This window comes from Selenomonas sp. oral taxon 149 str. 67H29BP (assembly GCF_000146365.1).
Taxonomy (GTDB): domain Bacteria; phylum Bacillota; class Negativicutes; order Selenomonadales; family Selenomonadaceae; genus Centipeda; species Centipeda felix.
Map to the genome: position 1 here is coordinate 2264758 of NZ_GL397087.1, position 57671 is coordinate 2322428.

A 57671-nucleotide genomic window follows, 5' to 3' on the forward strand; every position below is an offset into this window, starting at 1 on the left:
ATTTTATCAGTGATTCCCTAGGCGTATTGCAGGGATCGTTTAGAACCACAATATTCCGACAGGAACAGTATAGCACAAAATATTGTGATTGAGAATATTTATCTAGCATTTAATTTTTTTCATAGTAGATTGCGCGAGGATGCCGATGCCCGTGCCGGTCAGGATGCCGACAACGCCGAGGAGCGGAGCGTAGAGGAGGAGTGCGCTGCTCTCCATGACAGCGGCGGCGACGAGCAGCTGCGCCATGTTGTGGAGGAGTCCGCCGACGGCGCTGATGCCGACGAGGGAGAGCTGCGAGTGCCGCAGGAGGAGGGCCATCGCAGCAAAACTCGCCAGTCCGCCCGCCATGCTGTAGAGGAGTGGGGCGAATCCGCCGCCAAGGAAGGCGGATAGGAAGATGCGCAGGAGCAGGACGGCGGCAGCGTCGCGCGTACGCGGCAGGATGCGGAGCGCGATGAGGGTGACGATGGCGGCCAGCCCAAGTTTCGCGCCCGGTACAGGAAACGGCAGGGGAAGAAATCCCTCAAGGAGGAAGAGGATGAGGGAGAGCGCAGTGAGGAGGGCGATGCGCGCCGTAAGACGAAGTGGTCTCATATCATTTCACTTCGATCAGGAGTTTGTGCGGGAGGCAGGCGATCACGTCGCCCTTTTTCTCCGCGCGTCCCGTCCGCACGCAGACCTGATCGGGGCAGTCCGCATGGACGACGGCAATACTCTCCCCCTCAATGCGGATCGTGTTCTCGCCGTGTGCGTCCGCAATCGGTATGTCCTCCGTCCCCGTGTGTCCCGTGAGCGGGATGTCATAGAGCTGTGTGCCGTCCTGCGTGATGACCGCGTGACGTACTGCACCGTCCGTGCGCAGCGCAAAAAATATTGCGCCGATCCCGCAGAGGAGGAGCAGCGTAGCGATCAGTATGAGGTCATTTTTCTTCATGGTCAGTCCTGCCTTGACGAATGTTTTTTATCACAGTACAATAAATAAGGAATTACTGCATGTATCAGTGCTTCCATAAACAGCAATTTTCTCAAATCCCCTGACTGAGCTCGCGCTGCCAATAGGCGAGGTCGGACTCGTTCAGCGGGAGGTCGACGGTCTGCCCGTTGTCGTAATAGAAGCGCAGTCGAACGCTCACTGCCTTGCGGATGGCGGGTAGGCCGGCGCGCGGGAACACGAGGAACATCTTGTTCTCGTTCTTGTAGGGGCTGTCCGCACCCTCCACGGGATGCGGTGTATACTTTGTCGCCGCCTTCATCTCCCACGCCGCTCCGTCGGTGTAGAGGATGACGTCGGGCAGAAACTTCGCACTGTCGTAGCGATAGTCGAGCAGGGACAGCGTCGCGCCCTCAAGCCGGCCCTCTCCGGTATAGGATGCGCGAAAATCAATGGTCGCGTACGCAGAGAGACTGCGCGCACTGCGATGATCGATACGGTACGTGTACGAGAGCCCGAAGATGCCGACGAGGATGAGGAGCAGGGCGACGACGACGATCAGTTGGCGAAAGATGCTGAGCACAGGAACGCTCCTTTCTTGATTGAGATGATTATAGCATAGGGGAAATGATTTTGTCAGCAGTTTCCCGTGGGATGTGCAGGGGGGATGCTTGGGAAATGGATACGGAGGGGAAGCCATCATGGCGGTAAAGTTATTTGTGTCGGATCTGGATGGTACGATGCTGCCAAACGGCAATGTCGTTTCAGCAGAGAATATCGCGGCTGTGCAGTGTGCCGTGCGCGCGGGGATCACCGTGACGATTGCGACGGGGCGCATGTTCGAGGCGGCACTGCCCGTCGCTGAGGCGCTCGGCATCGATGTGCCGATCATCGCCTACAACGGGGCGCTCATCAAGAGCCCGAGCGGACACATCTATGAGGAGTATGCTCTCGACCCGATGCTTGCACGGGACATTATCACCTTTGCACAGGCACGGGGCTGGTACATTCAAAGCTACAGCGGTGGTGTGCTGCGCTATGCCGTCACCTGTGAGGAGTCGCGTTTTTACGAGGATTCACAGAAGATCACCGGCAAGGCTGTTGGGAGAGATGGAATGCTTGCGTACGTGACAGGAAACTGCAAGCTGCTCCTCGTGACGGAGGGGCGCGCCGTGAGTGAGGCGCGTGCACAGATGCTCCTGGATGCGTTCGGCGCACACATCGGCGTGACGCGTTCGGCAGATCGGCTGGTCGAGATCGTTGTGAAGGGCGTCTCGAAGGCATCGGCACTCACGGCACTCGCGGCAAAGCTGGATATCCCCATTGCGGAGACAATGGCGATCGGCGATGCGTGCAACGACCTGCCCATGCTGAAGGCAGCAGGCACGAGTGTTGCAATGGGGAACGCCTTCCCCGAGGTCAAGGCGGAGGCAGACTGCGAGACGCTGTCCTGCACGGAGAATGGCCTTGCGGCGGCAATCTATACGTATGTGCTCGGCATGGGTGCGGATGCACCTGTACCAATGCGGAGAGGATAAAGGCATGGCGATCAAACTCATCGCACTCGATCTCGACGGCACGCTCCTGACCTCGGACAAGACGATTACGGTGCGGACGAAGGACATCCTTGCACGCGCCATGGCACGCGGCGTCACCGTCACCATTGCGACGGGGCGGATGCTGTGCTCCGCGCTCCACTTCGCGCGGCTGCTCGGCTCGCGTGCGCCCGTCGTCTGCTGCAACGGGGCATACGTCGGCACGGGGGCGGATGCGCCGCTCTTTGCCCGCTATTTTGACCCCGCATTTGTCGGGGAGTTCCTGACGTTCTGCTACGCGCGGGACTGGTATGTGAACTGGTACAGCGGGGCGGAGATCTATGCGCCCACGTACCGGGAGGACTATTTCACCGCCTATCGGACGACGGCGAATTTCGTGGTGACGGAGGTGGGAAGCGACTATCTCGGCTGCACGGAGAACGTACCGCAGTTCGTCCTGCGCGAGATGAAAAGCGGGGTTGACTCCTACGTCAGCGAGGTGCGGGCGCACTTCGGCGGACGCCTTGTGCCGCAGCAGAATACGGGCACGAGCGTTGACATCAACCCGCCCGGCATCAACAAGGCGGTCGGCGTGCAGGCGCTTGCGGACGCGATGGGGCTGACACTCGATGAGGTCATGGTTGCAGGCGATGCGGACAACGATGTGGAGATGCTCTCGATAGGCGCATTTTCTGTCGTCCCGGCGAATGGACTCCCCGTGGCGAAGGAGCACGCATCCTATGTCACGGCATCCAACGATGAAAACGGAATTGCCGCCGCTGTGGAAAAATTTGTACTGTAGGAGGTGACGATGATGGATATAAAACATCCCGCAGAGAAATTCCGTCCCGTGATCGTGACGGGACTGTCGGGGGGCGGAAAGTCGCTCGCCGCGCGCTATATGGAGGATCTCGGCTACTTTTGCGTGGACAACCTCCCGCCGGTATTCATTCCAAAGTTCATTAATCTCTGTCGTGAGACGCACGGGCAGATCAGCCGTGCCGCCATCGTGGTGGACACGCGCAGCCGCGAGTTCTTCGACGACTTCGTGCGCGTGCTCGGTGAGCTGGATGCGGGCGGCGTGCCCTACGAGCTGCTCTTTATCGAGGCCTCGGACGATGTGATCATCCGTCGCTACAAGGAGACGCGGCGGCCACATCCGCTCGCCCCGGATGCGCGCATCTCCGAGGGCGTGACGCGCGAGCGGAACCGTCTCGCGCCCATACGGGAACGTGCGACGCAGATCGTCGACACATCGAAGCTGCGCAAGGCGGAGCTGCGCGACATCATCCGCCGCCACTACGATGCGCCGGGCGCGGATGCGCAGATGAGCGTGAACATCCTGTCGTTTGGCTTTAAGTACGGCATCCCGCTCGATGCCGATCTCGTCTTTGACGTGCGCTTTTTGCCGAACCCGTTCTACATCGACTCCCTCCGCAGCAAGAGCGGCACTGTTCCGCAGGTCGCGTCCTACATCGAGTCATGGGATGTGACGCAGAAGTTCGAGGAACATCTCGACAACTTCGTCGATTTTCTCCTGCCGCAGTATGTGAAGGAGGGGAAGAGCCAGCTCGTGATCGCCGTCGGCTGTACGGGCGGGATGCACCGCAGTGTCTTTATCGCAAAGCATCTCTATGACCGCATCAAGAAACACTATGCGGCGCATCTGGAACATCGCGACCTCATGAAGAATGAGGTGCGGGAACACGTGAGCGAGGGATGACGAATCCATGCATTTGATGAAATGGCTTTATCCTGGCATGGGGTTCAAGCGCTGGCTCTTTGTCTTTGCGCTCGGAACGCTCCTTGTCGGACTCGGGGCTGCACTGATCTTTAACTACAAGTACATTGACTCCATCGAGGAGGCAATCTTCCGCTTTGTCTATACGTGGCAGGGCAGCTATGACTACGGTTTCACAGTTGTGGCAGGCGTGCTTGCGTCTCTTGTCGGCAGTGTACTCATGCTCGTGGCGACGCGCCACGTTATCCGCTCCGTCATCACGGCTCTGATGCCCGAGGGAACGTCGGCGCGCCTCGTTGATCTGGTCTATGAAAAAACGCGGCTCAGCCGCGGCCCGACCGTCACGGTGATCGGCGGCGGACATGGGCTCTCGGTGCTCCTGCGCGGTATCAAGGAACTGACGAGCAACGTGACCGCTGTCGTGACGGTGGCGGACGATGGCGGCTCCTCAGGGCGCCTGCGCGAGGAGCTTGGCATCATCCCGCCGGGTGATCTGCGCAACTGTCTCGTCGCGCTTGCCGATACCGAGCCACTGATGGAAAAACTCTTTCAGCACCGCTTTGAGGGCTCAAGCGACCTCGCGGGACACAGCTTCGGCAATCTCTTCCTCGCGGCGATGGCGGAGGTCACGGGTGACATGGAGACGGCGCTGCGCGAGTCCTCGAAGGTTCTCGCGGTCAAGGGACGTGTCCTGCCCGCATCGAAGGAGTCCGTGCGGCTCGACGCGATCCTCGAGGACGGAACGGTCGTCGAAGGCGAGTCACGCATCCCCGAGGCGCCGGGACGCATCCGCCGTGTGCGCCTGTTCCCACAGAATGTTGCGCCCGTACCCTCCGCCCTCGAGGCGATCCGCACGGCGGATGCGATCATCCTCGGCCCCGGCAGTCTCTATACGAGCATCATGCCGAACCTCCTCGTCAGCGGTGTCGCCGAGGAACTGCGCAAAAGCAATGCCCTCAAGATCTACATCTGCAACGTGATGACCCAGCCCGGTGAGACTGACGGCTATACAGCGTCCATGCACGCAGAGGCGATCCTCAAGCACGCAGGGCGCGGGACGATCGACTTCATGCTCGTCAACAACGCGCCGATCTCTGCCGAGCTGCGTAAACAGTACGCCGCACAGGACATCTACCCCGTTGCCGTGGACGAGGAGGCGATCAACGCCCTCGGCATCGGATTCGTCGCGGCGGACATCATCAGTCAGACGGATGCCGTGCGCCACGATCCCGACAAGCTCAGCCGCAACGTCATGCGCATGGTCTACGACTTTCGGGTGAACTGAGATGCCGTCCTTTGCTGCGGATGTGAAAAATGCGCTCTCGCGCACGGATGTCGACCGTGCCTGCTGCCAGACGGCAGAGCTCGCGGCACTCCTGCGCATGGGCGCCTCTGTGCAGACGGACGGTGCGCGTGGGGCGGGGCTGCGCTTTACGGCGGCGAGTGCCGCTGTGGCGCGCCGCGTCATCCGTCTGCTGCGCGCGATGGACGGCGCGATTGAGACCTCTGTTGCGATGGAGCGCATGCCGCAGCTGCGGCGGCGCACCTACATCGTCAATATTGCCGCCGGCGCAGCGGTGACGCCGCTGCTCGCGCAGCTCGGCTTTGCCGGAGGGAGTCTGCGCAGCACGAGCGATCTCGCCCTGCTTCGTAAAAAATGCTGTCGTGCCGCCTATCTGCGCGGCGCATTTCTCGGCGGCGGCAGCGTCAACCGCCCCGAGGCAGCGTGCCACCTCGAGATCACGGCGCGGAGCGAGGAGATGGCGCGCGCACTCCATACGCTCCTGCGCCGCCTGCACTTCCCTGTCGGGCTGACCGACCGCCACGAGATGTACGTCGTCTATCTCAAGGAGGGCGACGCCGTCATGGATTTCCTCTCGCTCATCGGCGCGGAGGAGGCGGCAGAGGAGATCGAGGTCGCGCGCAACCTCAAGGAGGTGCGTGCGCAGGTCAACCGTATCGTCAACGTTGAGACCGCAAACCTCCAGCGTGCTGTGGATGCTGCCGCGGATCAGACGGCGGCGATTGTGCGGCTGGAGGAGACGGGGCGGCTTGCTGCCCTGCCGGAGGAGCTGCGCGAAACAGCAGAGATGCGGCGTGCCCATCCGGAGATCAGCATGGCGGAGCTGGCGGAGCTTTGCCACATCAGCAAATCAGGAATGAGCCATCGTCTGCGGAAACTCCGCATGATGGCAGAGGAGGAAACAGATTGATTCGAGGTATTGCACAGCGGCTCACGCATGGACTGCCGCTGCCGCTGCTCATTGTTTTGGCAGCCTTTGCATGGGTACTGACAGCACAGCCGTCGGGCTTTCCCATACTGGAATATCACATGGTGAAGGATGACGCGAAACCGGATGAGGTGCGCTACGCCGTTCCGCCCGAGGAGTTCGCCGCACAGCTGGACTATCTCACGCAGGAAGGATATACGACCATCACGCCGCAGGATTATGCGCGTGCACGCAAGGGAAAGCAGGAGCTGCCTGAAAAGCCTGTCATCCTCTCCTTTGACGACGGCTATGAAGACAACTGGCGTGTTGTCCTGCCGATGCTTGAGGAGCGCGGAATGAAGGCCGTGTTCTACGTTGTGACGAATGACATCGGTCAGCCCGGCTACATGACGTGGGACAACCTCTTTGATCTGGAGCGGAGCGGTATGGAGATCGGCAGTCACACGGCGAACCACATCCCACTCACAACGCTCACGCCGACAGAGCAGCGCGACGAGCTGCGGCTCTCCAAGCTGCTCCTCGAGTGGCGCGGAATGAAGACGATCTACAGCTTTTCCTATCCGAACGGAGCGTATGACGATACCATCGTGGCCATGCTCGCGGAGGAGAACTATCTGACGGCGGTGACGGGCGAGGCGGGGCTAAATACATTCGAAACGAATCCGTATCGCCTGCATCGCGTCAACATCCCCGCGCCGCATCTCGGGCTGACAGAGTTCCGCCTGCGGCTGCTGAAGGCGGATCTCGCGGCGCGTGCCGCCGTGCGGGTGGCAGAGCTGCCTGAGGGGCTTCGTGCACCGATCGAGAAGCTGTGCAGCGCGGTGCGCGGACATTGATAAGGAAAGGGACGATAGGGGAATGAACAAGGGAATCAAGGGGCTGCGGGCGGCAGCAATGGCTGCTGTCCTTCTTTGCGCGGGGCATGCGGGAGCTGACCCGCAGCACAGCGAGGGGACCACTGTGGTACGTGAGCGCGGTGCGGCGGAACAAAATATCCATGAGCGCACCACAGGCAAGACGAACATCCGCGAACGCGTCGCGGGCATCATCGGGGAAACGACGCCGCCGCAAAACCGTGTATTTGCCCCCGGCAGCTCGCGCATGATGCGCCGCTGGGACGTGATGACGGAGGATACGGGCGGGACGCTGCTCTTTTCGGACAGTCCGGAGTATGTCAAGGAGAGCGGCATCCTCTATCGCGACACGGTGGAGGGCGATGCACGCGTTCTCTACTATCATCTGAACGACACGGCACAGCCGAAGAAGGTCGCTGTCATTCTCGAGACGGATGCTGACCTCGCCATCGTCTCCGTTACGCGCGGCGGCACGAGCACGCCGAGCACAGACTACCTGCGCGTCGGCAAGGCAACACAGATCGCCTACTTTGATCCCGTGCAGTACGAGGAGCGCATCTACGTGGCAAAGGAGCGGCCGCGCCTTCTCTCCCCTGTGATGAATACGACCGTGCTTGCGCCCGGCGAGCTGGTCTACGGTGTCTACGACTTTCACGCCAATGCCCCCGTGCGCGTCTCCGTTGTCATGTACGGGGCGGATGTCGATCCGTTTTCCTTCCTGCGCACGGCGCGTGTCCTGCCGCGCGATGAGGTCGCTCTGCGCGGCACGTTTCAGAGTATGGACCGCATCGTCACACTGCCGCGCGCCTACGCTCCTATGCGGGACGGCGCGGCGTATTTCCCCATCGGCGACAACGTTCACGATCTCTATCGCAGCGGCGTGGATGCAACGGATGGAACGCCCGTTGTCAACTACGGCAACTACGGCATCCTCTACCACATTGCACTGCCCATTATGGGGCGCGGGCAGGTGCGCTGCTTCCTCAGCCCGCTCGGAGGCGTCTATGCAGGCGCGGTGACGGCTGTCAGCGACGGACAAAGCCGCCTCATCGAGACGCCTGCGTCACGGGCGTACTTCGGCGACCAGACGCTGCCCGAACCGCCGCAGATCGCTAAGGCACGCACGGAAGGACTGCTCGTCCTCACGCAGTATACGGAGCTGGCCGATCTTGGGACGTACAGCGCCGTTCATCCCGTCACCTTTGCCTACTCGCCGCCGGGGGCATCGAATCTGCCCGTGAATATCATTCTCCTGCCCGAATAACGGAAAAAAATCTTTATCATGAGAAGGTATTTTTTTATCTCTGTGGAATAAATAAGTGACAATGAAAGAGAGCATGATCCTCGGGGTGGATCAGGGAGGAAGAGATATGGCAGAAGCAGTGAAAGAGACCAAGGGTGCAGCGGAGACGGTAGGCGCGAAGATCGATCACGAGCGCTTGATGACGTCGATCGAGCAGATCGCGACGTCGACACAGACCGTCTTTCAGGCGATCGAGCAGGTCGCCAAGAGCGCGACGGAGCTCGCAAAGGCAGGGCAGGAGTCCGTCCAGCAGGCGAAATTCCTCCAGGAGCGCAACGCCGACACGATCAAGGTCATCGACTTCATCACGAACATCGCGGGACAGACGAATCTGCTCGGTCTGAACGCAGCCATCGAGGCGGCGCGTGCGGGTGAGCAGGGGCGCGGCTTTGCCGTCGTTGCCGAGGAGGTGCGCAAGCTCGCCGAGCAGTCGCGTGAGGCGACGGAGCGCATCCAGGTGACGCTGACGGAGATGAACCGTGCGGTCGAGGACATCTCGCATTCCATCGAGACGACGGGCTCCATCAGTGAGCAGCAGGCAGCCTCCACGCAGGAGATTACGGCAAACCTCTCGCAGGTGACGCGTGCCACCGAGCAGCTCAGGGACTACGTCAAGAGCCTCGCATAAGCAGTGCATACAAAAGGACGGCAGACGAAGCGGTGACTTCATCTGCCGTCCTTTTTGCGTATCGCTTTACTTCTTCTTTTCCTTGTCCTTGGCGCGCGCCTTTGCCGCCTTCTCCTTCGCCTTTGCCTTATCCGTCGTCTTCTTCTCCTGCTGATACTTTGCGTAGTCCACGCCCATGCTCGCGAGCTTGTGCTTGATCGCCATGACGGGGTGGCGCAGGAACATCCCGCGCTGTGCGGACTTCATGATCGTGAGGAAATCCTGCGTCGCCTTCGCACCGAAACACGGACGGTCGCAGCGGTCGCAGATCGGCTTTGTGATGCCGTAGGGGCAGCGATCCATTTTCGTAAACACCGTCGCGAGCAGCGCCGTGCAGGCGGGGCAGAGCTTGCCGTTCTTCGGCTTGTGATGCTTCGCACAGTAGACGGCGAAGGTCTTGCGGATGTTCTCCTTCTCCTTCGGGATGTTATTCTTCAGCTCGGGCGGCTTGCGCTTCGGCAGGAAACGTGAAAAAATACTCATCGGGTTCACCTATGCTTTCGTTTCGTGTTCTTGTATTTTTCTCTCCGTTTTGACATTTTACCGATTTTTAGAAGAAAATGCAAGGAGTAAGGGAACGTGACTTTTCATGATAAATGGGGTACAATAAAGCGCAAAGAGATAGGAGGATATGATGCGCACAACAGACAGACGGCGGATGAGCAGTGCACCCGCAGACGATCAGCCCGTGGAGGGGGTTGAAGAGGGACAGCTGCGCAAACTGCTGACCAATACGATCAACACGATCGAGGACAACAAGACCCAGATCTTTGACATCTATGAAAATACGCGCAGGGAAGTGGAGGGAGCACGGCGCCGTCTCCTAGAGCTGAAAGAACACGTCGCTGCGACCATTGAACGTGTAGATGCACTTACCGCAGAGGAGCAGCAGGCCAAGCGTCGTCTCGCCGAGGTGAGCGAGAAGTTCACGGAATATACGGAGGATGAGATCCGCAAGACGTACGAGGCGGTTTCCATCATCCAGATCAACCTTGCGATTGAGCGCGAGAAAGAGCAGTCCATGCGTGTGGAACGTGACAAGCTTGAGATACGTTTGCGCTATCTTGGCAATGTGGTCGCCCGTGCGGAGCAGATGGCGCTCTCTATCGGCTCGGTACTCAGCTATCTCAGCACACAGGTGAGCGGGGTGATCTGGCAGATCGAGGCGGTACAAAAGGATAAGTTTGTCGGTGCGCGCATCATCAAGGCGACCGAGGAGGAGCGTTACCGCATCTCGCGCGAGATCCACGACGGCCCCGCGCAGGATCTCGCGAACAGCCTGTTCACGACGACCATTGTCGAGCGGTTGATGGATCAGGACATGGCGGAGGCGAAGAAAACGCTCGAAGAGCTGCGCGGCGAGATTCGCAAATGCCTGACGAGCGTCCGCCAGATCATCTTCGATATGCGGCCGATGGCACTCGACGATCTCGGCCTCCCGCAGGCGGTGGAGCAGCTCATCGCCCTCTTTGGCGAGCGCGGAAAACTGCACGGGACATTCAGCATGGAGGGCGACTACTATGCCCTGCCGAAACACGTGGAGATCGCCGTGTTCCGCATCGTACAGGAGGCACTCAACAACGTCGTTCAGCATGCGCGGACGGATAAGGTGCGCGTGCGCATGCACTACACGCCGCAGGCGCTCACACTCCTAATCGCGGATGAGGGCGTCGGGTTTGCTCCCGATCAGATCGACGAGCCCGAGGATGAGGCGGAGAGCGATTCGCTCGACATGGAGGCGCAGCGCAGGCGGCGCGGGCGGCACTTCGGCATGATCGGCATGGAGGAGAGAGCAAAGCTCATCGGCGCCGAGATCCAGATCCTCTCCGAGCCGGGCAAGGGGACGAAGGTGCATCTGCGCGTGCGCAACCGCATGGTGGAGGACGCGTGAGCGCACCGATTGCCGAGTCTTTGCTCCGCTATGCGGGGCTGGGCGTTGCCCCCTATCACACCCCGGGGCATAAGGGTGGACGCGGGGCGCATCCGCTGCTGCGTCGGCTGCTGACGGACGAGGGGCTGCGCGCGGATGTCTCGCTCTCGGCAGAGCTCGATGACTTCCATGCGCCGACGGGCTGCATCCGTGCGGCGGAGGAGCTGGCGGCGCGCGCATACGGTGCGGACGAGGCATACTTTATGGTGAACGGGACGACGGGCGCTGTCCACACGATGCTGATGGCGGCGGCCGCGCCCGGCGATACCATCCTCGTACCGCGCAACGCACATCGCTCCATCGTCGGCGCGATGATCCTCACGGGCGTGCGCCCCGTCTGGCTTGCCCCCGAGATTGACACACGGCTCGGGATCGCGATGGGCGTATCGTATACGACGGTGGAACGCGCGGTGCGGGAGCATCCCGAGGCGCGTGCCGCGCTCCTCATCCATCCGACCTACTACGGAGTGACCTCGGAGCTGTCGGCGATTGCCGCGCACCTTCACGCGCACGGGATGCTCCTCCTCACAGACAGTGCGCACGGGGCGCATTTTGCCTTTGCGGAGGAGCTGCCGCCGTCTGCCATGGCGGCGGGCGCAGATCTCTCGGCGGAGAGCACGCACAAGATGCTCGGCTCGCTGACGCAGACCTCGATGCTCCTCGCACGCGGCGGACGCGTGCCGCCCGCGCGGATTCGCGCAGCATCGGGCGTACTCCAGACGACCAGTCCAAATGAAATCTTTCTCGCGGCCCTCGATCTGGCGCGGGAGCAGATGGAGCAGGAGGGAGCAGAAGAGCACCTCGGGGCACTCATTCGCCGTGCCGATGATCTGCGGCAGCGCATCAATGACATTCCGGGACTGTGGGCCTTCGGTGCAGAGCACATGGGGGCGCCCGGGATGGAGGCGCTCGATCGCACCAAGCTCACCGTGCAGGTGATGGGGCTCGGCATGACGGGCTTTGCGGCAGAGGAGGAGCTGCGGCGGCAAGGGATCGCCTGTGAGCTGGCGGATGCGCGCAACGTGCTCTTTCTTCTCTCCTATGCGGATGGCGCACAGGAGACGGAGCGGCTCTATGCGGCGCTGCACACGATGGCGGAGACCTGTGCGCCGCTCTGCACCTCGCGCGGAGCGGGGGAGGCGGCGCTCTGCGCGCTGCCCCCGCTGCCGGAGACAGCACTCACGCCGCGTGAGGCGTATTTTGCGCGCACGGAGCACGTATCTGTGACGCATGCCGTGGGGCGTACAGCGGCAGAGACGATTGTGTTCTATCCGCCGGGCATCCCCGTCCTCGCACCCGGCGACGTGATCGACGCAGAGACGCTCCGCTATCTGCAGATGATGCGGGCAATCGGAGCGCGTGTCGTGGGGGCGGCAGACGCGACTCTCGATACGGTGACGGTAATTGCGAAAGGATAAGTATGGCACGCGGAAAGCTCTTTATCATCGAAGCGGGCGACGGCTCGGGCAAGGAAACGCAGACGCGCCTTCTCACGCAGCGGCTCATACGCGAGGGTCATCGCGTACGCGCCGTTGCCTTTCCCGACTACGCGGCGGATGCGTCGATGCCCGTGCGGATGTACCTGCGCGGTGACTTCGGCACGCAGGCGGACGAAGTGAATCCGTATGCTGCCTCGACCTTCTTTGCCGTTGACCGCTACGCCTCCTATCGGATGAAGTGGAGAGAGGACTATGCGGCGGGGACGATCATCCTCGCCGACCGCTATACCACATCGAACATGGTGCATCAGGCCGTGAAGATCGGGGATGCGGCGGAGCGCGATGCCTTTCTCGACTGGCTTTATGACTTCGAGTTCAACAAACTCGGACTGCCCGTCCCCGACGCCGTATTCTTCCTCGATATGGAGCCGTGTGCAGCAGAGCGGCTGATCGCCGCACGTGCGCAGGTGAAGGGAGAGACGCCCGATATCCACGAGCGCGACGCAGACTACCTGCGACGCACCCACGATGCCTACGTCCTCCTCGCCGCACGCTGCGGCTGGGTACGCATTCCATCGAGCGCGGATGGCACACCGCTCCCCATCGAGGAGATTCATGAACGGCTGTATGCGGAGGTGGGGAAGTTTTTGACGACGGGGAGAGAATCTCATGCCTGAAATTAGCCTATTCTTTGGTATCCGTATTACGATTTACCACAACGACCATAATCCCCCGCATATCCATGCAGAATATGCAGGGAATAAAGCCACGATAGATATTCAGAATGCCAGTATTTTGAATGGCTGCCTTCCAAACCGACAGCTAAAACTCGTCTTGGCATGGTGTGTTCTCTATCAGGATGAACTCATGCAGGACTGGGAATTGGTCAAGGCTGGCAGAGAGCCTAATCCGATTCCGCCGATGATAAGGAGATGAGGAAGATGGATTCTCGGTTTTTCCCCGAAGTACTGCAGGTTGTCCCAGGGGATAACTACACCGTCTATGCGTATTTCAACGATGGCACGGTGCGCCGTTACGATGCGTCGGAGCTCGTCATGCGCTCGGGCATCCTCGCACAGCTTCGTGACCGTAAGGTATTCGTGGATCGTCTGACGGTGATGAACGGTACAGTTGCATGGGATATCGCCGGCAATCGCGATGAAACGAAATGTATCGATATTGATCCGTTTACGGTCTACGCATCACCCGTGGTGAATGACCCGCTGGAAGAAGCTGTATGAAGCCTCTCCGTATTACGATAGGAAAGTCAGTATCCTGTAAACGAAAAAGCCTCCCCCGTTTACGGGGGAGGGGGACCGCGTGAGCGGTGGAAGTGGCGAATACAGTGACGTGTCAGGATGAGGAGTGTAAGAGCCGATTGTGATCAAAGAAGTCATCATCGTCGAGGGCAAAATGGACGTTGCGGCGGTGCGGCGCGCAGTCGATGCGGACTGCATCATCACCGACGGATTTCGCCTGCGCAATGCGGCGATCAAAAATATCCGTGCCGCCTATGAAAAGCGCGGTATCATCATCCTCACCGATCCCGATACAGTCGGTGAGCGCATCCGTGCGCGCCTGACCGAGATGTTTCCGCGTGCCCGCCATGCCTTTATCCCTGTGGAGGACGCGACGAATGCAGGGGACGGCGACATCGGCGTGGAGCAGGCATCCCCCGCGGCTGTCCGTGTGGCACTCGACAAGGTACGCACGCCGATGGAAGAACCGGAGGAGACGTTTTCGATGAGCGATATGATGCAGGCGGGACTGACAGGAACGGGGGACGCCGCCGAACGGCGCGCACAGCTCGGACGCCGTCTTGGGCTCGGCTTTGCGAATGCAAAGACATTTCTGCGCCGACTCAACACCTATGGCATTACACGCGCGGAGTTTACTGCCGCATGGGAGGACATGGAATGAACGCAAGTATCCCCGTGATCGCCGACCCAAAGGTCACGCGCCACATCCTGAGCGCCTTTCACCTGCGCGCGAGCAAGTGGCTCGGGCAGAACTTCCTCGTGGATGCGGGCGTGGTGCGCGCCATCGTGGATGCGGCTGACCTCAGCCGCTCAGATACTGTCCTCGAGATCGGCCCCGGCATCGGCACGCTGACGCAGGGGCTCGCCGAGAGCGGTGCACGCATCGTCGCCGTCGAACTGGACAAAAAACTTCCTGCCGTCCTCGCCGAGACACTGAAGGGCTATGACAACGTGACCGTCGTGCCGGGCGACATCCTGAAGCTGGACATCCTCCGCATCCTGAACCTCGGTGCGGGAGAGCGGTTCAAAGTCGTTGCGAATCTTCCCTACTATATCACCACCCCGATCCTCATGGCACTCCTCGAACAGCATCTGCCCATCGAGCGCATGGTGACCATGGTGCAGAAGGAGGTCGCCGTCCGTATGACGGCGCGCCCTGGCTCGAAAGACTACGGGGCGCTCTCCATCGCTGTGCAGTACTATACGGATGCACATATCGTCATGGATGTACCGCCGCGCGCCTTTATGCCCGCACCCGAGGTCACGAGTGCCGTCATTGCCTGCCGTATGCGGGAGACACCTTCTGTCTGTCCAACGGATGAAAAGCTGTTCTTCCGTCTCGTTCGCGCTGCCTTCGGACAGCGGCGCAAAACACTCCTTAATGCACTCACGGGGGCGGGACTGACGAAGGAACTGTGCCGTGCAGGACTTGCGGCGGCAGGGATTGCCGAATCGCTGCGCGGCGAGCAGCTCTCCCTCGCGGACTTCGCCCGCCTGTCGGATGCTGCGGGCGCGATTTTGCCGGAGGAGGAATGACCATGTTCTTTGACAGCCATATCCATACATCATTTTCTGCTGACTCTGAGATGTCCGCACAGGAGGCTCTTGCCCGCGCGGCAGAGCAGGGGATTGGGCTCGTCTTTACCGATCATCTGGATTATGACGTTCCGGCGGCAGGTGAGGAGCAGTTCATCTTTGATCCCGAGGCGTATTGGACAGCATACGAACCGCTGCGCGGGGATGTGCTCTCTCTCGGTGTCGAGGTCGGTCTGATGGCGGGGACCCATGAAAAAAACACCGCATTTCTGCGGCGTGTTCCGTTTGATTTTGTCCTTGGCTCCATTCACTCACTGGAGAGCAGAGATCTCTACCTGCCCGAGACTTATGCGGGACGGGAAAAGCATGAGATGTACCACGAGTATTTCACCGCGATGCGCACAGAGATCTATGCCCAGACCGAGATCAACGCACTTGCACACATCGACTACATCGCACGCTGTGCCCCGTTCGACAACCCTGAAATCAGCTATGGCGACTTCACCAACGACATCGATGCCGTCCTGCGTGCGCTCATCGAGACGGACACCGTCATCGAGATCAACACGCGCCGCCTCTCCGCGCCGCGCGGCATCAAGGAACTCGCGCCCGTCTGCCGCCGCTACCACGAGCTCGGCGGACGCTATGTCACCATCGGATCGGATGCCCATGTCCCCGAGGCGATCGGTGCGCGCTGTGACCGTGGGCGTGAGCTTGCCCATGCCTTTGACCTCACCGTCGTCACCTTCCGCGAGCGGAAAATGCAGATTTGTGACGAGTGAAGCTATTTATTGCCCTCTTTTTCTTTTCCTGCTATAATATAGGACAATGGACGGAGGGATTCGTCGTGTTGAGTAATTTTTTTGTCGCACTCGGCGGCGTCGTCCCGCTATTCTGCTTGATGGCCGTCGGGCTTTTCGTTAAGCACGTACGCCTCCTTACCGAGGAAGAACTGAAGCACGTGAACCGTATGGTGTTCCGTGTGTTCTTCTTCTTCATGATGTTCTACAACATCTACGTCTCTGACCCGCAGAAGGCGTTTCAGCCGATGCTCATGGTCTTCGGTGCGGGCGGCGTCATCCTGACGGCGCTCGTCTTCGGTGCGATCGTCTGCATGATCGAGAAGGACAATGCACGGCGCGGCCCGATGATCCAGGCGAGCTTTCGCGGCAACTACGTCCTCATGGGCGTCCCGCTTGTCGGCAACATCTTTGGGGACGAGGCGATTGCCATCCCGACCATGATGATCGCCGTCATTGTTCCCCTCTACAACATTCTCAGCGTCTTTATTCTTGAGACATTTCGCGGCAGGCAATTCAACCTGCCGCATATCCTGCGCGGCGTTGTTATGAACCCGATGATTCTCGGCGCGATACTAGGGGCATTGTGCCACGTCGCAGAACTGCCGATTCCTGCGCCCGTCCTGAAGCCCGTCGCACAGATCGCGGCGGCGACCACGCCTGTCGCACTCATCATCCTCGGGGCGTCATTCCATGGCGGCAGCTATCACACGCATCTGCTCCAGCTCATCTTCTCGGTCACTGCGCGCCTTGTCCTCGTACCTGCCGTCGTACTCGCCTGTGCCGTTGCACTCGGCTTTCGCGGCGTCGAGCTTGTCACGCTCATCGCAATCTTTGCCACGCCCTGTGCCGTTGCAGGCTTTGCCATGGCACAGCAGATGCAGGCGGACGCCGAGCTCGCGGGCAACAGTGTCGTCTACAGCAGCGCGCTTGCCTGCTTTACCATCTTCGGCTGGGTATTTTTGTTCAAGACATTAGAGCTGTTCTAAAGCATTCTGCATCAAAATAAAGGAGAATTGTACCATGACGTGGAAAAAGAAACGGGCAGGAGTCTGCGCAGTGGCACTTGCCGCAGGGCTTATATGGATGCCGCAGGCAGCACAGGCAAACGAGCCTGCACCAAGCACGGATGCGCCGTATCATGTCGTCGAAGGAGGAGACTTCCGGATGGCGACAACGATCGGAGATCGCCATGGCGAGACGTACCGACTGAGCAAATATGATGTGCTCAGTGTCCAAGTCGTCGGGTTCAACTCTGCCTTAGGGAATGGGGCAGCGGCTCTTGATTCTGTCATGATCGGTCCCGATGGCTACGCCCAGCTCCCCTATGCGGGTTCGCTGCGGTTGGCAGGACTTACACTTGATGAGGCGCAGGACTTGATTTCCGAGCGAATGCACCGCTACCTGCGCTTTCCGGAGCTCTCCGTCGGCGTCAAGACATACGGAAAACGGAACATTTATGTCATGGGAGAGGTGCGAGAGCCAGGCATCAAGGAGATGTCTGCCGACACACTGAACGCGTATGCGGCGATCACCTCGGCAGGCGGCTTTACGAATCGTGGACGCAGCACACAGGTACAGGTGATCCGTGTCGTCGGCGATACAATGTACTATAAACAGGTGAACCTGAAGAACTACATCAAGAAGCATGATCTGACGCAGAATTTGGCACTGCAGGACGGCGATATCGTCTACGTTCCGACCTCGAACGGCATCAAGTTCCAAGAGGATGTCCTGCCGTATCTGAACGTATTTACGATGTATAAAGCATTGGCGGACTAGAAAGAGGACAGCATGGATCGCAACGAAGACTCGATTGACCTCTCAAGACTGTTTCATATCATGTGCGACCACAAGCCTGTGATCTCCTGCATCGTGGGTGCCTGTACGCTGGTTGCCCTCGTGATCTCCTTTCTCCTGCCCAAGCAGTATGAGTCGACGACACTTGTTCAGACACGCACGGCGGCAAAGATGGATATCTCGGGTGCGGCAGGTGCGATGGCAGCACTTGGGCTCGGTGGATTGGGCGGGGGGAGCGTTGCCTCGCCCACGACAAACTACATCGAGCTGATGAAGTCGCGCACCGTACTCGACCCGATCATTGACTCTATTGACTTTGGTACAGAGAAAAAACCCGATGCAAAATCCTTCGCTAAGAGCCATCTCGATATCAAGAATACCAAAGGGACAAACCTTATCGAGGTGACGGCGCGCGGAAAAAGCCCTGAGGAAGCACAGCAGATCTCGCAGAATGTCGTCGACAACTTCCTCCTCATGCAGACGAATATGAACCAACAGACGCAGTCTCTCCTTATGAAGTTCCTCGATGAACGCATCAACGGAACGAAGCAGGAGGCTGAAGAAGCTGAGGATAAGCTCGCGCAGTTCAGTCGTGAGCACAAAGTCTACAGCCCAGATGAACAGGCGAAAGCAGTGATCGAGCAGATGGCCGCGTATGACAAGGAGATTGGCAAGGCAGAGGTTGAGGCTGCCTCGGCACAGGCATCGCTCAGTGCAGCCAACGAAAAACTCGGTGAGCAAAAAAGCGGCAGCAAGGCGTACAGCATCTCTGACAACACGACTGTACAGAAAATACGCGATCAGATTGTCAGCAAGCGCGTCGAGCTCGCCGGGCTCGAGCAGAACTACACAGAGCTGCATCCGAGCGTCCAGAAGGCGCAGAAGGAACTGGATCAGCTGCGTGCGAGCCTCAATGCTGAGGTTGTCTCGAGTGTCGACTCCGGGGCGACGACGCTGAATCCGACACACTCCGAACTGAGCAAGGAGCGCGCCCTCGCATCGGTCAACCTCGCGGTGGCACAGGCGAGTGAGCAGGCATTGAAGGCACAGCGGAGCAAGAGGGAGGAGGAACTCGGCACGTTCCCCGACGATGTTGCCGAGTATATGCGCCTCACGCGTGAAGCAAAAATCAAGAATGAAGTCTATGCGAATCTCGTTAAGCAGTATGAGCAAAACCGACTGCAGGCAGCGATGGAGAGTATGGACATCCAGATCATTGACCCGGCGAATCTGCCGGATGAGGATAGACCTGCTGCACCGCGTAAGATGCTGATCACAGCGATCGGTTTTGCTCTCGGCATACTCCTTTCTATGGGGTACGGCCTGCTGACCTATAAACGCGAAGCATAACGACTTTAGGAGGTGTACATATTCATGGCGATTGTATCTGAGACATCAGCCATACTTCGCAGAGTGTGTGCACCTCTTTTGTTTATCATTTTTGACTATCTGGCTATTCTCCTTGCAGAGAGAATGGCATTTGGCATGCATGACATCTATGGGGCGCTGATAGGAATATCCTATCACGTACCCAATGCCTATCTGTTTTTTTGGATACCACTCGTATTCATTGCGTTCCTTGCTATCTCGCAGACCTACACAAAGATGCGGCCAATCATCGCTATGGTACAGCAGATCTTCTATGCGGTGCTCTATGCACTGATCACCTGCATCCTTATACTTTATTTTATGCAGGCAAGTATGCTTGCCTCGCGCCTTTATGTCGTCCTGTTTGGTTTCCTGGCACTCTTTAACATCTATATAGGACGGTATATTCTCCTCAAACTGCTGAAAAAGATGAACTGGCTAATGAAGCCTGTGATCCTGATCGGCGCAGGAAAAACGGCGGAGCTTTCCCTTTCTTTCTTCGATGGAGACTTGGGCTATCGCTATCGGGTTGTAGGGCTGCTCGATGATGCCCCAATATCGAAGATTCTTCCACAAAAATTTCTGCTCTTAGGACAGGTGCAAAATGCCGTAGATATTATTCGGGATTCAGGAGTAAAGACTGTGATTATCACGGCCCCTGGGATGGACGGTACTCGGATGGAGCGACTTGTCGCGAAGATCCAGCCACTGGTGCGTGACATCCTCTTTGTTCCTGATCTCATGATGCTCCCTCTGGGGCATGTCGGCGTTGAGCCGTTCTATACCGAAAAAGTATTCATGCTCAGCATACGAAACAATCTCGCGCGTAGGAGGAACCGACTGGCGAAACGCATCTTTGACCTTATCCTGACCATCATCGGAGGCATATTGATCTCTCCGATTCTGCTTATACTTGCTGTCGTTGTTGGTGTTGACAATAAGGGGCGTATCATTTTTGCGCATCGCCGCGTCGGACGGAAAGGAAAACCTTTCCCTTGCTATAAATTTCAGACCATGGTGCCGAACGCACAGGAACGACTGGAAGAGTATCTTGCAAAGAATCCAGAAGCACGAAAAGAATGGGAGGAGTCCTTCAAACTTACGAACGATCCTCGCGTGACGAAATTAGGGGCATTCCTGCGCAAGACCAGTCTTGACGAACTTCCGCAGCTTTGGAATGTGCTGATGGGAGATATGAGTCTCGTCGGACCACGCCCTATAGTGGCAAAGGAAGTTAAATTCTACGGAGAGAACATCGAGGAGTATTATATGGTGCCTCCGGGCATCACGGGCATGTGGCAGGTGAACGGACGTAGTGACACTACGTACGAAGAGCGTGTTGGCATGGATACATGGTATGTGCGCAACTGGTCGGTTTGGATTGATCTCGTATATTTGTTCAAGACTGTGAAGACTGTATTTACTGGAAAAGGTGCGTATTGAATTAATTCCATCTATGGAGGAAAATGGGTTGGACATAAAAATTATTGTGGCTACGCATAAAAAGTACTGGATGCCGGATGATGAAGTCTATTTACCCATTCATGTTGGGTGTGCTGGAAAAGTTAAGCTAGGTTACCAAGGTGATGATACAGGGGATAATATTAGTATCAAAAATGCAAACTATTGTGAACTCACAGGACTCTATTGGGCGTGGAAGAATTTGGAGGATGACTATATTGGACTATGTCACTATAGAAGATATTTTGTGAAAACACGTTGGAGGAAAGCGCAGGATGCTATTCTTGGGAAAAGAGATTTCGAAGATATATTAGCTCGGATTCCCGTGATTGTACCCCAAAAGAGACGATATTTTATCGAAACAAATCGCAGCCATTATAATCATGCGCATTATGCTAAGGATTTAGATACGGTAGAAACAGTCATATCCGAGTTGTACCCGCAATATCTGCCTTCGTTTAAAAGAGTTATGGAACGCACCTGGGCACATATGTTTAATATGTTTGTTATGAGACGAGACTTGCTCGATGGATATTGTAGATGGCTCTTCTATATATTAAGTGAAGTTGAGCGGAGGACAGACATCTCGCATTATGATCCAGTCGAGGCAAGAATATATGGGTACTTGTCTGAACTTCTTTTAGATATTTGGCTTGAAACAAACAGTGTTCCTTACAAAGAGGTCCAAGTGCGCTTTATGGAACGACAGAATTGGGTGAAAAAAGGTGGTATTTTCCTCAAAAGGAAGTTCTGGAACGGGAAACGAGCGGGAAAAGGAACTTAAGATAAGTGTTATTCTTCCGGTATATAACGTAGAAGAATATATTGAGCGTTGCTTAATTTCTTTTATACAACAAGGCCTAGATGATCTGGAACTGATTTGTATAGATGATGGCTCAACCGATAGTAGCGGGCAAATTTGCGATGATTATGCTTTACAATACAAGGAAATCAAGGTGTTTCATCAGCAAAACAAAGGGGTTGGTTCAGCCAGAAGTTTGGGGCTGCAGAAATCTTCTGGAGATTATATCGCATGGTGTGACCCAGATGATTACGTTGATGTGCGATGGAAAAACATGATCTTTGGGGCTCTATCCGCAGAGCCGGATTGTGTTGTGATTGGACTAACCAAGATCATTGACGAAAAAAATGTTCCTCAGCCATTGCGCTTTGATGGTTATGTAAAAATAGAAAACTATCTATATGAGCTCTCTTGTGATCGATATATTAAAAGTTATTTATGCACACATATTCTTAAATCTTCGATCGTCAAAAGTGTTTCATTTAACCCTTCATTGAAGTTTTATGAGGACTATGATTTTTTTACACGTTTTTCGGTTAAGCTAAAAACAGTATACTTTTTGCCTTGTCATTTGTATTACTATATGTATCGATCAAATAGCTTGACGAATCAAAGAAAACCAGTAAAGTTTATTAGACAATCTTTTGTTATCGCGCACAGAAGATACAAATTTTTTTTATGCTTGGGCGTTCCTTGCTCAAAAGCTGGCTATTGGAAAACTATTCTCGTAGGATGCATGGCACTTTCTCTATCTGCGGAAGGGAGAGAGTTATATGAAAAAGGAAGACATCTCATTAGAAAAAATCTGTGTGCTATCATACAGAGTACAGATTTGCGAAAAAGGGATAAATTGGTTGCGTTGGTTATTTACTTTACACCATGTCGTTTGTTAAAAGCATTCCTGTCAAGATTCTGAGCCTATGCGAATAGAGGAGGATATATGGGTAAAATCGAAAAAACGTACCACTCTATTTGTATAGGTATGGCGATACTTTTTTCTCCTTTTATTACATCGATTAAAGGAATTGCTAGTTTAGGCTGGTTGGGAAAAGAGCTAAGCTTTTATCCACTTATGGCCGGGGTGGGAATTTGGTTGCTTAGCTGTGTTCTTGGTGGGAAGAAACTATATATTCCTCATGTCAGACCTATGGCGTTTTTGTCTGCCTTTATGCTTGCTGTTATTTTATCTGGATTATTGAACTTCATAGATTTGTGGGAGATTGTCTATGGAGACAGAACAGGGATATATATATGGTTTATGCAGACGATGTCTATTTGTGTTTATGTGGCTATTTCTCTCTATATATATAATTGGATTAGATACTATGATGGTGACGTGTTTCGATTTTTGTATAAGTATTTGATATTATCTTTTTTTGTTGCAGGCATATACTCTATGTTTGAAGTGGGAAATATTGTCGGACAAAGTGTGTTCAGTGATGTTTTATCGTTTTTAGACTCTTTATTTCGTGAAAGTGATACGGAAAATATACTTTTAACTTATGGGCGCGTGAGATCTGTAGCTGCTGAAGCCTCATACTTTGGTATGTATTCTGGGATTTTAATGCCGTGGTTGTTCTCCTTGATTTTTCTTGTGAAAAGTAGGTATAGGATTCTTGTCGTTTTTGGGGTGATATACTTTACTTTCTTAAACATCATGAGTATATCGAGAACCTCCTATTTTATTTTTCTTATTGAAATGATCGTCTATTTGTTGTTGTTTAGGATAGAAATTCAGGCCGTAAAAAAATGGATAGGGCTCTATGTGATGAGCCTTGTTCTTCTTGGAATAGGTGGTGTCGCATATGGTAATTTTATCGACATCGATATCGTTGCCGTTTTTGGCTCTCTATTGGGGGGAGATGTTGGGGGGTTTAGTGGGTCGAATGATGCACGGTTAGGTTCTCAGTTTGCTGCCTTACAGCTTTTTCTTGACTATCCTGTTTATGGGGTTGGGTTTGGCGCTATCGGCTTATATCTTCCCAATTATTATCCCCTATGGTCGTATGCAAGTCCTGAAATCCATATATGGATACAAGAATATATTGCTCAACATGCCTTGGTATCTGCGCATGGGCTGTATTCACGCTTACTGGCTGAAACAGGAGCATTCGGTTTTTTCGCTTGGGTTCTATATTATATCTCTTTATTTTCTGGGCTTTTACGTTCTGCTGGAATTGAAAAAGCGCCTGTTCATCTGATCGCAAAAAAAAATCTTTTTGTAAGCTTGGTAGGAACGAGCTTGTTCGGCTTTAATATTGATGCCTTTCGCGTTATGTCTTATTGGGTTGTTTTTGCTTTTACTTGGTATGTTGTAGCAAGAGATGGTCATGCCAGATGAAGATTTTAATGATAACGAGATCCTATCCACCCCTCCGAAATCCTAGAGCATTTCGTGCCAATGAATTATTACGAGGACTCTGTGAAAGGGGGATATGTGCAGGTTTGATAGCTCCGCAGGGAATTAAACATACGGATGACGATCTGTGGGAATATCACCCCGTAGACTATGGCAGAAATTATGAAAGAAATCTAGGTACCCCAAAATATTCTTCTTTGAAAAAGTACATAAGAAAAATATCAAGTTATTTTTTAGGTGATTCACCCAGTAATATTCTTTATTCAATACATTTATTTAGGTTGCTATTGAAAAAAAGAATGTTAAATAGCTACGATGCAGTGGTGGTTATCAGTTATCCTTTTTATAATTTGGTTGCTGTTTCCTTTTTTGTGAAGATATTCTCCTCGGGGGTGTGCTTTATCGCCGATTGTGGAGATCCCTTGTATTACAATACGTCCTTCGCAAAAGCTGCGTATTTGAAGTGGTTTGAACGGTGGGTGCTAAAGTCTTTTGATTATGTTACAATTCCGTTCGATCATGCACGAAAAGCCTATCAAGAATGTATTCCACAAGGGAAGATTAGAGTGATTCCTCAAGGTTTTCGTATAATTGATATCCCTGCTGATATATACATAGGGAATCTTATACCGACTTTCTGTTATGCAGGTGTTTTTTATGAACAGATTCGTAATCCGGAGTTCTTTTTTGAACATCTTATGATGACTCAGGGGGCTTTTCGTTTTGTCGTATATGCGCTGGATGAGCCGTTCACACAATCACTGCTAGTGAAATATAAGGCGCAACTAAAGGATCGATTGGTTGTTGTACCTCCCATTGACCGCGAGTCTCTCATCCATGAAATGGCAAAGATGGATTTTGTGATCAACTTCGACAATGATAACGCCACACAGCGTCCCAGCAAGCTGATTGACTACGCGATGAGCCGCAGGCCAATCCTAAGCTTTAATCGTCGGACGTTTCGTCCCGAGGTCTTTCAGGCATTCCTAAAAGGGGACTATAGTGAGCAGTATCATGTTGACCTAGCGCAATATGACATCCGCCGTGTGGTGGATCAATTTGAAGCTCTGGTTGACGAGAAAATAAGAGGAGATGTAAAATAAATGGAGAATGTGTGTGTTATTGGACTGGGATATATAGGCCTCCCCACTGCTACCTTGATCGCCAACAGTGGGTTTAAGGTCTATGGGATGGATCCGGTGGAGCGTGTCGTGGAGACGGTCAATCGCGGGGAGATTCACATTGTCGAGCCGGGACTTGCTGCGTATGTGAAGAAAGCAGTTTCCTCAGGAAATCTCCATGCCGATGTAAAACCACATGAGGCAGATGTGTTCATCCTCGCAGTTCCGACACCGTTTAAGGGAGATAAGGAGCCTGATTTGTCGTTCGTCGAGTCAGCGACGCGGGAAATTGCTCCCTTTGTCAAAGAGGGTAATCTGATTATCCTCGAGTCCACCAGTCCTGTTGGGACGACAGAGAAGGTACAAAAATGGGTGCTTGAGGAGCGTACAGATCTTGTGGGGAAGAATCTGTATTTTGCCCATTGCCCGGAACGCGTCCTGCCTGGCAAGATCGTGGAGGAACTGCCGCACAATGACCGTATCATTGGTGGTATTGATGCGGAGTCGACGAAGAGGACGGTTGAGTTCTATGGTCATTTTGTCACAGGTGCGCTTCTCTCGACGGATGCACGTACAGCGGAGATGGCAAAACTCACGGAGAACTCGTTCCGTGATGTGAACATTGCCTTTGCCAATGAGCTCTCGATCATCTGCGATAAACTCGGCATTGATGTGTGGGAGCTGATTCGTCTCGCCAATCGCCATCCGCGTGTCAACATTCTTCAGCCCGGACCTGGTGTCGGTGGACACTGCATCGCCGTTGATCCGTGGTTTATTGTGGACTCGGCGCCGCACGAGGCTCGTCTCATCCGCGTTGCACGTGAGGTCAATGACAGCAAACCGCACGTCGTTATGGAGAAGGTATATGAAGCTGTTCGTATGACGGAGAATCCGAAGGTCGCATGTCTTGGCCTTGCATTTAAGCCTGACATTGACGATTTGCGCGAGAGTCCGTCGCTGCAGATCGCGGAGAAACTTGCTGCAGGGGCGCTTGATGAGCTCCTCGTTGTCGAGCCGAATGTCCATGTGCTTCCCGCATCTCTTGCCAATCAAAAGAATGTGCGCCTTGTTTCGTTGGAGGAGGCAATGCGGAACGCGAATATCGTTCTTCTGCTTGTCGATCACAAGGAGTTCAAGGGAATGGATCGGGCACTTCTTAAGGGGAAGACGGTCATCGATACACGGGGGATTTTTGCATGAAGCAGGTACTGATCAAAAAAGGGCGGGCGGTTACAGAAAAAGTGCCAGCTCCACAAGTGGAAGAAGATAAGGTACTCGTGCATGTTGTCAATTCGTGTATCTCGATTGGTACGGAGATGAGTGGTGTGCGTGCCAGCTCCGTCCCTCTCTGGAAACGCGCATTGAAAGAACCCGAAAAAGTAAAAAAAGTCTTTGATATGGTTGCGGAGAAGGGAATCTCCCAGACGAGAGAGATTGTGAAAGGGAAGCTGGATACAGGTTCTCTTGTTGGTTACTCGGCGGCAGGCATTGTCATTGGTGTTGGTGCAAATATACGTGACGTGAAGGTCGGCGAGCGTGTTGCTTGTGCCGGAGCGCAGTGCGCACATCATGCAGAAATTATCAATGTACCACGCAACTTGCTCGTGAAGATTCCTGAAGCCGTTTCTTTTGAAGAGGCAAGTACTGTTACACTTGGCTCGATTGCCATGCAGGGAGTTCGCCGTGCCCATACGACACTTGGCGAGTGCTTCGTTGTTATCGGTCTTGGTGTGATTGGACAGTTTGCCGTGCAAATGCTCAAAGCAAGTGGCTGCAAGGTGATTGTCAGCGACTTGGATGCCAGTCGTATCGAGATGGCATTGAAGCATGGGGCGGATTACGCCATTCAGCCGGATGGCACGACGGATGCCGAGCAGGTGGAACGTCTGACGGATGGGATTAGTGCAGATGGAGTAATCATCACGGCGGCGGCAAAGTCCGACGCGATCGTCTCGACAGCGTTTAAGATGTGCCGCCGCAAGGGGCGCGTTGTTCTCGTGGGCGATGTCGGGTTACATCTGAACCGTGCGGATTTCTATGAGAAGGAGATTGATTTTTTCATCTCCACATCCTATGGGCCGGGGCGCTATGATAGTATTTATGAGGAAAAGGGACTGGAATACCCCGTCAGCTATGTACGCTGGACAGAGAATCGCAACCTGCAGGAAGTGCTGAATCTCATGGCGGCGAAGAAGCTTCACGTGATGGATATGGTATCGAAGATCTATCCCGTGGAGGAGGCGGATACCGCATACGAATCGCTGAAAACGGCATCGCCGAAACCGCTCATGGTGCTTCTCTCTTATCCACAGAAAGAGCAGGAAGCTGCAGATGTCGTCACAGTCGCCACACATCCACTCCGAAAAGATAGAATACAGGTCGCACTCATTGGTGCGGGCGGATTCGCGAAGGGAATGCACCTGCCGAACATCAAACAGCTCGGCGATCTCTACCAACTGCGTGCCGTGATGAGTCGCACGGGAACCAATGCCGAAGCAGTTGCAAAGCAGTTCGGAGCCGACTATGCGACGACGAATTACGAAAAGGTACTTGCGGATGATGCCGTTGACATGGTGCTTATCGCAACACGTCACAACCTTCATGCCAGTATGGTCTTGGCAGCACTGGGGGCGGGCAAACATGTCCTTGTTGAAAAGCCGCTTGCAATCAATGCGGAGGAACTATCAAGGATCGAGCTGTTCTATCGGGAACATCATGATGCACCTCTTCTTTTGACTGGATTCAATCGCCGCCATTCACGCTATCTGCAGGAGATCGCGAAGCACACGACTGCACGCCAAAATCCTATGATCATTCACTATACGATGAATGCAGGCTACATTCCGCTTGATCATTGGGTGCATACTGAAGAGGGGGCGGGGCGCAACATCGGAGAGGCATGCCATATCTATGATGTATTCAACTTCCTCACGGGAGCAAAGGCTGTTTCTGTCAGTGCATCCTCCATTCAGCCGAATGGAGCATATTATAGTGCCAAAGACAATTTTATTGCCACCGTCACCTATGACGATGGTTCTGTAGCCGATCTCATCTATACGGCTGCGGGAAGCAAGGACTACCCCAAGGAAACGATGGAAATGTTCTTTGACGGGAAGATGATTACGCTAAATGACTACAAGTCGATAAAGGGCTATGGTGTAAAGCTTGCCTCGATTGAGACGAAGGGCAGCGAAAAGGGGCAGCTCGAGGAGATCAAAGCATTCGGTAGGATGATTAAGAACGGCGGTGAACCACCGATTCCTCTGTGGCAGCAGATGCAGGCAATGCAGATTGCCTTTGCTGTGGAAGAGCAGATTTGAGGTGTAGATGTGCTCCGAGAAATATATGATAGCTTACCCCCCCTTCTTCAGCGTGGTATCGATGAGGTGTGGAGCTCGATTCCGCCTAGCATTAAACTAGGTACGGCATATAGCGATATGCGTAAACTTTTGTCTGCGTCGGATTCATGGACACAGGATCAAATTCATGCTTGGCAAAATGTTGCAATAAAGAAACTGCTTCAGCATGCTTATAGCACAACTGTGTTCTATCGGCGTATATTTGACGATGCCGGCTTTAATCCTGAGTCGTTTCGAGATGTTTCTGATCTTCAGCGTATTCCGTCCATCACAAAGCAAACAGTCCAAGAGAATCTACAGGATATGCTGTCGGATGCGTTTTCCTCTAAGCAACAGATCCGGATGACTACCGGTGGTACTACGGGCCGCCAGCTTGTTTTTTATGCGCAAAAACGATTCACAATGGCGAGAGAAAAAGCTTTTTTTGATTATCTTTGGTCGAAAGTTGGGTACATTGCCGGGACATCAGAAAAAGTGGTATTGCGAAATAATGTATTACCCAAAGGTGCATTGTGGCAATACAATCATCGAGATAAAAGTCTGATATTAGATCCCTATCATCTGACTGATGATAACTGTGCCAGAATTATGGAAAAGCTAAATGAGGTACAAATTCCGTTTTTCCATGTGTACCCATCATCTGCGTTGATGCTTGCCGACTATATCAACAGGACAGGAAATTGTCTGAGGTATAAACCAAAGGCTGTATTCGCAAGTTCGGAGAATCTTTATATGGGGCAGAGAGAAATTGTCGAGACTGCATTTGGTTGTCCTATGCTGCTTCATTATGGACATTCTGAGATGTGTTGCGTAGCGTCATGGTGTCTTGAGGAAAATCACTATCATCTGGAAGAGATCTATGGTTATACAGAACTTTTGGATGCGGCTCAGAAAGTTATTACAGAGCCGGGACAAATGGGAGAAATCACAGCAACGGGACTTAACAACTATGTGCTTCCCTTGATTCGCTACCGTACTGCAGATTATGCTGCATATGCCGAACATAATGCGAAATGTCATTACTCTGGGAGAGTCTTACAGGATGTGGAAGGTCGTTGGCTACAGGAGATGCTTGTTACATCGAAAGGAAATAAAATCTCGATGACGGCGATTAATTTTCACTCTGATATTTTTGATCGTGTGAAGTTTTATCAGTTCTATCAAGATACTCCCGGTAAAGTTACGATGCGTATTGTCAAGAATGATGGATACACCCAAATGGATGAGACTGCAATACGTCATGCCTTGGAGGGAAAACTGGGAGAATTCCTGGATCTTGAATTTTCCTATGTGGACGCAGTTGAACAAACGCGGAATGGAAAGTATCGGTATATTATCTCGAAAATATAAGATTACCAGATATATTTCGATTGTCGAGGGAGTTTGTGTGATATGTGCTCAATAATGGGGTTTCTTGAAAAAAAAGCAAAGAATGCATCTGAAGAAGTTTTACGTGGGATGATGAAGATACTTTTACATCGTGGACCGGACGACGCCGGTTTGGAACGGTGCTCCATATTTGGCTCAGATGAAAAGAACCTTGCAATAGGGTTTAATCGTTTGAGCATACGTGATCTTTCACCGCAGGGGCATCAACCTATGTGGAATTATACACATAATATATTCATTACCTTTAATGGAGAAATCTATAATGCAGATGACTACCGTAATGATTTAATCCAAAAGGACTATACATTTCGTGGACACTCCGACACAGAAGTTATTCTATATCTCTATGAAGAATATGGAATTGACGGGATGCTGGAACGTTTGGATGGGATGTTTTCCATCTGTATCACAGATTTGCGTAAAGATACTATTTATCTTTGCCGTGATCGATTGGGAGAGAAACCTCTTTATATTTATGAGAACTCTGATATTATTATTTGGGCATCGGAGTACAAGGCTTTTTATTGTCACCCATCGTTTTATCCTCAACTCAATGAGGAAGCAGTAACGGAATATTTTCTTTATCGATTTGTTGCAGGCGGAGAAACTCTGCTCAAAGGAGTAAAGAATATTGCGCCTGGAACTTATTTAGAATTAAGCAAAGACGGGATCCAGAAAATTGTTTACTGGGATCTTCCGGGAATAGAAGATAAGACGATTTCTTATGAGCAATGCAAAAAAGATTTGCAAAGCTTGATGAAGCAGTCTGTACGCCGACGTTTAGTGAGTGATGTTAAGGTAGGAGTACAACTTTCTGGTGGCATAGACTCTTCGTATGTAACTCGCATAGCCGCTGACGTATCGAGTCACGGTCTTGATACGTTCGGAATAGTATTGGAGAATGAAAACTTCAATGAAAAAGAATACATGGATCAAGTTTCGTCACTTTGCAACACGAGACATCATTCTATTCCACTGAGTAAGGACAAATTCCTTGCTTTGTGGAAGGAAACAACATTTTTTTTTGAAGCTCCAATGAACCATGAGGGATCGCTTGGCCTTCTCTATCTCAATAGAGAAGCGAGGAAAGATGTTACCGTTCTGCTTTGTGGTGATGGTGCTGATGAGGTGTTGGGAGGATATGATCGCTTTCCAGGGTATGCCTATCAGCTAAAAAACTCGCTTGTACGAGTGGCATCCATTTTGAAACGTTATCATCGTTGGCCGTTCGAACTGGGGACGTTGATAGGAAGTCCAGAGCGACATTATCTGCGAAACAATCAATTTATCAATACGTCTTGCGTGAGAAAGCTTTATCCCAAAGCCGATATTGATCATGCACAGCGAAAACGTCTGGATATATTGATGAAGCTTCCTGGGAAAGGAATTCGTCAATATATGAACTATGACATAGTAACTTATATGCAGGACATTCTGATGCGTTCAGATAAATGTTCTATGGCCTCTAGTATGGAACTTCGTGTTCCTTTTCTGATGCCGAAACTGGTCGAGTATGCTGCAACGATTCCAACAGAATATTTGGCACCGGCGGCTTTCCATGACCCCGTAAAGATTAGTCGAAATTCTAAAAAAATCTTAAAGGAGATTGTTAGTGAAATTTTTGGAGAGAATTTTGCCTATCGAGAGAAGATGGGCTTTAGTATAGGTTTGATGGATTATTTGAAACAAGATGAAGTAATCCAATTCATTGAAACTGTTCTGTTGCCGGGAATGCAAGCTCGGCATTTGCTTGATGCCGCTTATGTAGAAGAGAATTGGCATAAATTGCTGAAATCAACTGCTCAGAACTATGAGCATATTGACTTGGATGTACTAGAGATTTGCTGGATGTCGTTTTCGTTTGAGATATGGGCACGGATGTATTTGGATCAGTCTCCGATAGACTACAAACACTGTGTATTTTGAGGGAGTGAATATGAAGAACTGCCACTATGGGCCATTCCCTCCACCGTTGGGGGGGGTATCTGTATATATATATCGTTTGAGTAAATTGCTTCCAGAAGATGAATATGTAGACAGTGGCCGTGTAGGTCGTATTGGATTTATATGGTTGCTTCTGTCACGCAAGCGGAATTTTGTCATTCATTGCTTTTTGTGGAAGCATATCATTACGGCATGGCTGATTACAAGATTTACGAGCGGGACTTTTAGCATCGTCATTCATGGCGAAGAAACCTACTTTCCGCACACATGGAAATGGTCTCTGATCAAGAGAGCCTTGGTATCTGCGCAGTGGATTCAGTTAGTGAATGTCGAACTGAAAGAATATCTTATAAAATTATTGCCGGATTGCAATGCAAATAGTTTTGTAAAACATGCGTTTCTGCCACCGCCGGAGGAAGATGAGTCATCTATCCTATTGACTTATGACGATGCTGTATTCTCGTTCCTTGAAGCACACAATCCTGTTCTTGTGGCAAATGCATTTCAGTTGGCTGATTGGAATGGGACAGATCTGTATGGTCTTGATATGTGTGTTGAACTTGTGAATCGACTGAAGGGAGACTATCCTGGTATTGGATTATTATTTGCTTTGGCGAATGATAAGTTTCGTCCGGAATATTTTGCTGAGATAAAGCATCGCATCCGTGAATATCAGTTGGAAGGGAGAATATATTTTTTGACGGGACAGAGAGAACTTTGGCCGATCATGAAAAAAGCCGACTTGATGATACGTCCAACATGTACAGATGGATATGGTATAAGTATTGCAGAAGCTCTTTTTTTTGATTGTCCCGCAATAGCTAGTGATGTCTGTCCACGCCCCGAAGGAGCAGTTCTCTTTAAGAATCGCGATATGGATGATTTTGAACAAAAAACACGGGAGTTATTGGAGCGGCATAATGCAGATAAGGTGTGATTCATTATTCGTTTACCAAGTAAAACAAGTATTACAGAAAGGTTTTTTTCATCTGTTTTCTGCTAATTGTCTAACACAGCTCCTTGGGTTTGGTTCATTGATTATTGTATCTAAACTGCTACTACCAGAAGAAGTGGGGGCAATTAAGATCATCCAAGCATATATTGCGGTCTTTTTAACACTGGCTCAGCTGGGGCGAAATTCGGCAATTATCAAATTTTGTGCCGAGATACGTGAATCTAGTCTTCGCATGTTTATGCTGCAGCATACCTTGTTACTCACTTCTGCACTTAGTTTAGGCATGTTGGTCATATTGATTATTGCCGCTCAGCAGCGATGGATCAGTCAAGACGAAATTGTATGTCGTTGGCTCCCGCTTTATGCAGCTATTATCTTACCCAATGTCATCTACAGCATATTCACCAATTACTTGCAGGCGATCAAGCAGTTTAAGAAAATTGCAGTTACCCAGTCGTTAATTAAGGTTATATCTGTTTTCGGAGTTGTTGCAGGAGCGTGGTTCTATGGTCTAGCCGGTTATATTGTGGCTATGCTGTTCCTATCATTTTTGTCAGCGTCTATACTGGCTTTCCAAAGTAGATTCTCTTTTCATCCGATAAGAGACTGCGCATTGCCAAGAGGATTCTCTTTTTTGGCGCATATGAGTTTAATTGGTTCGACAATAGCGATGCTTGGAAGCTATGTAGACTTGTTCTTTTTGGATCATTTTGTAGCAGACCGCGAGGTGATCGGATATTATGCCCTTGCTACAATCTTCATCATGATAGGAACTCAGTTCACTGGCACGGTGCAATCTTTTCTCACACCTTATTTTGCCGAGCGTTCACATGATGGATTGTGGCTGTGGAATCAGATGAAGAGGGCACAGAGATACTTATCTGTAGGGATGATATTCATTTGTGGTGGTATTTATCTTTTTGCATATCTGCTGGTGCATTTTTACTATGGAGATTGCTATGTGGAGGTCCTGTGGTTTCTGGCTGTATTGTTGTTACAGTTGTGGCTCACAACAACATATTCCTTGATAGGAACAACTCTGATGACAATCAATAAGACACAGTATAATATCATTACCGTAACTATTGGCTTTGTCGTTAAATCTGTTTTTGCATATTTTCTTGTTGTAAATTATGGAATATATGGCTTGGCCTTTGCGCCTGTTATGGCAGAGATTCCTTGTATTGTTGTGGAATACATACTAGTGAAATATGCCTTTCGAACTCAGTTTGGAAAGACATTCTCAGCATCATGAGAAAAAGTTAGGAGTTTTTCATGGAAGTCATATGTAAGTTTTGTAACTCAAAGCATGTAGATGTCCTTCGCAAGATTCAGAGTCCGTATAGCGAAGAGAAATATACGTTATATGAATGCCGGAATTGTAAGCAACGTTTTTTTCGGATGGATGAAAGTGAAAACTCTAGCGACATATTAAAAAAGCTTTATGACAGCCAAGCTGAGAAAAATAAAAATGTATATGGTCTCGAATTTACGCCCTCAAAATATTGGAAAAATGAGGTCAAAGAAATTACGGAGCTTCATCTGGGGAAAATACATAGCATTTGTGATATTGGGTGCCGTACGGGTGACTTCTTGATGCATTGGCCGAATCGAGTAGAGCGTGTCGGGGTAGAGTTATCGGAGTATGCTTCCGGTGTTGCTCAACAGCGTGGAATTCATGTTGTGCGTGACTTTGTTGAGAATGCATCGTTTGACCATCCGTTCGATGTCGTGTCTTGTTATGCTTTATTAGAACATCTGGAACAACCCAAACTGGTTTTGGATACGTTCTCCAGAATATGTAGTCAAGGTGGCGTACTGGTCATATTGGTTCCTGCTTTTGATACATGGAAGCAGCATAAAATATGGAAGAATGAAAATGAGCGTTGGCACATGTATAGTCCGCCAGAACACCTGAATTTCTATACAAAGGAATGGCTGGTAGAGTACTTATCTGCTGATTTTGAACTGCTGCACTATAAGTATACAACGGGGGGGATGGTGAATCTGTTCAGAGGAATCCCTCTGCTGTCAAGAATTGGCGGTAGACTCATGTGGATGTGGGACGTTACGCGGTTCACAAATCAGAAGCCAGTCTTTGATCATTTGTACCTGTATTTCCGTAGGAAGTAGAACATGGGCATGTTGTGATCTGAGGAGTGTTAGGGTATTTCATTGGAGCTTGAAATTGTGAGGGGGACTGATGAGTCGTTATTGGAATAAGATCCAGACGCTTCCTTTTGATGAGATCCTGCGTCGTGGCTCTCACATGATACAGCGTAAAAGTCTCAATCAATGGAACAAATGGCGAGCGGAGCTTCAATCGACGTATTGTGCTCGTGAAGACTTGTGCATCGAAATACCGATCTCTTTTCAAGTCATTACGCCTAAGGAAAATACGACACAGGTATTTGCTGTGGCGAATCTCTTTCGTACGCATACCTTTGACCTCCTCGGCAGTGGCTGGTGCAAAGTATACTATGGCATGACTGTGCGTGGCGTTGAGGGGAATGTGTATCCTGCGGGGGATGTAGTTTCTGCTGATCATGAAGGACGATGGCTATCGGTGCAGATTCCTTCCGCCAATCTCCCCTATGCAAAAAAAGTATGGACATTAGTCGATCGTGGATATGAGCCGATTCCTTGGCAGGTGGACTTTAAGTCCGGCTATACATGGTCGGCGAAGACTTGGTATACAGAGATCGCCTATGGACATTTGCCCGGGGTGGACGTAAAGGTCCCATGGGAACTTGCCCGTATGCAGCATCTGCCGATGCTTGCTCGCGCATTCCGGATGGCAGAGGACGCGGAACGTGGTGTGTATATGCGTGAATTCCGCAATGAAATATTGGATTTTATAGCACTGAATCCACCGCAGTTCGGCGTAAACTGGCGCTGTACGATGGATGTGGGGATCCGTGTTTCAAACTGGCTTGTTGCCTACGATCTGTTTAAGGCATTTGGAGCTTCGTTTGATGACGCCTTTGAGCGCATCCTTGCTTCGTCTGTGTACGATCATGGAAGACATATCATCCGCAATTTGGAGTATAGTCCTGATCTGCGCTCCAATCATTACCTTTCCGATATCGTAGGGCTGCTCTTTGCGGCACTTCACCTGCCCTCCACGGATGAGACGGATGCGTGGCTTGCCTTTGCACTCCAAGAGATGGGATGGGAGATGACGCATGAGTTTCATGAGGATGGCAGTAATTTTGAAGGATCGACAAGTTATCATCGGCTCTCGACAGAGTTGATGCTTTACGGTGCGCTATTTGCCGTGCAGATGGATCGGGGGCGGCGTGACCGTGTGAAGTCCTATCGGTGCACTTTTCATCATGTGCGGCCGTCACTAAATCCGTTAGAGAAGCAAGACTTTGATCTGGATCGCGATGAGATTTTCCCGGAATGGTTCTGGGAACGTCTTGCGAAGGCCCTGCGGTTCACCTCTGATCTCCTGCATGAGGATGGGACGATCTCGCAGATCGGTGATAATGACAGCGGGAGATTTTTGAAGCTGCATCCTGTCTATGATATCGTGAGTGAGCAGGAAGCCGTTGCAAAGTATATGAACCTCAGTTTCCCTGCACGGGAAAATGCGCTATACTATGACGAGAATATCCTAAATCATGAGCATCTGGCTGAGGCATATCGCATTCTGTGTCACCATGATGATGTGCCACTAAATTTTGAAACAATAGTCCTCCAGTTATTGGCGAAAAAGATTCCTGCAATAAGTCTTGCATCTCATTTTATGTCGGCACGTAATGACTTGTGCGTACAAGAGTTTCTTGATACATTGCCGCTTGTGGGGCTGGATAGGCAGGAATATCATTTTCCAAAACCGAAAGAGGATATCTCTGCGATACGCTGTTATCCCTATGCCGGAATGGGTATTTACATTTTCAAATCCTCTCATCTCTATATGACGGTGCGATGCGGTGAAGTGGGGCAGAACGGAAACGGCGGACATGCGCATAACGACCAGCTGTCGATTACCCTACGGATTGACGGAGAAGATATTATCGTTGATCCTGGTACATATCTCTATACGCCTCTGCCCGAACGCCGCGACGAGTTTCGTGCAACGGCGGCTCATTTTACCATTCAGAAGGAAGGTTTGGAGCAGAACCCATGGCATCCAGGGCAGGTAGGGCTGTTCTCTATGGCACATGAGGCGACGTTTGCAAAGGTATTGCTGTTGATAAAAAATGCCATTGTGATGGAGCACAGCGGCTTTGGTGAAAAGGTGTATCGTGTCGTGGAGATCTTGGAGAATGAGGTATGGATACGGGATTTTGGACGAAATATTACGAAGCCTGTGCCGCATAGATACTTTTCGGGGGGATATGGAAAGTGTACAAGAGTGAGGGGGTAAGAGCTACATGAGGGATGCTCCATAAGTATTTTGTTCCGTATTTTTTAGCGAGGGAGTACGGCAGATATTGATTCTATTAGGGAAACTATTACTTGTTGCACTATGTCCGAGTTCGAACCATTTGGTCAAGAACATGGAGCCGAATAACAAGTGGGCTGTTGCTATGGCAGTTTTGTATGTATGGGAGATTATGTCCTTGTCTCAGGTGACGGAGTTCCTGTATTTCCAGTTCTGAGGAATGGTTGGTAGATGTAAACATGAGGCAAAGTTGAGGAGGGGAAATAAGCCGCAAGGAATGGGTAATAATGGAGGGGTATATAGTAAGTTTGCATTTAGATTAGCTTGTTGAAAGGAATTGGTATGGTTGATAACGGATCAGGTACTCACTAGAAAAAAGATGTATTTACTCTTCTTATATGGGGGGATTACAGCAATATTGATTCTTGGAGTCAGTTATATGTTATTGCCTATAAAAGTTGACTTAATGGGGATACGTGTATATCTTGCTCAATTGTTTTTGCAGGATGGCTCTCTGTCTGGAATTGCCGACAGTATGTATCAGATTGCAGATTTTCATATAGCGTATTATTTTTATATCGCGCTCTATGGTTTTTTTACGGGACAGATACAGGCAGAGAATATTTATATTCAGCTTCAAACTATAGCTTTCGGTGTCCTGTTTTTGATTCTTCCGTATTGCGTCGTAAAATCATTCCACTCGTTGCGTTTGGTACTCGTTAGCCCTTTTTTGTTTTTTCTTTTGATTTGGCAGTACTTTTTACATGTGTATTATACCGATTACTGGGGGATGGGGTGGGCAATATTTCTCTCATTGCCGTTATTTTTCGTGTTCCTAAAAAAGTGTGATACAACAGCGACTTTATGGAAAGCATATATCGCTTTATGTATTTTGGCTGGAGTTGCGAACATCCCACGTGCTCATGCGGGAATTGGGATTATTACAGTAGCGATTTTTCTTATGCTGTATAGTATATATCGCCATATGGTTTGGAGTGTTTGGCAGAAAGCGATACGGTCTGTAGGTGTAATCTTACTGGCAGGATTTGGATATTTCCTATTTACGTTAATCATCCCGAATGTCTATCTGTCTACGTTTGGATATGATCATACTACGACTGCGACAAAGGAACATAAGTTGGGGGGCTGGCATACTCTATATATTGGGTTAGGCTGGGATAGTCCTATATCTATTTCTCCTAAATTATCATTCTTGGCGAGAGAAAATCCCTATAATATCTTTTTTTCGGATGAGTGTGCGATGGAGGCTGTATCCAGAGTAAACCACATTCCTCCAGCTTCGTATACTAATATTAAGGATCATTTTGAGTATGCGAAAGAGGCGAAAAGAGCCTTTTCTGAAAACTTCACTGTAGGATATTTTGACATACTAAAGAATCTATATCTCACAGCATTTGAAGAGCATCCTCTGTGGTTCATAGGTTCGTATGTAAAAAAGTTCTTTGTATGTGGATTGATGTTACTGAAAGATACATTTGCCTATATATTCTTTATTGGGGCAGTGTACTTTACAATGAGAAAGAAGTATGCCATACGCATAGGAGGCGTTGTCGGCAAAGAGCTATATGGAGTCTTAGTTACACTTATATTTTTTGGACTATTGCCGGGATTGATTGCTATTCCATCCCATGTATACTTGTTAGGAAGTATTGCAGCGATTCAGTCGATATGTTTTCTCGTATTGTTAGAGGTGCTTGTATCTACGCCGTTTTTTAGAAAGGATGAACGCATTCATGGATAGCCTTTATATCATTATCCCAGCATATAATGAATCCGAGACGATTCGACAAGTGATTGATGATTGGTATCCTATTATTGAAGAACATAACGGGGGAGGGGAATCGCGTCTCATTATCATTGATGATGGAAGCAAGGATAATACCTATGAAATTATGTTAGAATGTGCAAAAGACAAGCCGCTTTTTACTCCGTTACAAAAGCCTAACAGTGGACATGGTGCAACTGTCCTTTATGGCTATCATTATGCACTTGACCATGGTGCAGACTATGTATTTCAGACGGATTCCGACGGACAAACTCTGCCGAGTGAGTTTGCGCCGTTTTGGGATGTGCGCGAATCGTTTGATATGGTGATCGGGTGGCGAAAGGGAAGAGAAGACGGCCTCTCCCGTATCTTTGTAACGAAGGTATTGAAATATGTTGTTTACCTCTGCTTTGGTGTATTCGTTACGGATGCCAATACGCCGTATCGTCTGATGAAAGCGGATACACTGCGACGATATATTGATATTATCCCCAAGGATTACAATCTATCGAATGTTATTCTATCCGTTATCTATGCACGAAGAAAATGTGCTGTTAAGTATATGCCGATCACTTTCCGTCCGCGTCAAGGTGGGATTAATTCCATCAATATGAAACGTATTTTCCGGATCGGGAAAAAAGCATTATCTGATTTTCGTGAGATTAATAGGAAGCTCCGATGAGTGCATTAAAGAGCCTATCGCTGAGTCGGCGACAATTATTCCTCTATGCACTCTTTGGTGTCCTTACAACGGTAGTGAATATTGCGGCCTATAGTCTATGTACTCGTGTTTTTGATATTTCAATGCCAATTAGCAATGCTTTTGCGTGGTTTTTTGCCGTCCTGTTTGCTTATTTGACACAACGGTGCTGGGTCTTTGAAACTTCAGCACATACGATATTGTCAGTCATACGTGAGGCAGTATCCTTTTTTGGGTGCCGTGTTTTCACAGGGATTTTGGATATGGGCGTGATGTATATCGGAATTGAGTTGTTGCATGGAGACGATTTAACTGTAAAGTGTGTGGCGAATTTCTTAGTGATATTGGCGAACTACGTTGGGAGCAAATTGATTGTCTTTCATTCGATGACGAAATAAAATGAGATTAAGCGAAGTAGAGAGGTGGATTCTAATGCCGCAATACGATTATCTGGTTGTTGGTGCAGGTCTCTTTGGTGCTGTTTTTGCGCATGAGATGAAAGAGCGTGGGAAACGTGTTCTTGTTGTTGAAAAGCGCAGCCATATTGGTGGTAATGTCTATACAGAAAATATGGATGGCATTGAGGTTCACGCCTATGGAGCGCATATCTTTCATACGAATCAAAAGTCTATCTGGGATTATGTCAATCAATTTGTCTTTATGAAGCCCTTTGTCAACTCTCCTGTTGCGAACTATCAGGGGGAACTTTACTCTCTGCCGTTTAATATGAATACGTTTTATGCTCTGTGGAAAGTACGGACTCCACAAGAGGCTATGGAGAAACTTGCAGAGCAGCGGGCTGAATTTGCAGATGTTGAGCCGAAGAATCTTGCGGAACAGGCGTGTAAGCTCGTGGGGCGTGATATCTACGAGAAATTGATTCGTGGATATACAGAGAAGCAGTGGGGACGTAAAGCAGAAGATCTTCCAGCGTTTATCATCAAGCGGCTTCCTGTTCGCCTAACCTTTGACAACAATTATTTTAATGACACGTTTCAGGGGATTCCGAGTGAGGGATATACTGCTCTTGTTGGGCGTATGCTTGAGGGCATCGATGTGCGTGTGAATGTAGATTTCTTTCATGATCGAGATGAACTCGAAAGACTGGCATCGAAAGTCGTTTTTACAGGACGTATTGATCAGTATTTTGACTCCTGTTATGGTGGCTTGGAATATCGCAGCCTCCGCTTTGAAAATGAGCGGCTCTCTGTAGAGAACTATCAGGGTGTTGCTGTTGTCAATTATACGGATGCAGAGACTCCGTATACACGTATTATAGAACATAAGCATTTTTCACCGGTGGATACATCATATACAATTATTACGCGTGAATATCCGGAGGATTGGGCAGAGGGGCGCGAACCGTATTATCCTGTCAATGATGAAGGAAATATGCGTCGTTACGAAGAGTATCGAAAGCGTGCAGAGGAGACGTGTCCTCATTTGATTTTGGGCGGACGTCTTGGAACCTACCGCTATTACAACATGGATCAGGTGATAGAACAGGCATTGGAAGCTGTTCGAATGGAAAACGAATAGGTCTGTTTAATTAGGCGTGAAGAATTTTTGTACTCGTTTGCCGCAAGGAGAATAGCGGCTGTTCCCTTTTTTCCGACAATGGTATCGAATTTCCAGTTCCCGAAGGTGTTGCGTTTATTTATGGACATCCGTTTGGTACGACTACAGATTCTGATATTGTCAAGAACAGTTGACAAATTTCTCACAAGGAAACGAATGCTTAAGCAGTCGCAGCAATGGAGTCATAGAACTGTCGACGTTTCACCATCGGAGGAAGCCCGCCGTTTGCGGAACAGATCCGGCGGTTGTTCCAATAGCTCATGAAATATCGCCAAACCAGAACCTTCAATTCTTCGGTTGTCATTTTCTTTGTGTCATAGCGTCCATAGAGAAGCTCCGACTTCATGCGTGCCCACGTACTCTCACAACGCGCGTTATCATGACAGCGTCCACCGGCACTGTTCATACTTTGACGGATTCCATCGTGTTGGATTGCCTCCCGATACAGCTGACTCGTGTACTGGCTGCCGCGATCCGAGTGCAGGATTGCTCCCCTGAGCATTGGGTAGGAAATCATGGCGTTATCAAGCATCTGCACACACAGAGAAGCCCTCATATTCGTAGCCATAGAAAGTCCGAGCACGCCGGCGTCATAGCAGTCAAAGAGTGCTGAAACATAGAGTTTTCCATCACACACTGGAATCTCTGCAGTGACACACCTATAAAGCGGTGTGTCGGCATGAAAATCACGGTGCAGGAGATCCTCCGACATCTGTGCCTGCCGATCTGCTTTTATGATACCGTTCGGCTTATGATTGGGACGATGACTTAAGCCGATCTCTTCCATGATACGGTAAACGGTGCGTTCACTCGGAATACGGATGCCCTCCGGCTGCCTGATCTTGAGTGCCTGATACATACGGATTCTTCCGTAGGTATCGTTGCATTCATCCTCTGCATGGATCTGCATCATGGCATCGGCAAGTTTCTGATATTTCCAGGGGCGGTCTTTGCTTACCAGATACTGATAAAATCCCTGTCTTGTGACATGGAGCCGTCTGCAATAAAAACTGATATTCCCTTTGTGTGCGCCGTCTGCTGTCTTGAACGCAATAAACTTCATACGTTCGTTTTTGTTGACTTCAGACGGCTCGCGGCGAAAAAAGCGCTTGCTTCTTCCAGAATGTCATTCTCTTTCTTCAAACGTCGAAATTCCTTATCCTGTGCCTTGAGCTGGGCGCGCAGCTGTACGATTCCTCATGCAAGCTCAGGGCACTCTGCGGTGTTTGCGTGCCGCACCCAAGATCCAAATATCCAAGACGTTGTGCGCGTGTCCATGTATACATCGTGTTCTTGGAAATTCCTAGCTCTTTGGCGGCTTTCGCTTGACCGATTTCCTGCGCCAGCTTGATTGCCTGCACCTTAAATTCGTGATCGTATTGCCTGTTTGTTGCCATTTTGACCTCTCCTTCTCCTCTTTGACTTTATCTAAAATCCTTGCGAAGAAGTTGTCAACTTTATTTATACAACATCAATTGCCGTGTTCTAATATTATGGTTATAATATCGTCTAGCTTAAATTTGTTAGAAACGTCTGCAGCAATAAAATCACTATAAATCTTTTTTTTCTTATCTTGAAGCTCAATGATTTTTTCTTCGATCGTATCGTTTACAATAAAGTGATAGATAAAAACGGGCTTATCTTGTCCAATACGATATATTCTATCGGATGCTTGCCTTTCTGCAGATGGGTTCCACCATGGCTCATAAATAATTACAAATTGGGCTGATGTAAGATTTAGTCCAACACCACCAGCTTTTAGACTAATAAAAAATATTCCTTCTTTTGATTGCTCGAATAGTGATATAATTCTTTCTCTGTTGTTAGTGTTTCCATCAATATAAAATGTAGACCAATGATTTGAATCACACCATCGTTTTAGTTTTTTTAAAATTTTTGGAAATTGGCAAAACACAATCAACTTTTTGTGCTCTTTTATTATATTAGGCGTATATAATTTGAAAAGATCGTATTTACAAGATTCGCATGAAGTAGAATGTCTAAGTGATAAAGGAAGCAATTGTGGCTCAGAACAAGCCTCTCTTAAGTATAAAAAAGCTTGTAAAATCGCAGCGTTGTCCTTGATTTTAAATCTTGATCCTTTAGAGAGAAGTTCATTTTTTGCTAAATTAAGTATGTAATTATATAATTTTCGTTGAGACTCACCCATATTGCAATGTATGAATTTCTCAGTTTTTTTAGGTAAAAATTGTAATACTTTTTCCTTCGTTCGTCTTAACATGAATGGCGATATAGTTGCTTTTAAGACGGAGAAGTTCTTTTCATTATTAATATAGTTTGTCGTAAATGTTTTTTTGCTTCCTAAAAGATGCGGGTTTAGGAGATCCATAAGAGCCCATAGTTCAAATAAATTGTTTTCAATAGGTGTTCCGCTAAGTGCTAAGATGAAGTTAGTGGATAGCTGTTTAATAGCCTTATATCGCCTTGTTTTATCATTTTTTACATATTGAGACTCATCTAAAATAATTGCCTCATAAGTAAGTGCTTTAAATAGACTCGTGTGGAGGACTATTGTTTCGTATGTGGTTATATAAACTACAGGGGCTTTTTTTATTTCATAAGTATGATTTCCATATATAATAAAAGGCACTATACGAGGAGAGAATTTAGAAAATTCGTTTTTCCAGTTGAGTAATACTATTTTAGGGACGATTATTAGTATTGGAAGGGAGAGCTTAGGATAAATGTATGTGATAAATGCAATGGCTTGGATTGTTTTTCCTAAACCCATATCATCAGCAAGGCAACAACCCAGAGAATGATTATATAGTGAATATATCCATGAGACTCCATAGAGCTGATAGTCCTTTAAGACTCCGTTTAATCCGTCTATTTCATATACAGTTTTAAAAATGTATTTTTTGAATTTTTTGATATATTTCCTATCCTTAATATTTAGTTCTTCGGCAATATTATTTATTAACATCAATTCATTATTTGCAAGATGGATTTTTCCGTTGTCTGAAACTTTATTTGAGAGATTGTTTAGAGAGGGGGGGAATATTATAGCACTATTGCCTACTTCTATGAACCCCTTATATTTATCCCTGCTAAGTATATCGGATAAGGTGTAGTTTGTACTATCAATCGTTACTATTCCATCTAGGTTAAACCAATCTATATCATAAGATATATTTGCTGTAATATTTACTGACTTTATCTGGTGAAAGCACTTATCATCTTTTAGATATATTTGAAAACTATTTTGAATAAAGGCTGAAATAGATGAGTTGTTTATGTTATTCAATGAAAAAATATATTCATTATTGAAACTAGGAACTCCTCCTTGTTCTTTTATAAAGGAAATATACGTTTGTTCTTTTAGTAAATTTCTTAATACGATATTCTTATCTATGTAAATCTTTATTTCTTGACTATTGGAAGGAATCTCGATCATACCGTATCTAAAACAGACACGACAGAATATTTTTTCTCTTCTTATCTCTAAATATAATATAGGTTGTGGAGATGTTATTATTTGTGTAGAATTGTTTTTTTCCATCGATGATGAATATAGCAGTAGTGATAGATTTTTTTGAGTATAAAGAAAAGGGGCGGTAGTCACTTCTGTAGAGTAGTTTATTAGGCTAACATGATGCAATTTGCGATCAGAAAGTCGAATATATAATGATTCCGCATGGATATCATTCATATAAGTTATAAACTTAAGGAAATCTGATCTATCGATAAAGAATTTGTTCTTTTGTATATTAGCTATATGTAAATTTAAGAAGAATAGTACGGCTTTATCTTGTGAATGGTGGGATAGAATAAATTTCCTTAATGGACCAGAATATAGCCCCTTTTGTGTAAACTTATTACGTCCCTCAAAGATCTCTATTATGATTTGATTTAAGTGAGTCTTCATCTGGTTATATGAAATAACCCATATAGGCATATTGATATTCATAGTCTCTCCTATCTATACATATATTTATTGGCTGCAATCATAGAACGAAGAATACCTTCTTTGTGTTCTTTTGTACAAGGGGAAGAACGGTTTATCTTCAATATATTTTTCCTGTTGGAAAAAGAGATATTAACTAAGTCTGAAAAGTTTTTTATTCGACAACCACCCCCACAAAGATATTTTAAAGAGCAACTATTACACGGTATTAAATTGTTTATATCAGACTGTATTCGTGCCTGTTCAGACCTTAACATGATTGATGGAAAATCATGTTCCCTTATATTCCCTTGTTTTTTACATTTTGATATTAGATTACAGAAATAAACATCTCCGTTAGAAGCAATTGTAACTCCGCCATAACCACAGTTGTTAAAAACAGTATTACACCGATGGTCTAAAGCAAATCCTTGACTACTCGACTCAGGGGATATTTGCGCCTTGATTCTTTTTATGGCATTTCGATAAAGATCGTTTTCCTCTTCAGAGGGAGAAATATTACGACCATCTAATAATTCTGTATTAAACTTTACAAAAAATTTTTCATCCTTATATTTATTAATAAGGTGTTTTGCAAATAAACAATATCTTTCTTCGTTGGAGATCAATGTATTTAATAGAGGTGTAATTGCAATGGTAGTACGTATTTTTTCGGTCACAAGATTGTCAATAGACTCTAAGACAATTGGAAAGCAGTTGCTGTTGCGTACAACCTGATAGCTCTCAGCGTCATATCCATCTAAACTTATTTGTACTTCATCTACATATTTCTTTATCTCCTTAGCAAATGCAGTGTTGCATAGCAGTCCATTTGTTAGAAGACAAACTGTGAAGCCGTATTCTTTAGCAACCTTTATAATCTCAAAAAAGTCATCTCTTAGGGTAGCTTCACCACCAGTAAACGTTACAACCTTACCTCCCATTTTATTAAAGTTGTATAGAAGAGATGCTATTTCTTTGGTTGACAGCTCATTATCTGGTTTTTTCCCGGCATTCATATAACAATGGTTACAGTTTTGATTACAACTATTGGTTAAATAAAGATACATCCCATTTGTTTGTGGATAATTGATTTGCAGATCATCGAAATGTTTAGCAGAAATCTCTGTTAAAACTTTGACAAAGTCTTTTTGATTATTTTTACCAAAATTGTTGAAACATTGTTCGACAGTGTGAGTCATAAGGAATTTGAAAATATCAACTTGGCAAATATTATCTAGTAGTAGCCAGTTTGCTGTGTCTCTTGATATAACAATATATTTATTATCTATATATTCAAAATCAATTATATCTGAAAAAACAAACTTCTTTTGAGGGTCTATAGTCAATGTGGGCATGCTTATAACTCCTTATAAAATAAGGTATCATAGCGATAATAGCTATGATACCTTGCTGATTAGTTGAGTTAGTTTTCGTTGACGCTACAATTTTTAAAACAATACATAGTACTTACACGGGCGTCATCAGTAATTTCCTCAACTTCATACTGAATAACAATTTCTTTCATAGAAGATAGCTCCTTCCTCTTAAATAAGACTGTTGATTTGGTCTAAGAAATTTGCTCCGTTTATTATATTCAACTTTATTTACAGGAATCCTCCTTTTTATATTTTCTTTTTGTGTGAATTGCAAGAGCAAGTTGAACAGCAAGTTAGTTAAGAAAAATTTTGGCTCTACTCTGAAACTAGTGGAAACGTTATTTTTAGAACGGAACAGGCGTAGCCAAATCCAACTTTCCTGCAACTAAATAGATCATCGCTGAATAGCCTTCGAAGGTCTGAAAACCTCTTGCTTTGTGTTCCGCTGCTTGAATCATCGAGTTGATCCCTTCGCAGATCACGTTTGTCAGGCGTGTGTTGAAAAAATTCAGTATCTCCGCCCCGTGATGTCTTAGTGTCAAGGCTGCATCCTTCATTGGCTGCAGGCGGCTGTGCCTCATCTATGAGCACAGCTTGTTCAGCTGCACCTGCGCCTCATTCATAGAGGTCGAGGCATAGAAATCATCCAGAGCTTGGATGATCCGAAAGACACGCCCCGTCTTTTTATACTGCTTGGAAAGGTCTGTCACCTTTATCCGTTGCTTGTCTGTCATGTGCCCTTTCGGCACCATGAACAGTCTGCGGTGTGCAAACAGTTCCTTTTTCCTGGCGGATTCGTTCTGCTCGTCCTTACGTACCTTATCCAAGGCTTTGAGCAGTACCTGCTTGACGTAAAATTTGTCGATGGCCTGCCTGGCATTCGGGAATACCTCCCTGACGGCGGATAGGTAGCTTGCCGACATATCACTAGTGACAGAGTTGACGTTCCTCGTACTGCCACGCTTCGCCTCCTGTTTTTCGCCCACATTTTTGACAGCCGCTTTGTCACGCTCTGGTTCGACATCAAAGGCACGGTGCTTGTCTGTGTCGATGGCAACAGTGACGTATCTGTGCCCGCGCCGAAAGGATGTCTCGTCAATGGCGCTGGAAGAAACATCGGAAAGATCCCCATGCGGTTTACCGCATCGTGCACCCAATACATGAGGATACCTGCGAGCGACTTCTCGTCGCAGCGAAGCAGACGGGCGGCTCTAGCACGAGGCACATCCTGCAGAAGGAGCATGGCATAGCCCTCAAACAGAAGGGTGAAGCGACTGTTCTTGCGCTCGAACGGTGCGTTGACCTGAACGGCACCGCATTTGTCACAGAGAACACGGGGGCGTCTGCAGTGGACATAGCAGGGATAAAACAGGCAGTCCGCATGACGCAAGATTCGTTCCTTCGGCTCGTAACCGTATCATTTGGTCGGCGCACCACAGACAGGACAGCACAGCGCGGCCGCTTTGTCCACGCCTACATGTATATGGATTGCCGGCTCTTCCTCATAAAATTTTGCTCCTATGATATACCACGGCTCTTCCAGTCGCAGTGATCCTGCAAGCATCTTGTCAAAGCTCTCGACCATATTTCATCACCCTTGGTGATTATACCATTTCCACTAGTTTTGGAGTAGAGCCATTTTATTTGCTCTTTGCGTCGGCAAATCTCGTTATGTGTTTGAGGGCGGGAAGGCAGAGGGCGTTTTGTATGACGATTGGATAAGTGCGCCCATTTCCCCGAAATTCCCGTTCAAATGGAGGATTCGGGGAAGGAAAGAGCTATGGGCATGATTTTCTACTTTTTGCATGGGAAACTGTAGAATTGATGCCTGTGGATAACGTAAGCATTATTATCCGTGTTTTATCAGTGCTTCCCTAAAATCCTTGCGAAGAAGTTGTCAACTTTATTTATACAACATCATTCAGTAGAAGAAGTTGTGTGGGCAAGAGGATGGAACCCCTGTTGTCGTCATTAAGCAGGGACAATATGAAGAGCCGATAGATAGTTGATTTTGGGCTACCGATGTTCGATTGCGTCGCAGTTGTTCGGATGCGTCCTGCTGTGGTATAATCGAGCCGTAAGCACACCGTAGATCTGACGAAAAGTTGAAGCAAGTGCTATTTTTATAGAATGGCAGGGGGATACCATGAATTACCGTACAATCAATTTTCCCGAAAATAGCTTATTTCTTGTCACGGGCGGCGCTGGATTCATAGGCTCGAATCTGGCAGAGGCAATCCTTTCGATGGGGCACAGGGTGCGCGTGCTGGATAATCTGCTGACGGGATATGAGAAGAATATCGCAGGATTTCGTGACAACCCGAAGTTTGAATTTATCCAGGGGGATATTCGCGATGCCGCGACGTGCAATCGTGCGTGTGAGGGCGTTGACTATGTGCTGCATCAGGCTGCAGAGGTGAGTGTTCCGGAGAGCATCGAGCAGCCGGTCAGCTATACGATGACGAATATCATCGGCACGGTGAATGTGATGGAGGCGGCGGCGAAGCATGGCGTAAAGAAGATGACCTATGCCTCAAGCGCAGCCGTCTACGGCGACGATGAGACGATGCCAAAGCGGGAGGAGATCGTCGGACGGCGGCTCTCAACGTATGCGGTGACGAAATTTGTCGATGAGGAGTATGCGTATCAGTATACGCTGAATTATGGCCTCGACTGCTATGGGATGCGGTACTTCAATGTCTATGGGCGGCGGCAGGATCCGAACGGGGCATATGCGGCGGTGATTCCGAAGTTCATCGAGTGTCTGCTCCGCGATGAGCCGCCGACGATCAACGGCGATGGTGAGCAGTCGCGCGACTTCGTCTATGTGGAGGATGTCGTGCAGGCAAATCTCCTCGCGTGCGTCGCGCCGCATGAGGCGGCGGGCGAGGCGTACAATGTTGCTGCGGGAAAACGGTCGAGCCTCAATGAAATGTATGCCGTACTCAGGAAACTCTTTGGCAAAGATCTGAAGCCTGTCTTTGGACTCGAGCGCAAGGGGGACATCCGGCACAGCGGTGCGGATATTTCGAAGATAAAAAAGAACCTCGGCTATGCACCGAAGTATGATTTCTCACGGGGCATTACCGAGGCGATCCAGTGGTATAAAGAGAATCTGTAGGAATGAAAAGGGCAGTATCGTGTTCCGTGATGGTGGGGAATACGACACTGCCTTTTTGCATTCGCATATCTGCATGGAGGAGGTAAAACGTTTCGTGGAGAGAATATATACCGTGAGAACTAAGGAATCGCTGATAAAATGAAGTCCGTCAGATTGACGTAGATTTTTTCGTCCGAACAAAGAGGCAAACCGGACGCATAGCAGGGCTATGTGGAGGATCGCGGGCACAGTGCGGGCAAAAAAGATGCGTCAAGATGGCGTGGCTGAATTTATCAGTGCTTCCCTAATTACATGGAGTGATAAGGTATGTATGGATTAAATAGTGAACAATGGAAGCAGATCTATCATATCTTAGATGAGCATCGTGACGATATTCGGTGGGTCAAACTTTTTGGATCACGAGCCAGAGGGGATTATCGTGAGACATCTGATGTTGATTTGGCTATTGGGTGTGAGCGTGATCTGAGAGGTGTGTTGAAAGGGGCCTTTGAACAGAGTAGGCTGCCCTATACATTCGATATTGTTCTTTATGACGATCTGGCACATGGAAAATTACGAGATCGAATTGATGCAGAGGGCAGGCTCCTTTTTTGCATTGACAAGGGGAAACGTGTTATGACAGTGGAGCGGATTCATCTGAAATGGGAAAACTATCACCGTGCATTGGGGCGGCTGCAAACTGCGCTTGAAAAAGATGCGGATACGGATGATATGTATTTGGATGCTACGATTCAGCGCTTTGAGTTTTGTTTTGAGCTCGCTTGGAAGCTGATGAAAGTAGTTCTGGAATATGAAGGCAGCGAGGTCAACAGTCCACGCAGTACGATTCGTGAAGCGTGGAAGCAGGGACTCATTGCGGATGCTGAGGCGTGGCTGGATATGATGGAGAAACGAAATCTGTCCGCGCACACGTACGATGAACATAGTGCGTGGGGGATTTATCGGGTAGTCAAGGAGAGATATATTGCTCTTTTGACGGCTCTCGATGCGAAGATGCAGGAGTCCACACACCGTTCTTCGTAATGATCTCTGTGATAAACTCATCATCGGTCACATCGAAGGCGGGGTTATAGACCTTTATTCCCTCGGGCACCATGCGCTCGCTGTACCACATTTCGGCGACTTCGGAGGGGGCTGTTCGATGTGGATGTCGGCGCCGGTGGCGGGGTATGATATGTTTGGTCGAAGAAAGACGTTGTCCTATTATAGAAATGTATGGAGTCCCAAGATGACAGAAGAAGAACTTTTAGAGAAACTGGAATTCGTCCAAGAAATGAAATGTGAAACTCGGACACTGGAGCTGAAAAGTGCTGCAACTTCTTGTCCGAAACGTTTGTATGATACATTGTCCAGCTTCTCGAATCAGGATGATGGCGGTGTCATTATTTTTGGTGTTTCAGAGGAGGAAGGGTATAAAGAGGTTGGCGTATACGACCCCCATGATATACAGAAGAAGATCAATGAGCAATGCTTGCAGATGGAGCCTAAAGTTCGGCCCTTACTTACTGTTGTGATGAAAGATGGAAAGACGTTTGTATCGGCTGAGATTCCAGGGATTGATTTAGCAGAACGTCCTTGCCATTACCAGGGGAAAGGACGCCTGAAATCTTCATATATTCGTGTCGGTGACAGTGATGAGCCGATGACGGAGTACGAGATATATAGTTATGAAGCTTATCGTAAGAAGTATCAAGATGATATTCGTGTGGTTAATCGCGTAAGTTTTTCTGCTCTTAATCGAGATCTGTTGGAAAGCTATGTCAAGGAACTAAAAAGCGGGAGACCGAATTTGTCTCAAATACAGGACGATGATATTTACGAGCTCATGAGTATTCGCCGTGATGGTGAAATAACGCTTAGTGCGGCGTTGATTTTTAGCCCGTATCCGCAAGCATACTTCCCACAGCTTTGTATTACGGCTGTTGTAGTTCCAGGCGTGGAGATGGGCGATACGGGAGAATCTGGAGAGCGCTTTGTAGATAACCAGCGCATTGAAGGGAATATATCCGATTTGCTTGATGGAGCAATTCGATTTGTCAAAAAGAATATGGGGGTAAAAACGGTGATTGATCCTGATACAGGGCGTAGAGAGGATCAACCTGAATATCCTATTACGGCTGTGCGTGAAGCCGTTCTAAATGCTCTAGTGCATCGGGATTACAGTATTCACACGGAAGGTCAATTCATACAAATTCTTATGTTTTCGAATCGTATGGAGATACGTAACCCCGGAGGTCTATATGGGCGAATTCGTGTTGATCAGTTAGGAAAGGTGCAGCCAGATACTAGGAATCCAGTACTGACATCTATTTTGGAATCTTTGCATATAACGGAGAACAGGTACTCTGGAATACCCACGATACGCAGGGAGATGGCACGGGCTGATTTGCCTGAGCCAGAATTTATTGATGATCGTGGAAGCTTTCTGGTGAAACTATACAAAGGAGGAAGGCCCCCGGAAAATAAAGCACGATTTGATGAGTTTGAAAACAGCCTTATCATATTCTGTAAGACGCCTCGAACGAGGAGGGAAATTTGTGATTTCCTAGGGCTCTCATCTGTTACCTATGTCATTAAACGTCACGTAACGCCGCTTGTGAAACGAGGCTTAATCAAGCTCAGTATTCCAGAGAAGCCTACGAGTCCAAAACAGTTATACTATAGTGAATAGGCGAGAGAAAAGAATCAAGAAATGAAACTAAAACTGAAATATCATTTTAGTTTTTAGTTTTGTATTTCTCTTTTTAGTAGAAAACCGAAATATGAAACTAAAAACTGAAATGTTGTTTCGGTTACTTATTTAAGATTCTTGGAAGCATTCCATATCCCATCCTCCGTCACAATCGCCGTCACCAGCTCGTGATCGGTAACGTCGAACGCTGGGTTATACACGTTCACACCCTCGGGAGCCATGCGCTCGCTGTACCACATTTCGGTGACTTCCTCTGCGGGGCGCTGTTCGATGTGGATGTCGGCGCCGGTGGGGGGGTTCATGTCGATGGTGGAGGAAGGGGCGCAGACGTAGAAGGGGATGCCGTAATGTTTGGCGAGTATGGCGACCCCGGAGGTGCCGATTTTGTTCGCTGCATCTCCGTTGGCGGCAACGCGGTCGCAGCCGACGAAGACGGCGTCGATCCAGCCGTTTTTCATGACGGTGGCTGCCATGTTGTCGCAGATGAGGGTGACGTCCATGCCAGCCGCACTGAGTTCATACGCGGTGAGGCGCGCGCCCTGGAGTAGGGGGCGTGTCTCGTCGGCAAAGATGTGGAAGTTGTAGCTTTTTTCGTGTCCAAGGTACATGACGGCGGTGGCAGTGCCATATTTGGCGGTGGCGAGCTGGCCTGCGTTGCAGTGAGTGAGGAGTCCGTCGCCAGGCTTTACGAGGGTGAGCGCGTGCTCACCTATTTTTTTGCAGATGTCGATGTCCTCCTGTTTGATGTGGAGCGCTTCATCGCGAAGGAGCCTGCGGATCTCTTGGATGGATTTCCCCGCGTTGGCCTTGACGATGCGCTCCATACGGTTCAGTGCCCATGAGAGATTGACGGCGGTGGGGCGAGAGGAGTTCAGGTAGTCGGACGCCGCGTGAAAGTGGCACGCGAATGTGTCGTAGTCCTCGGTGTCGATTTCGAGTGCGGCGAGGTAGATGCCGATGGCAGCGGCGTCGCCGATGGCAGGTGCACCGCGCACCTGCAGTTCACGGATGGCCGTCCAGATTTCGCCCTGTGTTTTGAGATGGAGGTATTCGGCGCAGTTCGGGAGTTTTGTTTGGTCGATGATGACGAGGGCGCGTTCGCTGTCGTCGAGGGCGACGGTTTCCATATCGAGGATGTTGGTGCTCATTGTATGCCTCCTAAACTGTCGGATACTTCCATTGGGCGAGTTCGTCCGCCGGGATGGTCTCCGGCTCGTGCCCGAGGACGGTGAGGGTGCGGTAGTAGATGTCGGCGAGTTCTTCGACGTAGTTTGCACGCAGGAGAGCTTCCTTGAGATCGGCGGCAACGGCGACGACACCATGTGCCTGCATGAGGGCAACGTCTGCGATGGAGAGGGGGGCGAGGACGTTCTCTGCCGCGGCCTTCGTTCCCGGTCGCCCGTAGGGCGCGACAGGCACGTAACCCTTGCGGCAGCTAAGGAGGGAGAGTTCGTAGACGATGGCAGGGATGGGCTTATTCATGACGGCAAAGGCAGTTGCTGTGCGCGAGTGTGTATGTGCGACAGCGTGCACGTCGCTGCGGTTCCGATAGATGGCGCAGTGCATCATCAGTTCGCTGGTTGGACGCTTTCCGCTGCGCGCTTCGACCGTATGCCCTGCACCGTCGATGACGACGATGTCGTCTGTCTGCATCTCCATGCGGTCCACGCCTGTCGGTGTGATGCAGATATAGCCGCTTTCTGCGTCGCGGATGCTGAAATTGCCCGCGCGGTGCCGGCACAGTCCGTCGCGCTCTGCCTGCTGTGCGCAGCGGAGTACCGTTTCTTTGATCGTTTCCAACATGGCGTTCTCCTCCTTTACGTACAGTCTATATTTTAGCGAAAATTCACGGGATTTTGCAAGTATTTTCCCGCAGAAAATAGTGAAAATGAGTGCCAATCAAAGGATAAATGGTTTGACTTTTATTGGGAATGGTTTATAATATAAAACGTAATGAGCGCGCGGCAGGAAAGCCCTGCGGCGCATGTTGTATAGGGACACACAGGGGGTATTTCAATGGCAGTAAAAGTTGCTATCAATGGATTCGGTCGTATCGGTCGTCTTGCCTTCCGTCAGATGTTCGATGCGCCCGGCTATGAAGTCGTCGCAATCAACGATCTGACGAGCCCGAAGATGCTCGCCCATCTCCTGAAGTATGACTCCACGCAGGGTCGCTATAAGTATGCAGATTCCGTTGAGGCCGGTGAGGACTCCATCACGGTCAACGGCAAGAAGATCAACATCTATGCACAGGCGGATGCAACGCAGATCCCCTGGGGCAAGCATGATGTCGATGTCGTGCTCGAGTGCACGGGTTTCTACACGGCAAAGGCAAAGGCTGAGGCACATATCAAGGCCGGCGCAAAGAAGGTCGTCATCTCCGCTCCTGCGGGCAGCGATCTCCCGACGATCGTCTTCAATGTCAACCACAAGACGCTGACGAAGGCGGACAAGGTCATCTCGGCGGCATCCTGCACGACGAACTGCCTTGCACCGATGGCAAAGGCACTGAACGATCTCGCTCCGATCAAGAGCGGCATCATGACGACGATCCATGCCTATACGGGCGATCAGATGCCGCTTGACGGCCCGCAGCGCAAGGGCGACCTGCGCCGCAGCCGTGCAGCAGCAGTCAACATCGTCCCGAACTCGACGGGTGCAGCAAAGGCGATCGGCCTTGTCATCCCTGAGCTCAACGGCAAGCTCATCGGCTCGGCACAGCGCGTTCCGACCCCGACGGGCTCGACGACGCTCCTCTACGCAGTGGTCGAGGGCAAGGTCACAGTCGATCAGGTCAACGCACAGATGAAGAAGGAGTCGACGGAGTCGTTCGGCTACAACACGGACGAGATCGTCTCCAGCGACATCATCGGCACGACCTATGGCTCGATCTTCGATGCAACGCAGACGATGGTCAGCGACACGGGTGACGGCAACACGCTCGTCCAGGTCGTCTCCTGGTACGACAACGAGAACAGCTACACGAGCCAGATGGTTCGCACGATCAAGTACTTTGCTGAACTCGGCTGATAAGTAAACATTGTTTTCTTGGGAGGGCAGGATATGCTCCATGCCCTCCTACAGCATACGATCTTTCGAGGTCCGGCCGATGTTTGGGCCGGACCTCGTTTCTTTATGGAGGGGACAGCATGAACAAAAAGACAATTAAGGATATTGACGTCAAGGGCAAGAAGGTATTCGTCCGCGTGGACTACAACGTTCCATTTGATGCCGAGATGAACATCACGAACGATACGCGCATGGTGCGCACACTGCCGACGCTGAACTATCTGCTCGACGGCGGCGCGGCGCTCATCATCGCCTGCCACATCGGCCGTCCGACCGAGGCACGTGAGGATAAGTTCAGCACGAAGCACCTCGTGAAGCATCTCGCGGAGCTCCTCGGCCGCGAGGTCAAGTGGGCATCTGACTGCGTCGGCCCCGAGGCGGAAAAGCTCGCGGCGGCACTGAAGCCGGGGGAGGTGCTGCTCCTCGAGAACCTGCGCTATCACAAGGAAGAGAAGAAGAACGACCCTGCCTTCGCAAAGCAGCTCGCGTCGCTCGCCGATGTCGCTGTGGACGATGCGTTCGGTGTCGCGCATCGTGCGCATGCATCGAATGCGGGCGTGCCGAAGTACATTGAAACCGTTGCAGGCTTTCTGATGGAGAAGGAGATCAACTACATCGGCAAGACGCTTGAGACGCCGCAGCATCCGTTCGTTGCGATCATCGGCGGGGCGAAGGTCTCCGACAAGATCGGCGTCATCAGCAATATGATCGAGAAGGTCGACACGATCATTATCGGCGGCGGCATGGCACACACCTTTGATGCGGCGAAGGGGCTGCCGATCGGCGACTCCCTCTGCGAGCCGGATAAGATGGATCTCGCACGTGACCTCCTCAAGAAGGCGGAGGCAAAGGGGGTCAAGGTTGTCCTTCCGCTCGACGTTGCCGCCGCGAATATGTTCCCGCTCGCCGACGAGGCAAAGTGGAAGGCCGAGGGCAAGGTCAAGATCGTCGACGTCGACCAAGTTGAAAATGGCTGGCAGGCGCTCGACAGCGGTCCGAAGACCTCCGAGGAGTACGTTAATGCGCTGAAGGGCGCAAAGACGATCATCTGGAACGGACCGATGGGCGTCTTTGAGTGCGACGAGTTTGCAAAGGGCACACTGGCAGTGGCAAAGGCGGTTGCGGATGCGACCGAGGCCGGTGCGACGAGCATCGTCGGCGGCGGCGACTCCATCGCGGCGCTCAAGAAGACGGGGCTGACGGACAAGATCTCCCACGTCTCGACGGGCGGCGGCGCGACGCTTGAGTTCCTTGAGGGCAAGGAGATGCCGGGCATCGCGGCCATCGCAGACAAGTAAGAACATCTACGTTTGATACAGAAGGAGAAAACTATGGCACGGACTCCGATTATCGCCGGAAACTGGAAAATGAACAACACGATCGCAGCGGGTGTTTCGCTCGTCAAGGAGCTCATCCCGCTCGTTAAGGATGCAAAGGCCACGGTCGTCGCCTGCCCGACGGCAACGGCACTTGCCGCTGTCGCTGATGCGGTCAAGGGAACGAACATCCACATTGGTGCGCAGAATGTGCACTGGGAGAAGAGCGGCGCCTATACGGGCGAGATCTCGACAGATATGCTGAAGGAGATCGGCGCAGACTACGTCATCCTCGGACACAGCGAGCGCCGCGACTACTTCGGTGAGACGGATGAGGGCGTCAACAAGCGTGCCCGTGCTGCATACGCGGCAGGCATCACGCCGATCATCTGCTGCGGCGAGTCGCTTGCGGTCCGTGAGGCAGGCAAGTACATTGAGCACGTCGTTGCGCAGATCAACGCTGCGCTCGAGGGCTTTACGGCAGATGAGGCAGGCAAGCTTGTCATCGCCTACGAGCCAATCTGGGCGATCGGCACGGGCAAGACGGCGAGCTTCGAGCAGGCTGAGGAGGTCTGCAAGGCGATCCGCGAGGCTGTCGCGAAGAAGTTCAATGCGCAGGCCGCCGACGCGATCCGCATTCAGTACGGCGGCAGTGTCAAGCCGGCGACGATCAAGGATCTCATGAAGCAGCCGAATGTCGACGGTGCACTTGTCGGCGGCGCTTCGCTGAAGGCACAGGATTTCGCGGCAATCGTGAATTTCTGATGATCGTACCCTCATTTTGTATGGCGTGGATTTTCCGCTCGGCGGGAATGAAGCGCCATACGAGTTTTGAGCAAAAGCTCTTAGAAAGATGTCAATATTATGGCAAAACTAAAAAACGCACCTGTTGCGCTCATCATCATGGACGGATTCGGCGATGGCGATCCAAACGATCTGAAGTACA

General features: G+C 49.9%; 53 protein-coding genes and 2 pseudogenes (1 of these 55 running past the window's edge). 43 read left to right on the forward strand and 12 right to left on the reverse strand.

Going from position 1 to position 57671, the window contains the following annotated elements; translation table 11 throughout:
• Positions 1–102: 102 nt before the first annotated feature.
• The 3 genes from HMPREF9166_RS10700 to HMPREF9166_RS10710 form a co-directional block, all read right to left on the reverse strand.
• Entirely contained in the window at positions 103–594 is a 492-nt protein-coding gene (locus tag HMPREF9166_RS10700; RefSeq protein ID WP_009754027.1) for a Gx transporter family protein, read from the reverse strand.
• A gap of 1 nt (position 595) precedes the next feature.
• On the reverse strand, positions 596–934 hold the full coding sequence (locus tag HMPREF9166_RS10705; RefSeq protein WP_009754028.1) for a NusG domain II-containing protein: 339 nt from the start codon (positions 932–934) through the stop codon (positions 596–598).
• Between the two features lie 91 nt (positions 935–1025).
• A complete protein-coding gene (locus tag HMPREF9166_RS10710) occupies positions 1026–1514 on the reverse strand; it encodes a hypothetical protein (RefSeq protein ID WP_009754029.1) in 489 nt (162 codons plus the stop codon).
• A gap of 118 nt (positions 1515–1632) precedes the next feature.
• Here HMPREF9166_RS10710 and HMPREF9166_RS10715 point away from each other — a divergent pair, with 118 nt between their 5' ends.
• The 8 genes from HMPREF9166_RS10715 to HMPREF9166_RS10750 all read left to right on the forward strand — a co-directional run bounded on the left by HMPREF9166_RS10715 (position 1633) and on the right by HMPREF9166_RS10750 (position 9223).
• Positions 1633–2469 carry a Cof-type HAD-IIB family hydrolase gene (locus HMPREF9166_RS10715; protein ID WP_009754030.1) on the forward strand — a complete coding sequence of 279 codons (837 nt, stop codon included), beginning with the start codon at positions 1633–1635 and terminating at the stop codon, positions 2467–2469.
• Between the two features lie 4 nt (positions 2470–2473).
• Positions 2474–3268: a Cof-type HAD-IIB family hydrolase gene (locus HMPREF9166_RS10720; RefSeq protein ID WP_039981394.1), complete on the forward strand. Its 795-nt coding sequence runs from the start codon at positions 2474–2476 to the stop codon at positions 3266–3268.
• A gap of 9 nt (positions 3269–3277) precedes the next feature.
• Positions 3278–4189, forward strand: coding sequence for an RNase adapter RapZ (gene rapZ / locus HMPREF9166_RS10725; protein ID WP_009754032.1), 912 nt, complete (start codon positions 3278–3280; stop codon positions 4187–4189).
• Between the two features lie 7 nt (positions 4190–4196).
• Entirely contained in the window at positions 4197–5492 is a 1296-nt protein-coding gene (gene yvcK, locus HMPREF9166_RS10730) for a YvcK family protein (protein ID WP_009754033.1), read from the forward strand.
• Position 5493: 1 nt separating this feature from the next.
• Positions 5494–6420: a DNA-binding protein WhiA gene (gene whiA / locus HMPREF9166_RS10735; RefSeq protein WP_009754034.1), complete on the forward strand. Its 927-nt coding sequence runs from the start codon at positions 5494–5496 to the stop codon at positions 6418–6420.
• Positions 6417–7274, forward strand: coding sequence for a polysaccharide deacetylase family protein (locus HMPREF9166_RS10740; RefSeq protein WP_009754035.1), 858 nt, complete (start codon positions 6417–6419; stop codon positions 7272–7274). Before whiA ends, HMPREF9166_RS10740 begins: the two co-directional genes overlap by 4 nt.
• Before the next feature lie 22 nt (positions 7275–7296).
• Positions 7297–8556 (forward strand): hypothetical protein, encoded by a 1260-nt coding sequence (locus HMPREF9166_RS10745; RefSeq protein ID WP_009754036.1) that lies wholly within the window; start codon positions 7297–7299, stop codon positions 8554–8556.
• Between the two features lie 106 nt (positions 8557–8662).
• A complete protein-coding gene (locus HMPREF9166_RS10750; RefSeq protein ID WP_039981396.1) occupies positions 8663–9223 on the forward strand; it encodes a methyl-accepting chemotaxis protein in 561 nt (186 codons plus the stop codon).
• A gap of 66 nt (positions 9224–9289) precedes the next feature.
• Here HMPREF9166_RS10750 and HMPREF9166_RS10755 read toward each other — a convergent pair whose 3' ends face one another.
• Positions 9290–9745, reverse strand: a complete 456-nt coding sequence (locus tag HMPREF9166_RS10755; protein ID WP_009754038.1) for a nitrous oxide-stimulated promoter family protein — start codon at positions 9743–9745, stop codon at positions 9290–9292.
• Positions 9746–9896: 151 nt separating this feature from the next.
• Here HMPREF9166_RS10755 and HMPREF9166_RS10760 point away from each other — a divergent pair, with 151 nt between their 5' ends.
• The 28 genes from HMPREF9166_RS10760 to glf all read left to right on the forward strand — a co-directional run bounded on the left by HMPREF9166_RS10760 (position 9897) and on the right by glf (position 41202).
• Positions 9897–11153: a sensor histidine kinase gene (locus HMPREF9166_RS10760; protein WP_139062677.1), complete on the forward strand. Its 1257-nt coding sequence runs from the start codon at positions 9897–9899 to the stop codon at positions 11151–11153.
• Positions 11150–12610, forward strand: a complete 1461-nt coding sequence (locus HMPREF9166_RS10765; protein ID WP_009754041.1) for an aminotransferase class I/II-fold pyridoxal phosphate-dependent enzyme — start codon at positions 11150–11152, stop codon at positions 12608–12610. Before HMPREF9166_RS10760 ends, HMPREF9166_RS10765 begins: the two co-directional genes overlap by 4 nt.
• Before the next feature lie 2 nt (positions 12611–12612).
• A complete protein-coding gene (locus tag HMPREF9166_RS10770; protein ID WP_009754042.1) occupies positions 12613–13308 on the forward strand; it encodes a thymidylate kinase in 696 nt (231 codons plus the stop codon).
• Positions 13301–13567 (forward strand): DUF4160 domain-containing protein, encoded by a 267-nt coding sequence (locus tag HMPREF9166_RS10775; protein ID WP_009754043.1) that lies wholly within the window; start codon positions 13301–13303, stop codon positions 13565–13567. The genes HMPREF9166_RS10770 and HMPREF9166_RS10775 overlap by 8 nt, the downstream gene beginning before the upstream one ends.
• Before the next feature lie 5 nt (positions 13568–13572).
• A complete protein-coding gene (locus tag HMPREF9166_RS10780; RefSeq protein ID WP_050341365.1) occupies positions 13573–13872 on the forward strand; it encodes a DUF2442 domain-containing protein in 300 nt (99 codons plus the stop codon).
• 139 nt (positions 13873–14011) lie between these two features.
• Positions 14012–14551: a ribonuclease M5 gene (gene rnmV / locus HMPREF9166_RS10785; protein WP_009754045.1), complete on the forward strand. Its 540-nt coding sequence runs from the start codon at positions 14012–14014 to the stop codon at positions 14549–14551.
• On the forward strand, positions 14548–15426 hold the full coding sequence (gene rsmA / locus HMPREF9166_RS10790) for a 16S rRNA (adenine(1518)-N(6)/adenine(1519)-N(6))-dimethyltransferase RsmA (RefSeq protein ID WP_009754046.1): 879 nt from the start codon (positions 14548–14550) through the stop codon (positions 15424–15426). The genes rnmV and rsmA overlap by 4 nt, the downstream gene beginning before the upstream one ends.
• Complete coding sequence (locus HMPREF9166_RS10795) at positions 15423–16208, forward strand: PHP domain-containing protein (protein ID WP_009754047.1); 786 nt, start codon at positions 15423–15425, stop codon at positions 16206–16208. Before rsmA ends, HMPREF9166_RS10795 begins: the two co-directional genes overlap by 4 nt.
• 65 nt (positions 16209–16273) lie before the next feature.
• The gene (locus HMPREF9166_RS10800) at positions 16274–17215 is read left to right on the forward strand and encodes an AEC family transporter (RefSeq protein ID WP_039981401.1); all 942 of its coding nucleotides are present in this window, start codon (positions 16274–16276) and stop codon (positions 17213–17215) included.
• A 34-nt stretch (positions 17216–17249) separates the two neighbouring features.
• Complete coding sequence (locus HMPREF9166_RS10805) at positions 17250–18008, forward strand: polysaccharide biosynthesis/export family protein (RefSeq protein ID WP_009754049.1); 759 nt, start codon at positions 17250–17252, stop codon at positions 18006–18008.
• Between the two features lie 12 nt (positions 18009–18020).
• On the forward strand, positions 18021–19376 hold the full coding sequence (locus HMPREF9166_RS10810; protein ID WP_009754050.1) for a GumC family protein: 1356 nt from the start codon (positions 18021–18023) through the stop codon (positions 19374–19376).
• A 24-nt stretch (positions 19377–19400) separates the two neighbouring features.
• Positions 19401–20837 (forward strand): undecaprenyl-phosphate galactose phosphotransferase WbaP, encoded by a 1437-nt coding sequence (gene wbaP / locus HMPREF9166_RS10815; RefSeq protein WP_009754051.1) that lies wholly within the window; start codon positions 19401–19403, stop codon positions 20835–20837.
• Positions 20838–20865: 28 nt separating this feature from the next.
• A complete protein-coding gene (locus tag HMPREF9166_RS10820) occupies positions 20866–21639 on the forward strand; it encodes a DUF4422 domain-containing protein (RefSeq protein WP_039981403.1) in 774 nt (257 codons plus the stop codon).
• Positions 21581–22573 (forward strand): glycosyltransferase family 2 protein, encoded by a 993-nt coding sequence (locus tag HMPREF9166_RS12245; RefSeq protein ID WP_009754053.1) that lies wholly within the window; start codon positions 21581–21583, stop codon positions 22571–22573. The genes HMPREF9166_RS10820 and HMPREF9166_RS12245 overlap by 59 nt, the downstream gene beginning before the upstream one ends.
• Positions 22574–22597: 24 nt before the next feature.
• Positions 22598–23998: an O-antigen ligase gene (locus HMPREF9166_RS10825; RefSeq protein ID WP_009754054.1), complete on the forward strand. Its 1401-nt coding sequence runs from the start codon at positions 22598–22600 to the stop codon at positions 23996–23998.
• The gene (locus HMPREF9166_RS10830; RefSeq protein WP_139062661.1) at positions 23995–25119 is read left to right on the forward strand and encodes a glycosyltransferase family 4 protein; all 1125 of its coding nucleotides are present in this window, start codon (positions 23995–23997) and stop codon (positions 25117–25119) included. Before HMPREF9166_RS10825 ends, HMPREF9166_RS10830 begins: the two co-directional genes overlap by 4 nt.
• A complete protein-coding gene (gene wecC, locus HMPREF9166_RS10835; RefSeq protein ID WP_009754056.1) occupies positions 25120–26337 on the forward strand; it encodes a UDP-N-acetyl-D-mannosamine dehydrogenase in 1218 nt (405 codons plus the stop codon). It begins immediately after the preceding gene.
• On the forward strand, positions 26334–28457 hold the full coding sequence (locus tag HMPREF9166_RS10840; protein ID WP_009754057.1) for a bi-domain-containing oxidoreductase: 2124 nt from the start codon (positions 26334–26336) through the stop codon (positions 28455–28457). The genes wecC and HMPREF9166_RS10840 overlap by 4 nt, the downstream gene beginning before the upstream one ends.
• A gap of 117 nt (positions 28458–28574) precedes the next feature.
• Positions 28575–29846, forward strand: a complete 1272-nt coding sequence (locus HMPREF9166_RS10845; protein ID WP_245870995.1) for a phenylacetate--CoA ligase family protein — start codon at positions 28575–28577, stop codon at positions 29844–29846.
• Between the two features lie 42 nt (positions 29847–29888).
• The gene (gene asnB, locus HMPREF9166_RS10850) at positions 29889–31811 is read left to right on the forward strand and encodes an asparagine synthase (glutamine-hydrolyzing) (protein ID WP_009754059.1); all 1923 of its coding nucleotides are present in this window, start codon (positions 29889–29891) and stop codon (positions 31809–31811) included.
• A gap of 10 nt (positions 31812–31821) precedes the next feature.
• Positions 31822–32766 (forward strand): glycosyltransferase, encoded by a 945-nt coding sequence (locus HMPREF9166_RS10855; RefSeq protein WP_009754060.1) that lies wholly within the window; start codon positions 31822–31824, stop codon positions 32764–32766.
• On the forward strand, positions 32750–34039 hold the full coding sequence (locus HMPREF9166_RS10860) for a lipopolysaccharide biosynthesis protein (protein ID WP_009754061.1): 1290 nt from the start codon (positions 32750–32752) through the stop codon (positions 34037–34039). The genes HMPREF9166_RS10855 and HMPREF9166_RS10860 overlap by 17 nt, the downstream gene beginning before the upstream one ends.
• 20 nt (positions 34040–34059) lie before the next feature.
• Complete coding sequence (locus HMPREF9166_RS10865; protein ID WP_039981406.1) at positions 34060–34917, forward strand: bifunctional 2-polyprenyl-6-hydroxyphenol methylase/3-demethylubiquinol 3-O-methyltransferase UbiG; 858 nt, start codon at positions 34060–34062, stop codon at positions 34915–34917.
• A gap of 283 nt (positions 34918–35200) precedes the next feature.
• Positions 35201–37159 (forward strand): alginate lyase family protein, encoded by a 1959-nt coding sequence (locus HMPREF9166_RS10870; protein WP_254655034.1) that lies wholly within the window; start codon positions 35201–35203, stop codon positions 37157–37159.
• Positions 37160–37523: 364 nt separating this feature from the next.
• A complete protein-coding gene (locus HMPREF9166_RS10875; RefSeq protein ID WP_039981407.1) occupies positions 37524–38939 on the forward strand; it encodes a hypothetical protein in 1416 nt (471 codons plus the stop codon).
• The gene (locus HMPREF9166_RS10880) at positions 38932–39645 is read left to right on the forward strand and encodes a glycosyltransferase family 2 protein (protein WP_050749705.1); all 714 of its coding nucleotides are present in this window, start codon (positions 38932–38934) and stop codon (positions 39643–39645) included. Before HMPREF9166_RS10875 ends, HMPREF9166_RS10880 begins: the two co-directional genes overlap by 8 nt.
• Entirely contained in the window at positions 39642–40061 is a 420-nt protein-coding gene (locus HMPREF9166_RS10885) for a GtrA family protein (protein WP_009754066.1), read from the forward strand. Before HMPREF9166_RS10880 ends, HMPREF9166_RS10885 begins: the two co-directional genes overlap by 4 nt.
• Before the next feature lie 34 nt (positions 40062–40095).
• The gene (gene glf / locus HMPREF9166_RS10890) at positions 40096–41202 is read left to right on the forward strand and encodes a UDP-galactopyranose mutase (RefSeq protein WP_175279241.1); all 1107 of its coding nucleotides are present in this window, start codon (positions 40096–40098) and stop codon (positions 41200–41202) included.
• 199 nt (positions 41203–41401) lie between these two features.
• Here the strand turns inward: glf and HMPREF9166_RS10895 are convergent, their stop codons facing one another.
• From HMPREF9166_RS10895 to HMPREF9166_RS12360, 5 genes and pseudogenes are all read right to left on the reverse strand, one after another.
• Positions 41402–42304, reverse strand: a complete 903-nt coding sequence (locus HMPREF9166_RS10895) for an IS3 family transposase (protein WP_009754069.1) — start codon at positions 42302–42304, stop codon at positions 41402–41404.
• 76 nt (positions 42305–42380) lie between these two features.
• Positions 42381–42638, reverse strand: a complete 258-nt coding sequence (locus tag HMPREF9166_RS10900; protein ID WP_009754070.1) for a transposase — start codon at positions 42636–42638, stop codon at positions 42381–42383.
• 74 nt (positions 42639–42712) lie between these two features.
• The gene (locus HMPREF9166_RS11745) at positions 42713–45172 is read right to left on the reverse strand and encodes a DEAD/DEAH box helicase (RefSeq protein ID WP_009754071.1); all 2460 of its coding nucleotides are present in this window, start codon (positions 45170–45172) and stop codon (positions 42713–42715) included.
• Between the two features lie 8 nt (positions 45173–45180).
• Positions 45181–46506 (reverse strand): radical SAM/SPASM domain-containing protein, encoded by a 1326-nt coding sequence (locus HMPREF9166_RS12250; protein WP_009754072.1) that lies wholly within the window; start codon positions 46504–46506, stop codon positions 45181–45183.
• A gap of 365 nt (positions 46507–46871) precedes the next feature.
• A pseudogene (locus HMPREF9166_RS12360) lies at positions 46872–47684 on the reverse strand (ISL3 family transposase).
• Between the two features lie 989 nt (positions 47685–48673).
• Here HMPREF9166_RS12360 and HMPREF9166_RS10925 point away from each other — a divergent pair.
• Both HMPREF9166_RS10925 and HMPREF9166_RS10930 read left to right on the forward strand, forming a co-directional pair.
• Entirely contained in the window at positions 48674–49648 is a 975-nt protein-coding gene (locus HMPREF9166_RS10925) for an SDR family oxidoreductase (RefSeq protein WP_009754076.1), read from the forward strand.
• A gap of 306 nt (positions 49649–49954) precedes the next feature.
• Complete coding sequence (locus HMPREF9166_RS10930) at positions 49955–50671, forward strand: HI0074 family nucleotidyltransferase substrate-binding subunit (protein WP_009754078.1); 717 nt, start codon at positions 49955–49957, stop codon at positions 50669–50671.
• On the opposite strand, the pseudogene HMPREF9166_RS12265 reads toward HMPREF9166_RS10930, so the two are convergent.
• Positions 50598–50809, reverse strand: a pseudogene (locus HMPREF9166_RS12265) (hypothetical protein); the annotation flags it as partial. The gene HMPREF9166_RS10930 and the pseudogene HMPREF9166_RS12265 overlap by 74 nt on opposite strands.
• Positions 50810–50876: 67 nt before the next feature.
• Here HMPREF9166_RS12265 and HMPREF9166_RS10935 point away from each other — a divergent pair.
• Positions 50877–52319: an ATP-binding protein gene (locus HMPREF9166_RS10935; protein ID WP_039981747.1), complete on the forward strand. Its 1443-nt coding sequence runs from the start codon at positions 50877–50879 to the stop codon at positions 52317–52319.
• Positions 52320–52444: 125 nt separating this feature from the next.
• Here the strand turns inward: HMPREF9166_RS10935 and mtnA are convergent, their stop codons facing one another.
• Together mtnA and HMPREF9166_RS10945 are read right to left on the reverse strand one after the other, a co-directional pair.
• On the reverse strand, positions 52445–53488 hold the full coding sequence (gene mtnA, locus HMPREF9166_RS10940; RefSeq protein WP_009754080.1) for an S-methyl-5-thioribose-1-phosphate isomerase: 1044 nt from the start codon (positions 53486–53488) through the stop codon (positions 52445–52447).
• Positions 53489–53498: 10 nt separating this feature from the next.
• Positions 53499–54143, reverse strand: a complete 645-nt coding sequence (locus tag HMPREF9166_RS10945) for a class II aldolase/adducin family protein (protein ID WP_039981412.1) — start codon at positions 54141–54143, stop codon at positions 53499–53501.
• Between the two features lie 213 nt (positions 54144–54356).
• On the opposite strand from HMPREF9166_RS10945, the gene gap reads away from it, so the two are divergent.
• The 4 genes from gap to gpmI form a co-directional block, all read left to right on the forward strand.
• Positions 54357–55370 carry a type I glyceraldehyde-3-phosphate dehydrogenase gene (gap, locus tag HMPREF9166_RS10950; protein WP_009754082.1) on the forward strand — a complete coding sequence of 338 codons (1014 nt, stop codon included), beginning with the start codon at positions 54357–54359 and terminating at the stop codon, positions 55368–55370.
• Positions 55371–55489: 119 nt separating this feature from the next.
• Positions 55490–56707: a phosphoglycerate kinase gene (pgk, locus tag HMPREF9166_RS10955; RefSeq protein ID WP_009754083.1), complete on the forward strand. Its 1218-nt coding sequence runs from the start codon at positions 55490–55492 to the stop codon at positions 56705–56707.
• Between the two features lie 33 nt (positions 56708–56740).
• On the forward strand, positions 56741–57490 hold the full coding sequence (gene tpiA, locus HMPREF9166_RS10960; protein ID WP_039981415.1) for a triose-phosphate isomerase: 750 nt from the start codon (positions 56741–56743) through the stop codon (positions 57488–57490).
• Between the two features lie 99 nt (positions 57491–57589).
• Positions 57590–57671, forward strand: partial view of a 2,3-bisphosphoglycerate-independent phosphoglycerate mutase gene (gpmI, locus tag HMPREF9166_RS10965; RefSeq protein ID WP_009754084.1) — the beginning only. Its footprint extends 1475 nt past the window's final position; 82 of the gene's 1557 nt are visible here — the first part of the coding sequence; it begins with the start codon at positions 57590–57592; its stop codon lies beyond the right edge, outside the window.

What these genes read in the sequence shown, in the direction of transcription:
- HMPREF9166_RS10700 (WP_009754027.1), bottom strand. Translation starts at nt 594, where the DNA reads ATGAGACCACTTCGTCTTACGGCGCGCATCGCCCTCCTCACTGCGCTC.
- HMPREF9166_RS10705 (WP_009754028.1), bottom strand. Translation starts at nt 934, where the DNA reads ATGAAGAAAAATGACCTCATACTGATCGCTACGCTGCTCCTCCTCTGC.
- HMPREF9166_RS10715 (WP_009754030.1), top strand. Translation starts at nt 1,633, where the DNA reads ATGGCGGTAAAGTTATTTGTGTCGGATCTGGATGGTACGATGCTGCCA.
- HMPREF9166_RS10720 (WP_039981394.1), top strand. Translation starts at nt 2,474, where the DNA reads ATGGCGATCAAACTCATCGCACTCGATCTCGACGGCACGCTCCTGACC.
- rapZ (WP_009754032.1), top strand. Translation starts at nt 3,278, where the DNA reads ATGATGGATATAAAACATCCCGCAGAGAAATTCCGTCCCGTGATCGTG.
- yvcK (WP_009754033.1), top strand. Translation starts at nt 4,197, where the DNA reads ATGCATTTGATGAAATGGCTTTATCCTGGCATGGGGTTCAAGCGCTGG.
- whiA (WP_009754034.1), top strand. Translation starts at nt 5,494, where the DNA reads ATGCCGTCCTTTGCTGCGGATGTGAAAAATGCGCTCTCGCGCACGGAT.
- HMPREF9166_RS10745 (WP_009754036.1), top strand. Translation starts at nt 7,297, where the DNA reads ATGAACAAGGGAATCAAGGGGCTGCGGGCGGCAGCAATGGCTGCTGTC.
- HMPREF9166_RS10750 (WP_039981396.1), top strand. Translation starts at nt 8,663, where the DNA reads ATGGCAGAAGCAGTGAAAGAGACCAAGGGTGCAGCGGAGACGGTAGGC.
- HMPREF9166_RS10755 (WP_009754038.1), bottom strand. Translation starts at nt 9,745, where the DNA reads ATGAGTATTTTTTCACGTTTCCTGCCGAAGCGCAAGCCGCCCGAGCTG.
- HMPREF9166_RS10760 (WP_139062677.1), top strand. Translation starts at nt 9,897, where the DNA reads ATGCGCACAACAGACAGACGGCGGATGAGCAGTGCACCCGCAGACGAT.
- HMPREF9166_RS10770 (WP_009754042.1), top strand. Translation starts at nt 12,613, where the DNA reads ATGGCACGCGGAAAGCTCTTTATCATCGAAGCGGGCGACGGCTCGGGC.
- HMPREF9166_RS10775 (WP_009754043.1), top strand. Translation starts at nt 13,301, where the DNA reads ATGCCTGAAATTAGCCTATTCTTTGGTATCCGTATTACGATTTACCAC.
- HMPREF9166_RS10780 (WP_050341365.1), top strand. Translation starts at nt 13,573, where the DNA reads ATGGATTCTCGGTTTTTCCCCGAAGTACTGCAGGTTGTCCCAGGGGAT.
- rsmA (WP_009754046.1), top strand. Translation starts at nt 14,548, where the DNA reads ATGAACGCAAGTATCCCCGTGATCGCCGACCCAAAGGTCACGCGCCAC.
- HMPREF9166_RS10795 (WP_009754047.1), top strand. Translation starts at nt 15,423, where the DNA reads ATGACCATGTTCTTTGACAGCCATATCCATACATCATTTTCTGCTGAC.
- HMPREF9166_RS10805 (WP_009754049.1), top strand. Translation starts at nt 17,250, where the DNA reads ATGACGTGGAAAAAGAAACGGGCAGGAGTCTGCGCAGTGGCACTTGCC.
- HMPREF9166_RS10810 (WP_009754050.1), top strand. Translation starts at nt 18,021, where the DNA reads ATGGATCGCAACGAAGACTCGATTGACCTCTCAAGACTGTTTCATATC.
- wbaP (WP_009754051.1), top strand. Translation starts at nt 19,401, where the DNA reads ATGGCGATTGTATCTGAGACATCAGCCATACTTCGCAGAGTGTGTGCA.
- HMPREF9166_RS10825 (WP_009754054.1), top strand. Translation starts at nt 22,598, where the DNA reads ATGGGTAAAATCGAAAAAACGTACCACTCTATTTGTATAGGTATGGCG.
- HMPREF9166_RS10830 (WP_139062661.1), top strand. Translation starts at nt 23,995, where the DNA reads ATGAAGATTTTAATGATAACGAGATCCTATCCACCCCTCCGAAATCCT.
- wecC (WP_009754056.1), top strand. Translation starts at nt 25,120, where the DNA reads ATGGAGAATGTGTGTGTTATTGGACTGGGATATATAGGCCTCCCCACT.
- HMPREF9166_RS10840 (WP_009754057.1), top strand. Translation starts at nt 26,334, where the DNA reads ATGAAGCAGGTACTGATCAAAAAAGGGCGGGCGGTTACAGAAAAAGTG.
- HMPREF9166_RS10845 (WP_245870995.1), top strand. Translation starts at nt 28,575, where the DNA reads ATGCGTAAACTTTTGTCTGCGTCGGATTCATGGACACAGGATCAAATT.
- asnB (WP_009754059.1), top strand. Translation starts at nt 29,889, where the DNA reads ATGTGCTCAATAATGGGGTTTCTTGAAAAAAAAGCAAAGAATGCATCT.
- HMPREF9166_RS10855 (WP_009754060.1), top strand. Translation starts at nt 31,822, where the DNA reads ATGAAGAACTGCCACTATGGGCCATTCCCTCCACCGTTGGGGGGGGTA.
- HMPREF9166_RS10860 (WP_009754061.1), top strand. Translation starts at nt 32,750, where the DNA reads ATGCAGATAAGGTGTGATTCATTATTCGTTTACCAAGTAAAACAAGTA.
- HMPREF9166_RS10865 (WP_039981406.1), top strand. Translation starts at nt 34,060, where the DNA reads ATGGAAGTCATATGTAAGTTTTGTAACTCAAAGCATGTAGATGTCCTT.
- HMPREF9166_RS10880 (WP_050749705.1), top strand. Translation starts at nt 38,932, where the DNA reads ATGGATAGCCTTTATATCATTATCCCAGCATATAATGAATCCGAGACG.
- HMPREF9166_RS10885 (WP_009754066.1), top strand. Translation starts at nt 39,642, where the DNA reads ATGAGTGCATTAAAGAGCCTATCGCTGAGTCGGCGACAATTATTCCTC.
- glf (WP_175279241.1), top strand. Translation starts at nt 40,096, where the DNA reads ATGCCGCAATACGATTATCTGGTTGTTGGTGCAGGTCTCTTTGGTGCT.
- HMPREF9166_RS10895 (WP_009754069.1), bottom strand. Translation starts at nt 42,304, where the DNA reads ATGAAGTTTATTGCGTTCAAGACAGCAGACGGCGCACACAAAGGGAAT.
- HMPREF9166_RS10900 (WP_009754070.1), bottom strand. Translation starts at nt 42,638, where the DNA reads ATGGCAACAAACAGGCAATACGATCACGAATTTAAGGTGCAGGCAATC.
- HMPREF9166_RS11745 (WP_009754071.1), bottom strand. Translation starts at nt 45,172, where the DNA reads ATGAATATCAATATGCCTATATGGGTTATTTCATATAACCAGATGAAG.
- HMPREF9166_RS12250 (WP_009754072.1), bottom strand. Translation starts at nt 46,506, where the DNA reads ATGCCCACATTGACTATAGACCCTCAAAAGAAGTTTGTTTTTTCAGAT.
- HMPREF9166_RS10925 (WP_009754076.1), top strand. Translation starts at nt 48,674, where the DNA reads ATGAATTACCGTACAATCAATTTTCCCGAAAATAGCTTATTTCTTGTC.
- HMPREF9166_RS10930 (WP_009754078.1), top strand. Translation starts at nt 49,955, where the DNA reads ATGTATGGATTAAATAGTGAACAATGGAAGCAGATCTATCATATCTTA.
- HMPREF9166_RS10935 (WP_039981747.1), top strand. Translation starts at nt 50,877, where the DNA reads ATGACAGAAGAAGAACTTTTAGAGAAACTGGAATTCGTCCAAGAAATG.
- mtnA (WP_009754080.1), bottom strand. Translation starts at nt 53,488, where the DNA reads ATGAGCACCAACATCCTCGATATGGAAACCGTCGCCCTCGACGACAGC.
- HMPREF9166_RS10945 (WP_039981412.1), bottom strand. Translation starts at nt 54,143, where the DNA reads ATGTTGGAAACGATCAAAGAAACGGTACTCCGCTGCGCACAGCAGGCA.
- gap (WP_009754082.1), top strand. Translation starts at nt 54,357, where the DNA reads ATGGCAGTAAAAGTTGCTATCAATGGATTCGGTCGTATCGGTCGTCTT.
- pgk (WP_009754083.1), top strand. Translation starts at nt 55,490, where the DNA reads ATGAACAAAAAGACAATTAAGGATATTGACGTCAAGGGCAAGAAGGTA.
- tpiA (WP_039981415.1), top strand. Translation starts at nt 56,741, where the DNA reads ATGGCACGGACTCCGATTATCGCCGGAAACTGGAAAATGAACAACACG.